53 protein-coding genes, 1 tRNA gene and 1 pseudogene (2 of these 55 running past the window's edge) are annotated in these 56,040 nt (G+C 72.5%); 26 read left to right on the forward strand and 29 right to left on the reverse strand.

Annotation, left to right across the window (positions count from 1 at the left end; genetic code table 11):
• Positions 1–806 carry the 3' portion of an SGNH/GDSL hydrolase family protein gene (locus QFZ82_RS30785; protein ID WP_307716243.1) on the forward strand. The gene continues 4 nt to the left of window position 1, outside the view, so 806 of the gene's 810 nt are visible here — the last part of the coding sequence; the start codon falls outside the window, past its left edge; it ends in the stop codon at positions 804–806.
• 99 nt (positions 807–905) lie between these two features.
• Here QFZ82_RS30785 and QFZ82_RS30790 read toward each other — a convergent pair whose 3' ends face one another.
• Positions 906–1,841, reverse strand: coding sequence for a serine/threonine-protein kinase (locus QFZ82_RS30790; protein WP_307716244.1), 936 nt, complete (start codon positions 1,839–1,841; stop codon positions 906–908).
• A gap of 282 nt (positions 1,842–2,123) precedes the next feature.
• On the opposite strand from QFZ82_RS30790, the gene QFZ82_RS30795 reads away from it, so the two are divergent.
• On the forward strand, positions 2,124–2,387 hold the full coding sequence (locus QFZ82_RS30795) for a hypothetical protein (RefSeq protein ID WP_307716245.1): 264 nt from the start codon (positions 2,124–2,126) through the stop codon (positions 2,385–2,387).
• A gap of 35 nt (positions 2,388–2,422) precedes the next feature.
• On the opposite strand, the gene QFZ82_RS30800 is transcribed toward QFZ82_RS30795, so the two are convergent.
• From QFZ82_RS30800 to hmgA, 5 genes are all read right to left on the reverse strand, one after another.
• The gene (locus QFZ82_RS30800; protein ID WP_307716246.1) at positions 2,423–3,619 is read right to left on the reverse strand and encodes a CaiB/BaiF CoA-transferase family protein; all 1,197 of its coding nucleotides are present in this window, start codon (positions 3,617–3,619) and stop codon (positions 2,423–2,425) included.
• Positions 3,620–3,824: 205 nt separating this feature from the next.
• Positions 3,825–5,036 (reverse strand): type ISP restriction/modification enzyme, encoded by a 1,212-nt coding sequence (locus tag QFZ82_RS30805; RefSeq protein ID WP_307716247.1) that lies wholly within the window; start codon positions 5,034–5,036, stop codon positions 3,825–3,827.
• Between the two features lie 125 nt (positions 5,037–5,161).
• Positions 5,162–5,539: a zinc ribbon domain-containing protein gene (locus QFZ82_RS30810; protein ID WP_307716248.1), complete on the reverse strand. Its 378-nt coding sequence runs from the start codon at positions 5,537–5,539 to the stop codon at positions 5,162–5,164.
• On the reverse strand, positions 5,526–6,278 hold the full coding sequence (locus tag QFZ82_RS30815; RefSeq protein WP_307716249.1) for a GntR family transcriptional regulator: 753 nt from the start codon (positions 6,276–6,278) through the stop codon (positions 5,526–5,528). The genes QFZ82_RS30810 and QFZ82_RS30815 overlap by 14 nt, the downstream gene beginning before the upstream one ends.
• A 12-nt stretch (positions 6,279–6,290) precedes the next feature.
• On the reverse strand, positions 6,291–7,640 hold the full coding sequence (gene hmgA, locus QFZ82_RS30820; protein WP_307716250.1) for a homogentisate 1,2-dioxygenase: 1,350 nt from the start codon (positions 7,638–7,640) through the stop codon (positions 6,291–6,293).
• Between the two features lie 109 nt (positions 7,641–7,749).
• Between hmgA and QFZ82_RS30825 the strand changes: the two genes are divergently transcribed.
• The 7 genes from QFZ82_RS30825 to QFZ82_RS30855 all read left to right on the forward strand — a co-directional run bounded on the left by QFZ82_RS30825 (position 7,750) and on the right by QFZ82_RS30855 (position 18,798).
• On the forward strand, positions 7,750–8,373 hold the full coding sequence (locus QFZ82_RS30825; RefSeq protein WP_373429350.1) for a TetR family transcriptional regulator: 624 nt from the start codon (positions 7,750–7,752) through the stop codon (positions 8,371–8,373).
• A gap of 202 nt (positions 8,374–8,575) precedes the next feature.
• A complete protein-coding gene (locus QFZ82_RS30830; RefSeq protein ID WP_373429351.1) occupies positions 8,576–10,831 on the forward strand; it encodes a molybdopterin oxidoreductase family protein in 2,256 nt (751 codons plus the stop codon).
• A gap of 118 nt (positions 10,832–10,949) precedes the next feature.
• Positions 10,950–12,374, forward strand: coding sequence for a CitMHS family transporter (locus QFZ82_RS30835; protein ID WP_307716252.1), 1,425 nt, complete (start codon positions 10,950–10,952; stop codon positions 12,372–12,374).
• Between the two features lies 1 nt (position 12,375).
• Positions 12,376–13,602, forward strand: coding sequence for an MFS transporter (locus QFZ82_RS30840; protein ID WP_307716253.1), 1,227 nt, complete (start codon positions 12,376–12,378; stop codon positions 13,600–13,602).
• A 343-nt stretch (positions 13,603–13,945) separates the two neighbouring features.
• Positions 13,946–15,340: an aldehyde dehydrogenase family protein gene (locus QFZ82_RS30845; RefSeq protein ID WP_307716254.1), complete on the forward strand. Its 1,395-nt coding sequence runs from the start codon at positions 13,946–13,948 to the stop codon at positions 15,338–15,340.
• 16 nt (positions 15,341–15,356) lie between these two features.
• Positions 15,357–16,436 (forward strand): zinc-binding dehydrogenase, encoded by a 1,080-nt coding sequence (locus QFZ82_RS30850; protein WP_307716255.1) that lies wholly within the window; start codon positions 15,357–15,359, stop codon positions 16,434–16,436.
• A 1,015-nt stretch (positions 16,437–17,451) separates the two neighbouring features.
• On the forward strand, positions 17,452–18,798 hold the full coding sequence (locus QFZ82_RS30855) for an MFS transporter (RefSeq protein ID WP_307716256.1): 1,347 nt from the start codon (positions 17,452–17,454) through the stop codon (positions 18,796–18,798).
• A gap of 39 nt (positions 18,799–18,837) precedes the next feature.
• Here QFZ82_RS30855 and QFZ82_RS30860 read toward each other — a convergent pair.
• From QFZ82_RS30860 to QFZ82_RS30870, 3 genes and pseudogenes are all read right to left on the reverse strand, one after another.
• Positions 18,838–19,273 (reverse strand): annotated as a pseudogene (locus tag QFZ82_RS30860) (DMT family transporter); the annotation flags it as partial.
• Between the two features lie 32 nt (positions 19,274–19,305).
• Positions 19,306–20,007, reverse strand: coding sequence for a helix-turn-helix transcriptional regulator (locus QFZ82_RS30865; RefSeq protein WP_307716257.1), 702 nt, complete (start codon positions 20,005–20,007; stop codon positions 19,306–19,308).
• 15 nt (positions 20,008–20,022) lie between these two features.
• Positions 20,023–20,679 (reverse strand): TetR/AcrR family transcriptional regulator, encoded by a 657-nt coding sequence (locus QFZ82_RS30870; RefSeq protein WP_307716258.1) that lies wholly within the window; start codon positions 20,677–20,679, stop codon positions 20,023–20,025.
• A 63-nt stretch (positions 20,680–20,742) separates the two neighbouring features.
• On the opposite strand from QFZ82_RS30870, the gene QFZ82_RS30875 reads away from it, so the two are divergent.
• From QFZ82_RS30875 to QFZ82_RS30885, 3 genes are all read left to right on the forward strand, one after another.
• Positions 20,743–21,894, forward strand: coding sequence for an acyl-CoA dehydrogenase family protein (locus QFZ82_RS30875; RefSeq protein WP_307716259.1), 1,152 nt, complete (start codon positions 20,743–20,745; stop codon positions 21,892–21,894).
• Between the two features lie 83 nt (positions 21,895–21,977).
• Positions 21,978–22,265 (forward strand): YiaA/YiaB family inner membrane protein, encoded by a 288-nt coding sequence (locus QFZ82_RS30880; RefSeq protein WP_177151072.1) that lies wholly within the window; start codon positions 21,978–21,980, stop codon positions 22,263–22,265.
• A gap of 54 nt (positions 22,266–22,319) precedes the next feature.
• Positions 22,320–22,946, forward strand: a complete 627-nt coding sequence (locus QFZ82_RS30885) for a TetR/AcrR family transcriptional regulator (protein ID WP_307716260.1) — start codon at positions 22,320–22,322, stop codon at positions 22,944–22,946.
• On the opposite strand, the gene QFZ82_RS30890 is transcribed toward QFZ82_RS30885, so the two are convergent.
• Positions 22,934–23,395, reverse strand: a complete 462-nt coding sequence (locus tag QFZ82_RS30890; RefSeq protein ID WP_307716261.1) for a MaoC family dehydratase — start codon at positions 23,393–23,395, stop codon at positions 22,934–22,936. The genes QFZ82_RS30885 and QFZ82_RS30890 overlap by 13 nt on opposite strands.
• A gap of 108 nt (positions 23,396–23,503) precedes the next feature.
• Here QFZ82_RS30890 and soxR point away from each other — a divergent pair, with 108 nt between their 5' ends.
• Positions 23,504–23,983 carry a redox-sensitive transcriptional activator SoxR gene (gene soxR, locus QFZ82_RS30895; RefSeq protein ID WP_307716262.1) on the forward strand — a complete coding sequence of 160 codons (480 nt, stop codon included), beginning with the start codon at positions 23,504–23,506 and terminating at the stop codon, positions 23,981–23,983.
• Positions 23,984–24,038: 55 nt separating this feature from the next.
• Here the strand turns inward: soxR and QFZ82_RS30900 are convergent, their stop codons facing one another.
• Complete coding sequence (locus QFZ82_RS30900; RefSeq protein WP_307716263.1) at positions 24,039–25,112, reverse strand: RNA ligase (ATP); 1,074 nt, start codon at positions 25,110–25,112, stop codon at positions 24,039–24,041.
• Between the two features lie 142 nt (positions 25,113–25,254).
• Here QFZ82_RS30900 and QFZ82_RS30905 point away from each other — a divergent pair, with 142 nt between their 5' ends.
• On the forward strand, positions 25,255–26,004 hold the full coding sequence (locus QFZ82_RS30905; protein ID WP_307716264.1) for a hypothetical protein: 750 nt from the start codon (positions 25,255–25,257) through the stop codon (positions 26,002–26,004).
• Positions 26,005–26,047: 43 nt separating this feature from the next.
• Here the strand turns inward: QFZ82_RS30905 and QFZ82_RS30910 are convergent, their stop codons facing one another.
• From QFZ82_RS30910 to QFZ82_RS30920, 3 genes are all read right to left on the reverse strand, one after another.
• Positions 26,048–26,659: a hypothetical protein gene (locus tag QFZ82_RS30910; protein ID WP_307716265.1), complete on the reverse strand. Its 612-nt coding sequence runs from the start codon at positions 26,657–26,659 to the stop codon at positions 26,048–26,050.
• Positions 26,660–26,773: 114 nt separating this feature from the next.
• The gene (locus tag QFZ82_RS30915; RefSeq protein ID WP_307716266.1) at positions 26,774–28,066 is read right to left on the reverse strand and encodes a serine-threonine protein kinase; all 1,293 of its coding nucleotides are present in this window, start codon (positions 28,064–28,066) and stop codon (positions 26,774–26,776) included.
• A gap of 276 nt (positions 28,067–28,342) precedes the next feature.
• Complete coding sequence (locus QFZ82_RS30920) at positions 28,343–29,584, reverse strand: DUF1343 domain-containing protein (RefSeq protein ID WP_307716267.1); 1,242 nt, start codon at positions 29,582–29,584, stop codon at positions 28,343–28,345.
• 163 nt (positions 29,585–29,747) lie between these two features.
• Between QFZ82_RS30920 and QFZ82_RS30925 the strand changes: the two genes are divergently transcribed.
• From QFZ82_RS30925 to QFZ82_RS30935, 3 genes are read left to right on the forward strand one after another with little or no spacing between them, the layout of a single operon-like run.
• Positions 29,748–30,512: an SDR family oxidoreductase gene (locus QFZ82_RS30925; RefSeq protein WP_307716268.1), complete on the forward strand. Its 765-nt coding sequence runs from the start codon at positions 29,748–29,750 to the stop codon at positions 30,510–30,512.
• The gene (locus QFZ82_RS30930; RefSeq protein ID WP_307716269.1) at positions 30,509–32,161 is read left to right on the forward strand and encodes an AMP-binding protein; all 1,653 of its coding nucleotides are present in this window, start codon (positions 30,509–30,511) and stop codon (positions 32,159–32,161) included. The genes QFZ82_RS30925 and QFZ82_RS30930 overlap by 4 nt, the downstream gene beginning before the upstream one ends.
• Positions 32,162–32,198: 37 nt before the next feature.
• A complete protein-coding gene (locus QFZ82_RS30935; RefSeq protein WP_307716270.1) occupies positions 32,199–32,792 on the forward strand; it encodes a TetR/AcrR family transcriptional regulator in 594 nt (197 codons plus the stop codon).
• Between the two features lie 288 nt (positions 32,793–33,080).
• Here the strand turns inward: QFZ82_RS30935 and QFZ82_RS30940 are convergent, their stop codons facing one another.
• The 7 genes from QFZ82_RS30940 to QFZ82_RS30970 all read right to left on the reverse strand — a co-directional run bounded on the left by QFZ82_RS30940 (position 33,081) and on the right by QFZ82_RS30970 (position 39,878).
• A complete protein-coding gene (locus tag QFZ82_RS30940) occupies positions 33,081–34,295 on the reverse strand; it encodes an acyl-CoA dehydrogenase family protein (protein WP_307716271.1) in 1,215 nt (404 codons plus the stop codon).
• Between the two features lie 7 nt (positions 34,296–34,302).
• Positions 34,303–35,322: a phosphotransferase family protein gene (locus tag QFZ82_RS30945; RefSeq protein WP_307716272.1), complete on the reverse strand. Its 1,020-nt coding sequence runs from the start codon at positions 35,320–35,322 to the stop codon at positions 34,303–34,305.
• A 504-nt stretch (positions 35,323–35,826) separates the two neighbouring features.
• Positions 35,827–36,123: a hypothetical protein gene (locus QFZ82_RS30950; protein ID WP_307716273.1), complete on the reverse strand. Its 297-nt coding sequence runs from the start codon at positions 36,121–36,123 to the stop codon at positions 35,827–35,829.
• A gap of 242 nt (positions 36,124–36,365) precedes the next feature.
• Positions 36,366–36,662, reverse strand: a complete 297-nt coding sequence (locus tag QFZ82_RS30955) for a DUF202 domain-containing protein (protein ID WP_307716274.1) — start codon at positions 36,660–36,662, stop codon at positions 36,366–36,368.
• A complete protein-coding gene (locus tag QFZ82_RS30960; protein ID WP_307716275.1) occupies positions 36,659–37,048 on the reverse strand; it encodes a YidH family protein in 390 nt (129 codons plus the stop codon). Before QFZ82_RS30960 ends, QFZ82_RS30955 begins: the two co-directional genes overlap by 4 nt.
• 22 nt (positions 37,049–37,070) lie before the next feature.
• Entirely contained in the window at positions 37,071–37,601 is a 531-nt protein-coding gene (locus tag QFZ82_RS30965; protein ID WP_307717899.1) for an NUDIX hydrolase, read from the reverse strand.
• Between the two features lie 168 nt (positions 37,602–37,769).
• Positions 37,770–39,878 carry a M14 family zinc carboxypeptidase gene (locus QFZ82_RS30970; RefSeq protein WP_307716276.1) on the reverse strand — a complete coding sequence of 703 codons (2,109 nt, stop codon included), beginning with the start codon at positions 39,876–39,878 and terminating at the stop codon, positions 37,770–37,772.
• Positions 39,879–40,296: 418 nt separating this feature from the next.
• On the opposite strand from QFZ82_RS30970, the gene QFZ82_RS30975 reads away from it, so the two are divergent.
• Positions 40,297–40,962: a molybdopterin-dependent oxidoreductase gene (locus tag QFZ82_RS30975; protein ID WP_307717900.1), complete on the forward strand. Its 666-nt coding sequence runs from the start codon at positions 40,297–40,299 to the stop codon at positions 40,960–40,962.
• Positions 40,904–41,566: a cytochrome b/b6 domain-containing protein gene (locus tag QFZ82_RS30980; RefSeq protein ID WP_307716277.1), complete on the forward strand. Its 663-nt coding sequence runs from the start codon at positions 40,904–40,906 to the stop codon at positions 41,564–41,566. The genes QFZ82_RS30975 and QFZ82_RS30980 overlap by 59 nt, the downstream gene beginning before the upstream one ends.
• Here QFZ82_RS30980 and QFZ82_RS30985 read toward each other — a convergent pair.
• Positions 41,552–42,979: a GntP family permease gene (locus tag QFZ82_RS30985; protein WP_307716278.1), complete on the reverse strand. Its 1,428-nt coding sequence runs from the start codon at positions 42,977–42,979 to the stop codon at positions 41,552–41,554. The two genes, QFZ82_RS30980 and QFZ82_RS30985, sit on opposite strands and share 15 nt — an antisense overlap.
• Before the next feature lie 59 nt (positions 42,980–43,038).
• A complete protein-coding gene (locus tag QFZ82_RS30990) occupies positions 43,039–43,548 on the reverse strand; it encodes a gluconokinase (RefSeq protein ID WP_307716279.1) in 510 nt (169 codons plus the stop codon).
• A 158-nt stretch (positions 43,549–43,706) separates the two neighbouring features.
• Here QFZ82_RS30990 and QFZ82_RS30995 point away from each other — a divergent pair, with 158 nt between their 5' ends.
• From QFZ82_RS30995 to QFZ82_RS31005, 3 genes are all read left to right on the forward strand, one after another.
• A complete protein-coding gene (locus QFZ82_RS30995; protein ID WP_307716280.1) occupies positions 43,707–44,408 on the forward strand; it encodes a FadR/GntR family transcriptional regulator in 702 nt (233 codons plus the stop codon).
• 214 nt (positions 44,409–44,622) lie between these two features.
• The gene (locus QFZ82_RS31000; RefSeq protein ID WP_307716281.1) at positions 44,623–46,086 is read left to right on the forward strand and encodes an amino acid permease; all 1,464 of its coding nucleotides are present in this window, start codon (positions 44,623–44,625) and stop codon (positions 46,084–46,086) included.
• A gap of 372 nt (positions 46,087–46,458) precedes the next feature.
• Positions 46,459–47,547 (forward strand): S-(hydroxymethyl)mycothiol dehydrogenase, encoded by a 1,089-nt coding sequence (locus QFZ82_RS31005; protein ID WP_307716282.1) that lies wholly within the window; start codon positions 46,459–46,461, stop codon positions 47,545–47,547.
• A gap of 12 nt (positions 47,548–47,559) precedes the next feature.
• Here QFZ82_RS31005 and QFZ82_RS31010 read toward each other — a convergent pair whose 3' ends face one another.
• From QFZ82_RS31010 to QFZ82_RS31020, 3 genes are all read right to left on the reverse strand, one after another.
• Positions 47,560–48,483 (reverse strand): pseudouridine synthase, encoded by a 924-nt coding sequence (locus tag QFZ82_RS31010; RefSeq protein ID WP_307716283.1) that lies wholly within the window; start codon positions 48,481–48,483, stop codon positions 47,560–47,562.
• A gap of 37 nt (positions 48,484–48,520) precedes the next feature.
• Positions 48,521–48,868: a multidrug efflux SMR transporter gene (locus QFZ82_RS31015; RefSeq protein WP_307716284.1), complete on the reverse strand. Its 348-nt coding sequence runs from the start codon at positions 48,866–48,868 to the stop codon at positions 48,521–48,523.
• 33 nt (positions 48,869–48,901) lie between these two features.
• Positions 48,902–48,989, reverse strand: a tRNA-Leu gene (locus QFZ82_RS31020).
• Between the two features lie 185 nt (positions 48,990–49,174).
• On the opposite strand from QFZ82_RS31020, the gene QFZ82_RS31025 reads away from it, so the two are divergent.
• The 3 genes from QFZ82_RS31025 to QFZ82_RS31035 all read left to right on the forward strand — a co-directional run bounded on the left by QFZ82_RS31025 (position 49,175) and on the right by QFZ82_RS31035 (position 51,824).
• Entirely contained in the window at positions 49,175–50,500 is a 1,326-nt protein-coding gene (locus tag QFZ82_RS31025) for a M20/M25/M40 family metallo-hydrolase (RefSeq protein ID WP_307716285.1), read from the forward strand.
• A gap of 179 nt (positions 50,501–50,679) precedes the next feature.
• Positions 50,680–50,913 carry a chaplin gene (locus tag QFZ82_RS31030; protein WP_307716286.1) on the forward strand — a complete coding sequence of 78 codons (234 nt, stop codon included), beginning with the start codon at positions 50,680–50,682 and terminating at the stop codon, positions 50,911–50,913.
• Positions 50,914–51,056: 143 nt separating this feature from the next.
• A complete protein-coding gene (locus QFZ82_RS31035; RefSeq protein ID WP_307716287.1) occupies positions 51,057–51,824 on the forward strand; it encodes a chaplin in 768 nt (255 codons plus the stop codon).
• 112 nt (positions 51,825–51,936) lie between these two features.
• On the opposite strand, the gene QFZ82_RS31040 is transcribed toward QFZ82_RS31035, so the two are convergent.
• Positions 51,937–52,125: a DUF5703 family protein gene (locus tag QFZ82_RS31040; RefSeq protein ID WP_100106356.1), complete on the reverse strand. Its 189-nt coding sequence runs from the start codon at positions 52,123–52,125 to the stop codon at positions 51,937–51,939.
• Between the two features lie 47 nt (positions 52,126–52,172).
• Between QFZ82_RS31040 and QFZ82_RS31045 the strand changes: the two genes are divergently transcribed.
• Positions 52,173–52,823, forward strand: coding sequence for a hypothetical protein (locus QFZ82_RS31045; RefSeq protein WP_307716288.1), 651 nt, complete (start codon positions 52,173–52,175; stop codon positions 52,821–52,823).
• A gap of 126 nt (positions 52,824–52,949) precedes the next feature.
• Here the strand turns inward: QFZ82_RS31045 and QFZ82_RS31050 are convergent, their stop codons facing one another.
• The gene (locus tag QFZ82_RS31050; RefSeq protein ID WP_373429452.1) at positions 52,950–55,139 is read right to left on the reverse strand and encodes a helix-hairpin-helix domain-containing protein; all 2,190 of its coding nucleotides are present in this window, start codon (positions 55,137–55,139) and stop codon (positions 52,950–52,952) included.
• A 362-nt stretch (positions 55,140–55,501) separates the two neighbouring features.
• Positions 55,502–56,040: the 3' portion of an aldo/keto reductase gene (locus QFZ82_RS31055; RefSeq protein ID WP_307716290.1), read on the reverse strand. 445 nt of this gene lie beyond the right edge of the window; only the last 539 of its 984 coding nucleotides appear in the window; its start codon lies beyond the right edge, outside the window; the stop codon is at positions 55,502–55,504.

The raw sequence follows: 56,040 nt of genomic DNA on the forward strand, positions 1-56,040 counted from the left end.
AACTGTCCCGAGTCGCGGCACTCTCATCCTCACTCCTCCTCGGCGCTGTTCTCGCTCTCACCGGAGCGGGCCCGGCGCAGGCCGATTCCACCGTCCAGGCCGTGGACTACGTGGCACTCGGCGACTCCTATTCCTCCGGTGTGGGAGCGGGCAGTTACGACAGCACCAGCGGCAACTGCAAGCGCAGCACCCGCGCGTATCCCAGGCTCTGGGCCGCAAGCAACGCGCCCTCGTCGTTCGCGTTCACCGCCTGCTCGGGTGCCCGCACCGGTGATGTGACCGCCGGTCAGCTCGGACCGCTCAGCTCGGCGACCGACCTCGTCTCCCTCACGGTCGGCGGCAACGACGCGGGCTTCTCCGATGTGATGACCACCTGCGTCCTGAGCTCCGACGCCGAGTGTCTCGCCCGGATCGAGCAGGCCAAGCGCTACGTCGACACGACCCTGCCCGGCAAACTCGACCAGGTGTACTCGGCGATCCGGGCCAAGGCGCCCGCCGCCCGGGTCGTCGTCCTCGGCTATCCGCGTTTCTACAAGCTCAACGGCAGCTGCTCGGCCGGTATGAGCGAGACCAAGCGGTCCGCCATCAACGGGGCGGCCGACTACCTCAACGCGGCGACCGCCAAGCGCGCGGCCGACCACGGATACACCTTCGGCAGTGTCGTCGGCACGTTCACCGGCCACGAGATCTGCTCAGGGGCCGCCTGGCTGCACAGCGTCAACTGGTTCAACATGAGCGAGTCGTACCACCCCACGACGTCCGGACAGTCCGGCGGCTATCTGCCCGTCTTCGCCTCCCACGCCTGAGCCGGAATTCCGCCCGGCGCGTCAGGGGCCGGACGGCGTCCACCCCCACCGTGCGTACGCAGGCCCTGCCCGGCCGTCCCGCCGGCAGGGCCTGCCGCGTCACCCGCCCAGCACCGCCCAGAGCAGTGCCGCGACCGCCAGGAGAAGCAGCACCACGCCTGCCGCCAGCACCGTCGCGGCACGGCGCGGCTCGTCGGCGGACGGCGACGGGCTCGCGGACGGTCCCGTGCCGCCTGCGTGCGCGTCCCGTTCGGCATCGCCCCGGCCCGCCGGGGGCTGCGACGGCGGCGGTGCGCTCGCACGCGGGGCTCCGCCCGCGCTCGCCAGCCGCAGCCGGTGCTCGGCCTCCGGCGCCGGCATCCGCTCCGCCGCGTCCCGCCGCATCAGCCCCGAGATGACCGGCGCCAGCGCGCCCGCCCGCTCCGAGGGCCGGACCTCCTCGCCCGCGCCGGGGGAGCGGCCCTCGACCGCCGTGTACAGCAGGGCGCCGAGCGACCACAGGTCGGCGTCGGCGCCCGGCTCGATGTCCGGTGCGAACTCCGGGGCCATGCCGAAACCGGTCAGCATCACCCGGCCGTCGTTGCCGACGAGGACGTTGGCCGCCCTCACGTCGTGGTGCGCCACACCCGCCGCGTGCGCCGCGCGCAGGGCGGCGACGGCCTCCGCGCCGATGTGCGCGGCGCGCGCGGGCGGCAGCGGTCCCTCCGCCTCCAGTACGTCCGACAGGGCGAGGCCGCGCACGAGTTCCATCACGATCCAGGGGCGGCCGTCGTCGGTGACCACGTCGTGGACGGCGACCACATTGCGGTGCGAGACACGGCCCGCGGCCCGCGCAGCCCGCTCCAGCCGTCCGTACAGCTCGCGCGCCGCTGTGGCGTCGAGACCGGCCGGAGCGCGGACCTCCTTGACCGCGACGTCGCGGCCCAGCAGTTCGTCGCGGGCCAGCCACGCCACGCCCGTACGGCCCTCGCCGAGCGGCCCGATCAGGCGGTAGCGCTCCGCGATCAGCCGGTCGGTTCCCGGTGGTCCGCTCATGCCATGCCTCCTGTCCGCAAGCGAGCCGCAACACGGTGGAAACCCCTCGAATCTAGCTCAACTACCTGTGATCTGAAACGGATTGACCGGCCATCAGTTCTCCGGCCTGCCGAGAGGGTCGCCATGGTCGCCCAACTCCCCCTGGAATCAGCTGTATTCGGAGAGTAATCGTCAACCTCCGTACGAGTGTGGTGAATCATGCAGGCGGGATACACGGCGGTCCCGCCGGGGAGATAGGGTTAATGTGCCCGGGCCGGGTGTCTCGTACGGGTGGGGAGTGACATGGATCAGATAACAGTTCGCAGCAGGGCCCGCGTGCCTGCCATCACCTGCGGAAGCGTCGCGACCAGTTCGCGTCTCGACCGCCACCTCTCGGTGCTCGGCGGCCCTGCCGTCCCGCAGGGCGAGGCCGCCGAGGCGACCCTGCTGATGCGCGAGCTGACCTCGCGCGACGTGCGGCACGGTCGCGGGAGCAAGAGCGCGCGCGTCTCACTGTTCGCCCCGCTGCGGCGCCTGCGGCGCTCCCTGTTCGGCAGCCGCGGCTGACCGACCACGCCCCACCCCCTTCCTCGCGCGACCGCTCAGGCGACCACACCGTCCCGGCGCAGCGCCGCCGCGGCCTCATCCGTCATCCCCAGGGCCCGCAGCAGCGCGTCGGTGTGCTCGCCGAGCGAGGGAATCGCCCCCATCCGCGCCGGGGCCCCGCCCGGCAGCGTGATCGGGGGCAGCAGCGCCCGCAGCGGCCCGGCCGGCGAGTCGACCTCGCGCCACCGGTCACGGGCGGCCAGCTGCGGATGTCCGGCCACGTCCGTCACGGTGTTCAGGCGCGCACAGGCAATGCCCGCGCCCTCCAGCCGGTCGATCGCGTCCTGCGTCGTCAGCCCCACCAGGGCCTTGGCCACCACCGCGTCCGTACGCGCCCGGTTCGCGGTGCGCGCGGTGTTCGTGGCGAAGTCCGGGTCGTCCGCCAAATCCGGTCGCTCCAGCACATTCTCGGCGAGCCGGCGCCACTCGCGGTCGTTCTGCACCGACAGGAGCACCTGGCCGCCGTCGGCCGTGTCGTACGCGTCGTAAGGGGAGATGACGGCGTGCGCGACACCTGTGCGCGCCGGGGCCGCACCTCCGTGCATCCCGTGGTGGAGCGGGTGGCCCATCCACTCGGCCAGCGACTCCAGCATCGAGATCTCGACCGGGCCGCCACGGCCCGTCGTACCGCGCCGCAGCAGCGCCGCCAGCACGCCCGAGAAGGCGTACATCGCGGCGGCGATGTCGGCCGCCGGGACGCCCGCCTTCACCGGCTCGGTCGCCGTCCCCGTCACCGAGACCAGACCGGCCTCGCACTGCACGAGCATGTCGTACGCACGCTTGTGCGCGTACGGGCCTCCCGAGCCGTAGCCCGAGATGTCGACGGCGATCAGCCGCGGGTGCCGCGCGCACAGGGCCGCGGCGTCCAGGCCGAGCCGGGCCGCCGCGCCCTGCGCGAGGTTCTGCACGAACACGTCGGCGTCCGCGACGAGCCGGTGCACGATGTCCAGTCCGCGGGGGTCCTTGAGGTCGATGGCGATGGACTCCTTGCCGCGGTTGCACCAGACGAAGTGCGAGGCGAGCCCGCGGGCCGCGGTGTCGTAGCCGCGCGCGAAGTCGCCGCCGTCCGGGCGCTCGACCTTGATCACGCGGGCGCCGAGGTCGGCGAGCTGGCGCGTGGCGAACGGCGCGGAGACGGCCTGCTCGACGGCGACGACCGTGATGCCGTCCAGGGGCAGTGGCTGTTGGCTCATAGGCCGTGTCTAATGTGTAACCGCCATCTTGTCACCCCTGGGGATCATGAAAACGCCGGGCCGACTTGGCCACGGCGTCCCCTTGACGCGGCCGCCGCCGCGCTTCCCGGGGGCGCTGTCCCCCGAACCCCGCGCCCCTGGCGCCGGATCGCTCCCGGGGCCGGGGCGGAGCCCCGGTCGGGGAAGGGGCGGGGTGCGGGGAACGTCACAGCAGAGCGAACTGGCCCTCCGGGCCCTCCTCCGCGTGGTCCAGTACCGACGCCGGCCGACGCGCCGGCCCCGGCGGCGGCAGCACTCCCGCCGCCCGCAGCTCCGCCGAGCCGATCCGGGCGCCCTCGCCCAGCCGCTTGCGCTCCGGCTCCAGTTCCGCCAGCAGTGCCAGCACCGTGATCAGTTCCAGGAGCTCGGACGTCCACTCCTGCGGCCAGGACGCCGGCCGCACCGCCTCCAGGGAGCCCGGCTCGCCGCCCGCCGTGCGCCGTGCGAACCAGAGCTCCAGCACCCGGACGCCGCCCGCCTCGAACTCCCACGCCCCGCGCGGCACCGGCGCGACACGGCCGCCGTCGCCGATGGTCAGCGTCTCCTCGTCCGCGTCGTACGCGAGCGCGTCCGGCCGCGCGGGCAGAGCCGCCCGCACATAGGGACGCCGGCCGCCCGGCAGCCTGGGGCGCTCCCCGCCGTGCGCGCCGCGCAGCTGGATCCGCATCGCCCGCCGGCCCAGCTCCACCCCGGCCGCCCACACAGAGGCGTCGGCGGGCAGCGGGACCACGCACCCCGCGGGACCGGCGACGGCCGACGCCAGGGCCCAGCAGACCAGGTCCTCGGCAGCCACCCCGTGCCCGTACCGGTCCGCGAGGAGGTCCAGCAGCCCCGGCGAGACGTTCGGCTCCCGCGCGCCCGGCCTGCGGTACAGGGGACGGATCCGGCCCGGGCGGCCCGCCGGCGAGCGCCCGTCCGGCAGCAGCGCCGTCACGACGAGAGCGGGCCCCGCCGCCTTGGGGACGTGGCCCTGTTCGACGACGAAGAGCTGCCGCTCGTCCCGCACCCGCCACAACTCCGGCCGGGCCGTGTCGATCAACCGGTGGTCCGGTATCAGCCACTGCTCGTCGAACGCGCCGTGCAGCACGCGCACCGGTTCCGGGCAGCGGCCCCGCTCGCGGGCCATCCGCCCGGTCCCGGTCGACTGCCCCGGCAACTGCGCGACCGCGCTGTGCGCGGTACGCGCCCGGGTGGGCCCGAACAGGGCATCGCGCTCGGCGCCGTCCGCCCGTACGAGCGCGTCCCAGCGGGCCCGCAGGGACGCGGCGTCCGGCGCCATCACCCAGCCCCGGCCCAGCCGCAGCGGCGCCACGGACCAGGGCATGAGGTCGTCGAGCAGCGGCGCGTCGTCCTCGGTGTGAGCAGTCACCGTCCGCATGCTAGTCACCTTCTCGGCCGTGAACGACCGCGCTTGACTGCCCGGTCGTTCGCACCTCGTCGCGCTCCCGACTGCCCCCTGCGACAGGGCGGTCACGGGTCGCATCTCCCCTGTTCCGGGCCTGTTCAGGCCGTGGCGGGGACGGGCATGGTGACGAATGCCCACGCCGAGCGTGCACGGTCGCGCACGTTGACCCCGGCGACGACGTCGGCGGGCCCAGCGAGGCCGCACCGACGACAGGAAAAGTGGTCCCGATTGGGCCGGTTGGCCTTCTCGGTATGGCCGCACCGCGGGCAGCGCTGCGAGGTATAGGAAACCAGTGACACCCTGGACGGGTGTTCGATCGGCCCGGCTTCGCCGGGCGGCAGGGGCGGGCGTTCCGCGCCCCGGTTGGTGCGGGATGGCGCGAGGCTCTGCGTCGCCAGGACGGGAGACGATTCCTCCCCGGCGTGAAGGCCCGAACCTCCTCGTAAAGACAGGTGAAGCCGCTCAGTCCGCGGCATCCACGGTCACCGAGAAGGAGAAGCGGTCGCCGCGGTAGCGGATGCGGGCCACGTCGACGACCCGGCCGTCCTCGTCGTACGTCACCCCCGTGTAGTGGAGGATCGGGCTGAGCAGCGGCACCCGCAGCAGCTCCGCCGTCTGCGGGTCGGCCAGCCGCGCCTCCACCGTGTCCGTGATCCGGCTGATCCGCACGCCCAGCACGTCCCGCAGGACCTTCGTCATCGGCCAGCGCTCCAGGTCGGCGCACTCCACACGCCCCGCGAATTCCGGGCGCAGCGCGTTCTCCGCCCAGTTCGTGGGCTCGCCGCTGTCGCCGTCGCAGCGCAGCCGCCGGAAGACCACGACCTCGTCCTCGTCCGGGAAGAACTCGGCCAGTTCACCCGGGACCGGCTGCGGACCGTGGCCGAGGACCGTGGTGCGCTCGCCCGACTGCTGGGCCACGATCGCGTCGATCGAGCCCAGCAGCCGCCTGGGCGCGCTCCTGCGCGCCCCCGGCTCGATGAAGGTGCCGCGTCTGCGGTGGCGGGTGATCAGCCCCTCCTCCTCGAGCTCCTTCAGCGCCTGGCGCATGGTGAGCACGCTCACCCCGTAGTGCTGGGCGAGCTGTTCCTCGGTGGGCAGCCGCAGCGACGCCTCGGGCGCACGGCCCAGTATCGAGGCGCGCAGCGACTGCGAGACCTGGTACCACAGCGGCAGCTTGCGGTTCAGGACGAGCGAGTCCGGGGCGAAGGAGGTCACGGCATCTCCGTACTACGGCCGGAAGTGGCGCTCAAGACCCTGCCACACGGTGTCGTAGCCCTTCTGCAGGTGGTCGGCGTTCGCCGCCTGCTCGGTCGCGATCACCGGCCAGCGGGTCTCGAACATGAAGGCGAGGCCGTTGTCGACCTTCTGCGGCTTCAGCTCGACGGAGCTCGCCCGGTCGAAGGTCTCCCGGTCGGGGCCGTGGGCCGACATCATGTTGTGCAGCGAGCCGCCGCCGGGGACGAAGCCTTCGGCCTTCGCGTCGTACGCGCCCTCGATCAGGCCCATGTACTCGCTCATCACGTTGCGGTGGAAGTACGGCGGGCGGAACGTGTCCTCGCCCACCAGCCAGCGCGGCGCGAAGACCACGAAGTCGACGCCGGCGAGACCGGGGGTGTCGGACGGTGAGGTCAGCACCGTGAAGATGGACGGGTCGGGGTGGTCGTACGAGATCGTGCCGATGACGTTGAAGCGGCGCAGGTCGTAGACATAGGGGACGTGGTTGCCGTGCCAGGCGACGACGTCGAGCGGCGAGTGGCCGTACGTCGCGGTCCACAGGTTCCCGCAGAACTTGTTGACCACCTCGACGGGGCCTTCGACGTCCTCGTACGCGGCGGCCGGGGCGAGGAAGTCGCGGGGGTGCGCGAGGCCGTTGGCGCCGATCGGGCCGAGGTCGGGCAGCTGGAACGGCTGTCCGTAGTTCTCGCAGACGTAGCCGCGGGCGCTCTCTCCCCTGGCCTCCGGCATGGGGGACCCCAGCAGCTCCACGCGGAAGCGGACGCCGCGGGGGATCAGCGCGATCTCGCCGGGCCGCGCGGGCAGCAGGCCGAACTCGGTCACCAGCAGCAGGCCGCCGCGCTCGGGGACGATCAGCAGCTCGCCGTCCGCGTCGCTGAACACCCGCTCCATGGAGGCGTTGGCGTGGTACAGGTGCACGGCCATGCCGGTGCGCTGGGTCACGTCGCCGTTGCCGCCGAGCGTCCACAGGCCCGCGAGCCAGTCCGTGCCGGGCGCGGGCTCCGGCAGCGGGTTCCACCGCAGGCGGTTGGGGTCGGGGACCGTCTCGGTGAACGGGGCTGTGCGGATGCGGCCGTTGTCGGCGCGGACGAACGCGGGGTGCATGGCCGAGGGGCGGATGCGGTACAGCCAGGAGCGGCGGTTGTGGGCGCGGGGCTCGGTGAAGGCGGTGCCGCTGAGCTGTTCCGCGTAGAGACCGAGCGGGGCGCGCTGCGGTGAGTTCCGCCCGTGGGGGAGGGCGCCGGGGACCGCCTCCGAGCTGTGCTCGTTGCCGAAGCCGGACAGGAACGACTCGTCGCCGAGTCCCTCCACAAGTTTGCGCGTCTCGTCGATACCGCTCATCGCCCGCTCCTGGTGCCGAGGGATTTCCGTTCCCGAACCCATTCCTATGGACAACCGTAGGATTGCAGGACTGTCCCGTCAACGGCAACGGGACGGCATCATGGACGGCGTGTCCCAGCCACCTCTGCGCCGTGCGCCCGTGCAGCAGCGCAGCGCCGACCGTCTCGCGCGCATCCTGGACGCCTGCGCCGAACTCCTCGACACCTGTGGCTACGAGGAACTGTCCACGCGCGGCGTGGCGGCGCGGGCCGGCGTCCCGATCGGCTCCGTCTACCGCTTCTTCGGCAACAAACGGGCGCTGGTGGAGGCGCTGGGGCACCGCAATCTCGACCGGTACGCCGAGCGGGTCGCCGGGCGCCTCGTCCGGCTGCCGGCGGGGGACTGGCGCGGCGCCGTCGACGTCATGCTCGACGAGTACCTGGCGATGAAGCGCGCGGTCCCCGGATTCGCGCTGATCGACTTCGGCGCCCAGGTCCCGGTCGGCGCCCCGGTCACCGGCCCCAACGACGAGGTCGCCGACCGGCTCGTCCGCCTGCTCGCCGCCCACCAGGGGCGTGAGCCGGACGCGCGGCTGCGGCGCGCGGTCCTGGTCGCGGTCGAGGCGGCGGACGCGCTGCTGCAGCTGGCCTTCCGGGTGAGCGAGACGGGGGACGAGGGGATCGTGGAGGAGACGCGGCTGCTGCTGCGGGCGTACCTCGCGGATGTGCTGGACGCGCCTCGGCAGGGGGCGTGAAGGGCGGGCCCTTCGGTTTCCCGTGCCCTTCGGTTTCCCGTGCCCTTCGGTTTCCCGTGCCCTTCGGTTTCCCGTGCCCGCGTTCCGTGCCGAGGGCGGTCCCTTCGCTTCCGGACGCCGCACCCCCTCCCGTCCATGCATACCGGTCGGTATGCTCGACGGGCCCGCACCTCACCGTGCCGCCCGCCCCGGGGGAGGACCCGTGTCCCGCACCGCACCTGCCACTCGTACCGCGACGAACCCGCCGCCCGCCGACCGAGGCGCCCGCACCGCACCGCGCATCTGCCCGTTGTGCGAGGCCACCTGCGGGCTCACCCTGACCATCGAGGGCACCCGGGTCACCGGTGCGCGCGGTGACCGGGACGACGTCTTCAGTGAAGGCTTCATCTGTCCCAAGGGCGCCTCGTTCGGCGAGCTCGACGCCGACCCCGACCGGCTGCGCACCCCGCTCGTACGCGAGAACGGGCGCTTGCGCGAGGCCAGTTGGGAGGAGGCGTTCGATCTCGTCGCCGCCCGCATGCGACCGCTGATCGAGCAGCACGGACCCGACGCCGTCGGTGTCGTCCTCGGCAACCCCAACGTGCACACCATGGCCGGCGGCCTCTACCCGCCGGTCCTGCTGTCCACCCTGCGCACGCGCAACGTCTTCAGCGCCTCCACCCTCGACCAGATGCCCAAGCACGTCTCCAGCGGACTGCTCTACGGCAGCGCCGTCGCCATCCCCGTCCCCGACCTGGACCGCACCGACCACCTGCTCCTCCTCGGCGCCAACCCGCTCGAGTCCAACGGCAGCCTGTGCACCGCACCCGACTTCCCCGGCAAGCTGAGGGCACTGCGCCGCCGCGGCGGCACGCTCACCGTCGTCGACCCGCGCCGCACCCGCACCGCCCGGCTCGCCGACCGGCACGTCGCGATCCGTCCCGGCACCGACGCGCTCCTGCTCGCCGCCCTCGCCCACGTCCTGTTCGAGGAGAAGCTGACCGACCTCGGCGCTCTCGCCGGTCACGTGGAGCAGGTCGGCGACGTCGAGGCCGCGGTGCGGGACTTCACTCCGGAAGCCGTGGCCGCCGCCTGCGACATGGACGCCGAGGAGATCCGTACGATCGCCCGCGAGCTCGCCGCCGCCCCGTCCGCTGCCGTCTACGGGCGCATCGGGAGCTGCACCGTGGAGCACGGCACCCTCGCGAGCTGGCTCGTCGACGTCCTCAACATCCTCACCGGCAACCTGGACCGGCCGGGCGGCGCACTCTTTCCCCTCGCCGCCACCGACAAGGCCCCGCGCCCGGCCGGCCCCGGCAAGGGCTTCGCCCTCGGCCGCTGGTCGAGCCGTGTCGGCGGACACCCGGAGGCCAAGGGCGAACTCCCCGTCGCCGCACTCGCCGAGGAGATCGAGACACCGGGTGACGGGCGGATCCGCGCCCTCATCGCGATCGCGGCCAACCCGGTGCTCTCCGCCCCCGACGGCGACCGCCTCGACGCGGCGCTGAGCGGTCTGGACTTCATGGTCAGCGTCGACCCGTACCTGAACGAGACGTCACGCCACGCCGACGTGGTGCTGCCCCCGCCGCCCCCGTCCCAGAGCGCCCACTTCGACTTCGCCTTCAACGCCCTCGCCGTACGCAACCAGGTCCGCTACACGCCCGCCGCCGTCCCCCTGGAGGACGGGCTGATGGACGAGTGCGAGATCCACGCCCGGCTGGTCCTCGCGGTCGGCGGCATGCACGGCGCCGCACCGTCGGCCGTCGATGACATGGTCGTCCAGCGCTCCCTCGCCAAGGCCGTCGCCGACCCCCACTCCCCCGTGCACGGCCAGGACGCGGCCGAGCTCGCCGCCGAACTCACCGGCGGCAGCGGAGCCGAGCGCCGCCTGGACCTGATGCTGCGCCTCGGCCCGTACGAGCTCACCCTCGCCAAGCTCCTGGAGAACCCGCACGGCATCGACCTCGGGCCCCTCCAGCCGCGCGTCCCGCAGGTGCTCAGGACCCGCAGCGGGCGCATCGAACTGCTGCCCGCGCCGATCGCCGCCGATCTGCCGAGGCTCCGCGGCGCCCTCGACCGGCGTCCCGACGGGCTCGTGCTGGTCGGCCGCCGCCATCTGCGCTCCAACAACAGCTGGCTGCACAACGTGCCGGCACTGGGCGGCGGCTCCAACCGCTGCACCCTGCACGTCCACCCCGACGACGCGGCCCGTCTCGGCCTCACGGACGGCGCGACGGCCGCGATCACCGCGGACGGCGGCCGGGTGGAGGCACCCGTGGAGATCACCGCGGACGTCCGCCCGGGCGTCGTGAGCCTGCCGCACGGCTGGGGTCACGACCGGCCGGGCACCCGGCTCTCGGTGGCCTCCGCCCGGCCCGGCGTCAACGTCAACCAGCTGCTCGACGGCTCACGGCTGGACCCCCTGTCGGGCACGGCAGTCCTCAACGGCTTCCCCGTCGAGGTCGCACCCATGGACTGACCTGGGGTTTTGCTCGTATTGCTCACGTGTCAACATCTTGTTAACGGCAATTGACGACACCTAACGTCATCCGAACCGCCGCCCCGGTGGAGTTCAAGGATGAACGTTAGGTGTCCCCATGCTGACAATCCTCGGCTTCGCCATGATCGCGACCTTCCTGGTCCTGATCATGATGAAGAAGATGTCGCCGATAGCGGCGCTGGTCCTCATCCCCGCACTCTTCTGCGTCATCGTCGGAAAGGGTGCGCACCTCGGGGACTACGTCCTCGAGGGCGTCGGCAATCTCGCGCCCACGGCCGCGATGCTGATGTTTGCGATCGTCTACTTCGGCGTCATGATCGATGTCGGCCTGTTCGACCCGATCGTCCGAGGCATCTTGCGCTTCTGCAAGGCGGACCCGCTGCGCATCGTGATCGGTACGGCGCTCCTGGCCGCCATCGTCTCGCTGGACGGTGACGGCTCGACGACCTTCATGATCACGGTTTCGGCGATGTATCCGCTCTACAAGCGCCTCAAGATGAGCCTGGTCGTCATGACCGGTATCGCCGCGACCGCCAACGGCGTCATGAACACGCTGCCCTGGGGCGGCCCGACCGCCCGTGCGGCGACCGCGCTCAAACTGGACGCGGGCGACATCTTCGTCCCGATGATCCCGGCCCTCGGCGTCGGCCTCCTGTTCGTGATGGTCCTCGCGTACGTCCTCGGCCGTCGTGAGCGCAAGCGCCTCGGCTTCCTCTCCCTGGACGAGGTCCTGGAGCCGCACACCGAGACCGTGCTGGTGAAGACGGGCGGCGGCGACCGGACGAAGCCGGCCGCCGGCCGCGGCTCCGGTGCGGGGGCGTCGGACAGCGGGAGCAACTCATCCGCCGGCAAGGACGCCGCCGAGGACGACGACGAGGGCTTCCAGGGACTCGACCCCCACCGCGCCACGCTGCGCCCGAAGCTCTACTGGTTCAACCTCGGGCTCACCGTCGTTCTCCTCGCCTCCATGATCATGGAGCTCCTGCCCATCCCGGTCCTCTTCCTACTCGGTGCGGCCCTCGCCCTCACGGTCAACTTCCCCCGGATGTCCGACCAGAAGGCCCGGATCGCCGCCCACGCCGACAACGTCCTCAACGTCGCCGGCATGGTCTTCGCCGCCGCCGTCTTCACCGGAGTCCTCACCGGCACCGGCATGGTCGAGCACATGGCCGACTGGCTCGTCGGAGCGATCCCCGAGGGCATGGGCCCGCACATGGCCGTCGTCACCGGCCTGCTGAGCCTCCCGCTCACGTACTTCATGTCCAACGACGGCTTCTACTTCGGCGTGCTGCCCGTCCTCGCCGAGGCCGGCGCCGCCCACGGCGTCTCCCCGCTGGAGATCGCCCGGGCCTCGCTCGTCGGCCAGGCGCTGCACATGTCGAGCCCGCTGGTGCCCGCCGTGTACGTCCTGGTCGGCATGGCCAAGGTCGAGTTCGGCGACCACACCCGCTTCACCGTCAAGTGGGCCGCGCTCACCTCGCTGGTGGTCCTCGGCGCCGGAATCCTCTTCGGAATCATCTGACGTGACAAAGTCCCGGAGCTGGCTGCTGCGCCTCGTCATCGCGTTCTCCTTCGCCCAGGGCGCGGTGTCGATGGCGCGGCCCGCCGTCTCCTACCGCGCCCTGTCGCTGGGCGCGGACGAGCGCGCCATCGGCGTCATCGCCGGTGTCTACGCGCTGCTTCCCCTGTTCGCCGCCGTACCGCTGGGGCGCCGGACGGACCACGGGCGGTGCGCACCCCTGCTGCCCGTCGGCGTCGTCCTGATATCCGGCGGATGCGCCCTCAGCGCTGCGGCGGGCTCCCTCGCGGCGATGGCCGCGTGGAGCGGCGTCATGGGGCTCGGCCACCTCTGCTTCGTCATCGGCGCCCAGTCGATCGTCGCCCGGCAGTCCGCACCCGCCGAACAGGACCGCAACTTCGGCCACTTCACCATCGGTGCCTCGCTCGGCCAGCTCGTCGGGCCCGTCGCCGCCGGTGCCGTGATCGGCGGCGACCTGGCCCGTACGAGCGGATACGCGCTGCTCGCCGCGGCGGCCGTGGCCGCCGCGTCCCTCGCCTCGCTGTGGCGCATCGAGCACCGCACCCCGCCCGGGCCGCGCTCGGATCGCACGACGGTGCCCGTGCGCGGCATCCTGCGCACCCGCGGCGTCCCCGCCGGGATCTTCATCAGTCTCGCGGTGCTCTCCGCGACCGACATCCTCACGGCGTACCTGCCGGTGATCGGCGAACACCGGGGCATCGCGCCCGCCGTCGTCGGTGTGCTGCTCAGCCTGCGGGCCGCGGCCACCATCGCCTGCCGGCTCGTGATGACCCCGATGATCCGGCTCATGGGCCGCAGGGGTCTGCTGACCACGACCTGCCTGGTCGGCGGGCTGCTGTGCGGGGGCATCGCGCTGCCCGTTCCGCTGTGGGCGCTCGCCGCGATGCTGATCCTGCTGGGCTTCTGCCTCGGCGCCGGCCAGCCGCTGTCGATGACGACGGTGGTCCAGGCGGCGCCCGCCGACGCGCGGTCGACCGCGCTCGCCCTGCGCCTGACCGGCAACCGCCTCGGTCAGGTGGCCGCACCGGCGGGCGCCGGCCTGGTCGCGGGCCTCGCCGGCGCCGCCACGCCGTTCGTCCTGACCGGGGCGCTGCTGGCGCTGTCGTCGGCGGCCGCCCTCCGCCGCCCCCGCCCCGCCGGCCCCCGGGAGCCCTCGACGCCCGGGTCACGCCCCGGGCACCCTGCCGAGCACGGGAACCGGCACGCGTAGCCGCCCTGTCCGCCGACAACCCCGGACAGGTGCGATGCGCCGACGCCGCGGAGCCGGCGGCCACATGCCCGAACGGTCTTGCCGCGCCGCCTTTGCCCGAGCGGCTTCTGAGCGAGCGGCTCTGCCCGTGTGGCTCCCGGGGTCTGCCGGCCGGCGGGCCTGACGTGTGGCGCGGGTCCCGCGCTGTCCGCGCAGGCCCGAGCGGTGGTCGGCAGGGACGCTCCCGTACGCCGGCCGGACACGCCTCCCCGTTACTCTCCACACGCCCCGCTGCCTCTGGCGCGCGAAAACTAACAGCGCTAGTTTGGAGCGCGCACACGACCGCGAAGCGTGGAGGAGAGCGATGAAGGCTCACGACGGCATGTACATCGGCGGCCAGTGGCGGCCCGCGGCCACCACCGACACCATCGCGGTGGTCAACCCGGCGGACGAGCAGGTCATCGCCCATGTGGCGGCCGGCACCGCCGAGGACGTCGACGCCGCCGTACGCGCGGCCCGCGCCGCGTTCCCCGCCTGGGCGGCCACCCCGCCCGCCGAGCGCGCCGCCCTGCTCACGGCCCTGCGTGACGAACTGGCACGCCGCCAGGACCTGATCGCCGCCACTGTCACCGCCGAGCTCGGCGCCCCGCCCGCGCTCGCCCAGGCCGTGCACACCGGCATGCCGCTGCTGGTCGCCGGCTCGTACGCCGAACTCGCCGCCGACTACTCCTTCGAGGAGACGATCGGCAACTCCACCGTCCTCATGGAGCCCGCCGGCGTCGTCGCCGCGATCACGCCCTGGAACTATCCGCTGCACCAGATCGTGGCCAAGGTCGCCCCCGCGCTCGCCGCCGGATGCACCGTCGTCCTCAAGCCCGCCGAGGACACCCCGCTGACCGCACAGCTCTTCGCCGAGGCCGTCCACGACGCGGGCGTACCCGCCGGAGTGTTCAACCTGGTCACCGGCCTCGGACCGGTCGCGGGCCAGGCACTCGCCGCGCACGAGGACGTCGACCTCGTGTCCTTCACCGGCTCGACGGCCGTGGGCAGGCAGATCGGCGCGACCGCGGGCGCCGCGGTCAAGCGCGTCGCCCTGGAACTCGGCGGCAAGTCCGCCAACGTCATCCTGCCCGGCGCCGACCTCGCGAAGGCGGTGAACGTCGGCATCGCCAACGTGATGTCCAACTCCGGCCAGACCTGCAGCGCCTGGACCCGGATGCTCGTACACAAGGACCGGTACGACGAGGCCGTCGCGCTGGCCGCCGCCGCGGTCGCCAAGTACGTGCCCGGCGAGCGGGTCGGCCCGCTCGTCAACGCCAAGCAGCAGCAGCGGGTCCGCGGCTATATCGAGAAGGGCATCGCCGAGGGCGCCCGCGTCGTCGCCGGCGGCCCCGACGCGCCGCTGGAGACCGGCTACTACGTCAGCCCGACCGTCTTCGCCGACGTGACCCCCGGCATGACCATCGCCCAGGAGGAGATCTTCGGCCCGGTCGTCTCGATCCTGAAGTACGAGGACGAGGACGACGCGCTCGCCATCGCCAACGGCACCGTCTACGGTCTGGCCGGCGCCGTCTGGGCGCAGGACGAGGCCGACGCGGTCGCGTTCGCCCGCCGCATGGACACCGGACAGGTCGACATCAACGGCGGCCGGTTCAACCCTCGTGCTCCCTTCGGCGGTTACAAGCAGTCCGGGGTCGGCCGCGAGCTCGGTCCGCACGGCCTCGCCGAGTACCTCCAGACCAAGTCCCTCCAGTTCTGAGCCGGGAGACATCATCGTGGTCCGCGCCGCAGTCCTGCCCGCCGTCGGCTCCCCCCTGGAGATCGCCGAGATCTCGTTGCCCGAGCCCGGCCCCGGCCAGGTCCGGGTCCGCCTTGCCGCCGCCGGGGTGTGCCACTCCGACCTGTCCCTGTCCAACGGCACCATGCGCGTGCCCGTCCCGGCCGTCCTCGGACACGAGGGCGCCGGCACCGTCGTCTCCGTCGGCGAGGGCGTCACCCACGTCGCACCCGGCGACGGCGTCGTCCTCAACTGGGCGCCGTCCTGCGGCAGCTGCCACGCCTGCTCGATCGGGGAGGTCTGGCTGTGTGCCGACGCCCTGACCGGCGCGGGACGGGTCCACGCCGTCACCGCGGACGGCACCGAACTGCATCCCGGGCTGAACGTCGCCGCGTTCGCCGAGGAGACCGTCGTCGCGGCGAACTGCGTGCTCCCCGCGCCCGAGGGCGTGTCCCTGACCGACGCGGCGCTCCTCGGCTGCGCCGTGCTCACCGGGTACGGGGCCGTCCACCACTCCGCCCGTGTACGCGAGGGGGAGTCGGTCGTCGTCCACGGCGTCGGCGGGGTGGGCCTCGCCACGCTCCAGGCGGCCCGGATCGCCGGGGCGGCCACGGTCATCGCGGTCGACGTCTCGCCCGAGAAGGAGGGACTGGCCCGCCGGGCGGGTGCCACGGAGTACGTGGTCGCGTCCGACACCACGGCGAAGGAGGTGCGCCGGCTGACCGGCGGGCGGGGCGCGGACGTCGCGATCGAGTGCGTCGGCCGCGCGACCACGATCCGCACGGCCTGGGACTCGACCCGCCGCGGCGGCCGCACCACGGTCGTCGGCATCGGCGGCAAGGACCAGCAGGTCACCTTCAACGCCCTGGAGCTCTTCCACTGGGGCCGGACGCTCTCGGGCTGCGTCTACGGCAACTCCGACCCGGAGCGCGACCTCCCGGTCCTCGCGTCCCACATCCGCGAGGGCGCCCTCGACCTGAGCGCGCTCGTGACGGACCGCATCGGCCTGGAGGACATCCCGGCGGCGTTCACGGCGATGCGCGAGGGCCGTGGAGGGCGGTCGCTGGTGGTGTTCTGACTTTCCCCCCACCCACCCCTCCCCGAACCGGCCTCCGCCCGGCCCCCGGCCCTGCGGCCCGCCCGGTGCGGGTTTTGGGGCCCCTCGCCCTGTTCGGGGCGGCGTCGGCGCCGCGGCGGGTGCGGGTTTCGGGCTCCGGCCCGGGCCCCGTGGCCCTGCGCCCTGCCGGGCGCGGATCCCGCGTGCGCGGGTGCGGGTTTCGGGGGCTTCGCCCCTCGCCCTGTTGGCGGGGGTACTGCGCCGTGGCAGGTGTGAGTTTCGGGGCCCCGGGCCCCGGTCGGTCTCGGTCCGGACCCATGGGCCTGCGGCCTACCGGGCGCGGCTTCGCCCTGCGCCCCGTTCGGCGCTGGTTCTGCGTGTGGCCCGGCTTCGGGCTTCGGCCCGGGACACCGGCCCTGCGCCCGGGTTTCGGGGCTTCGCCCTTCGCCCTGTTCGGGCGGGTTGTGCGCCGTGGCGGGCGTGGGTTTCGGGCCGCGTGGCCCTGAGGCCTGCCCGCGCGTGAGCTTCGCCCCTCGCCCTGCTCGGGCGGGTTCTGCGCCCTGCCGGGCGCGGCCCCGGGCCCGGTCCCTCTCGGTCCGGCCCCCCCGGCCCCGGCCTGCCCGGGCGCAGGCTTCGGGGCGGCGGCCGGGACGCGCGCTCGGGTGGTGCGCTCCAGCTTTTCCCGACGCCGGGGGCGCCCCCGGAGGAGCCCGCCGGCTGAGTCCGCGCCTCGAAGGGCGCCGGTGGGCTGCGCATGCAGCCCGTCTTGGGGGTCCCTCCTACGGCCGTCAGGCCGTAGGGGGAGTTCGTAGGACACCGCGCGGAGCGCGGTACGGGGGTCTGGGCGAAGCCCCAGTTCGGGAAGGGGCGGGATGGGGAAAAGCCCGCCCGGAGGGCACCACCGCCCCCGGGCCCCTTCGAGCTGCCCGCTCCCGCCACACCCGCCGGGACCCATCTCTGCGCAACCCGTTGACTACATACCCACCGGTCGGTACGGTCCCGGCACTCCTCCTCCCCGCACCCATGGAGTGCTCGCATGGACACCGCACCCCCGTCCCCCGCCACCCCGAACCGCCGGCGCGTGGCCACCGCCGCCGCTCTCGCCTCCGCCGTCGAGTGGTACGACTACTTCGTCTTCGGCATCGCCGCCGCCCTCGTCCTCGGCGATCTCTACTTCCCCGCCGGCAGCTCCTCCGCCGGCGTCCTCGCCGCTTTCGCCACCTTCGCGGTGGGCTTCCTCGCACGGCCCGTCGGCGGCATCATCGCCGGCCAGCTCGGCGACAAGCGCGGCCGCAAGCCCATGCTGGTCCTCGCGCTGACGCTGATGGGCGTCGCCACCGCGGGAATCGGGCTGCTGCCCACGTACGAGACCATCGGCATCGCCGCACCTGTCATCCTCGTGCTGCTCCGGGTCGTCCAGGGCATCGCCGTCGGCGCCCAGTGGGGCGGCGCGATGCTGATGGCGACCGAGTACGCCCCCGAGGGCAAGCGCGGTCTGTACGGCAGCCTCGTCCAGCTCGGTGTCCCCATCGGCGTGGTCACCGCCAACACCGTCTTCCTCGTGGCCGGCGCCCTCACGGACGACGCAGCCTTCGCCTCCTGGGGCTGGCGCGTCCCGTTCTTCGTCGGGTTCCTCGTCCTCGGCCTCGCCTGGTACATCCACACCCGCGTCGAGGAGACCCCCGCGTTCCGCGAGGCCGAACGCGCCCTCGCCGCACAGGAGAAGACCGAAAAGCGCTCGCCGCTGCGTACCATCCTGCGCAGCCACCTCGGAACGGTCTTCCTCGCCGGCGGCTCCTTCGCCGTCAACACCGCGACGTTCTACATCATCATCACCGGCGTGCTCGACTACGCGACCCGGGAGCTCGAGATGAAGCGCAGCGCGGTGCTGGCCGTCTCCCTGTGCGTCAGCCTCACCCAGCTCGTCCTGATCCCCGCGGCGGCGTCCCTGTCCGACCGCATCGGGCGGCTGCGCATCTACGCCGCGGGCGCGGTGGGCCTGCTGCTGTGGGCGGTGCCGATGTTCCTGCTCATCGACACGGCCTCGCTGCTGTGGCTCGGCGTCGGCACGTTCGTCACGAGCTGCTTCCTCAGCATCATGTACGGACCCCAGGCCGCCCTGTTCGCCGAGCTGTTCACCGCCGAGATGCGCTACACCGGCGCCTCGCTCGGCTACCAGATCGCCGCGGTCTTCGGCGGCGGCCTGGCGCCGTTCATGATGGTGCTGCTGCTGGAGGCCACCGGCACGTCGATGGCCGTCTCCGGCTACATCATCGGGCTGGCAGTGATCGCCCTGATCTCGATCAGGATTCTCGCCTCGCGGGCCGCGAAGGCGGCCGCCCCGGCGACGCCGGAGGTGAAGCAGCCGACTCCCGCGGAGTGACGGGCATCCCGGCCGTGGACCCCGTCCGCGGCCGGGACCGCGACACCGCCACCCCCGCGAGGCACAGCGCACCGCCCGCCAGTGTCAGCGGCGCCGGCACCTCGCCCAGCAGTCGCGCGCCGAGCAGGGCGATGAGCACGGGCCCGATGTTGACGACCATCGCCGCCGTGCCCGCGTCGACCTCCTGCTCGCCCCAGTTGAGCACCACCATGTAGACGCCGAACCAGAGCAGCCCGGACACCACGATGCCGGGCCACGCGGCCCGGGGCGGCAGCCCCTCGCGGCGCACCAGCAGCACGCAGCCCAGCGCGAGGGACCCGGCGAGCAGGCGGCCGAGGGCGAGGGCTCCGGGGGAGTACGCCTCGCCGGCGCTGCGGATGGACACGAAGGCGGAGGCCCACAGCACGACGGTGACGCCCGCGGCGACCAGAGCGGGCCACTGCGCGTGCTGCGTGCGGCGTATCGGGTTCGTCATGGGGCGACCGTACGGCCCGGACCCTTCGGCGCTCACCGCAATATCCCGGGCTCGATGCCGAGCAGCCGGCCGAGAGCCCGCTCGCCCTCCGCCGTCACCTTCACCGCCCGCTCCGAGCCGATCCGCACGCACCAGCCGGTGTCGAGGGCGTGGCGGCACAGCCGTGCCCCGGCGAGCCCGGCGAGGTGCGGCTTGCGCTCGGTCCAGTCCAGGCAGCCCCGTACGAGCGGGCGCCGCCCGGTACGCTCCAGCGGCACCCCGAGCTCGTCGAACCACCGCGCGCCCCGCTCCGTGAGGGCGAACCCGGTGTCCTGGCTGAGCAGTCCGCGCTCGGTCATGGCGCCGGTGATCGTAATGCCGAGTCTGCCGGCGAGATGGTCGTAGCAGGTGCGGCCGCGCGCCATGGCGGCGGCGACGGTCGACTCGCGCAGTCCGCGTGCCGGCCGCGCCGGCCCTTCCGGCGCGGCGTACGCGGCCAGTTCCTCGACGAGGTGCGCCACGCGGTCGTCGGCGAGCCGCACGTAGCGGTGCCGGCCCTGGCGCTCCTCGGCGAGCACCCCGCCGGCGACGAGCTTGCCGAGATGCTCGCTGGCGGTCGACGCGGCGACCCCGGTGTGCCGCGCGAGTTCTCCCGCGGTCCAGGCCCGCCCGTCGAGCAGCACGAGGCAGATCCCGGCCCGGGTCTCGTCGGCGAGGAGCGCGGCGAAGGCGGCGAGATCACGCGAGGAGGTCATGCCTCCCAGGATGCGTCAGCGACGGTTCGGCGAAGGCCGAAGCGTCTCGTACTGGATCGCGAGACCGTCGAGCAGGGCCCGCAGCCCGGTCTCGAACGCGCCCTCGTCCACCTGCTCCTGTCGGTCGGCCAGCAGGTGGGCCTGGCCCAGGTGCGGGTAGTCGGCCGGGTCGTACGCGGTCGCGTCGTCGACGAAGCCGCGGGCGAAGGAACCGAGTGCCGAGCCGGTGATGAAGTAGCGCATCAGGGCGCCGATATGGGTGGCCTGGGCCGGGGGCCAGCCCGCGCGGACCATCGCGCCGAACACCGTGTCGGCCACCTTCAGGCCTGCCGGACGGCGTCCGGGGCCGCGGGCCAGCACGGGGACGGTGTGGGGGTGGGCGGTCAGCGCGGCCCGGTAGGAGACCGCGTAGTCGTGCAGGGCCGTGCGCCAGTCGCGGGGGTCGTCCTCCCGGAACATCGACAGGTCGACCCGGGCGCTGACGGCGTCGGCGACGGCGTCGAGGATCTCGTCCTTGTTGCGGAAATGGTTGTAGAGCGAGGGGCCGCTCACGCCGAGTTCGGCGGCGAGGCGGCGGGTGGACACCGCGTCGAGTCCCTCGGCGTCCACGAGCGCGCTCGCCGTCTCGACGATGCGTTCTCTGCTGAGGAGGGGCTTGCGCGGTCGGGCCATGCGGCACATAGTAGGCCTGCCGAAAAGAAACTAGCAGTGGTAGTTAAAGTGGGGTGGACGCACATGGACCTGGAGATCGGCGAGGAGCGGGCGGCCGTACGGCAGCTCGCCCGGGACTTCGTCGCCCGCGAGATCACCCCGCACGTCGTCGCATGGGACCGCGCCGAGAGCGTCGACCGGGGCATCGTGAAGAAGCTCGGCGCACTCGGCTTCCTCGGTCTCACGATCGACGAGGAGTACGGCGGCTCCGGCGGCGACCATCTCGCGTACTGCCTGGTCACCGAGGAGCTGGGCCGCGGTGACTCCTCAGTGCGCGGCATCGTCTCCGTCTCGCTCGGACTGGTCGCCAAGACCGTGGCCGCCTACGGCACCGAGGAGCAGAAGCGCCGGTGGCTGCCGGGCCTGACGGCGGGCGAGTCCGTCGGCTGCTTCGCTCTCACCGAGCCCGGCACCGGCTCGGACGCGGGGAACCTGGCCACCAGGGCCGTGCGCGACGGCGGCGACTACGTGATCAACGGCGCCAAGATGTTCATCACCAACGGCACCTGGGCCGATGTCGTGCTGCTCTTCGCCCGGACCGGCGACGCCCCCGGGCACAAGGGCGTCTCCGCCTTCCTGGTCCCCACGGACACGCCCGGACTGACCCGCCGCACGATCCACGGAAAGCTCGGACTGCGCGGCCAGGCCACGGCCGAGCTGGCCTTCGAGGACGTCCGGGTGCCGGCCGGCGCCCTGCTCGGGCGCGAGGGCAAGGGCTTCTCCATTGCCATGTCCGCGCTCGCCAAGGGCAGGATGTCGGTCGCCGCGGGCTGCGTCGGCATCGCGCAGGCGGCGCTGGACGCGGCCGTCGGGTACGCGGGTGAGCGCGAGCAGTTCGGCAGGCCCATCGCGCACCACCAGCTGGTCCAGGAGCTGATCAGCGACATCGCCGTCGACGTGGACGCCGCCCGGCTGCTGACCTGGCGGGTGGCCGGTCTCGTCGACCGCGGCGAGGACTTCGCCACCGCCGCGTCCAAGGCGAAGCTCTTCGCCTCCGAGGCCGCGGTCAGGGCCGCCAACAACGCCCTCCAGGTCTTCGGCGGCTACGGCTACATCGACGAGTACCCGGTCGGCAAACTGCTGCGCGACGCCCGGGTGATGACCCTCTACGAGGGCACCAGTCAGATCCAGAAGCTGATCATCGGCCGCGCGCTCACCGGGGTCTCCGCGTTCTGAACCGGGCCGCCGGCGGCACGTGAGTACGCGATCTGAGTACCAGCGCGCATGTGGCCCGCCGGCCCGGGCGCGACGCTGTGCCCATGAGTGAGACACCGGTCAAGCAGCAGAACACCGCGGCGTACTACGGCCAGGCCGTCGCCTCCTTCGCCGTCGCGCTCGGAGCGGTCGCCCTCGGCATCTTCACCATGGACGCCGACCCCTGGGTGCGCGCCTTCCTCGGCATCGCCGTCCTGTATCTGACCACCTCGGCCTTCACCCTCGCCAAGGTGGTCAGGGACCGGCAGGAGGCCGGGCAGATCGTCAGCCGGGTCGACCAGGCCAGGCTGGAGAAGCTCCTCGCCGAGCACGACCCCTTCCAGAAGCTCTAAGCGCCCGCTCACTGTCACGGTATGGTGTTCGCCTGACCAGGGAAGGGACGAGCGATGAGTGCGGCGGACCAGACGGCCGAAGACGAGAAGCCGTGGGACGAGGTCACCCCGGAGGCGGCCCGCAAGTTGCTGATCGCCGCGGTCGAGGCGTTCGCGGAGCGCGGCTACCACGCGACCACGACGCGTGACATCGCGGGCCGGGCGGGCATGAGCCCGGCGGCGCTCTACATCCACTACAAGACCAAGGAAGAGCTGCTCCACCGGATCAGCAGGATCGGCCACGACAAGGCCCTGGAGATCCTCTCGGAGGCGTACGAGGGCGAGGGCACGCCCACCGAGCGGCTCACCGAAGCCGTACGGTCCTTCGTCCGCTGGCACGCCGGCCGGCACGCCACGGCGCGGGTCGTGCAGTACGAACTGGACGCGCTCGGCGACGCCCACCGCACCGAGATCATCGAGCTGCGCCGCGAGACCGACGCCGTGGTGCGCCGCCTGCTCGAGGAGGGCGTGGCCGCGGGCGAGTTCGACGTGCCGGATGTGCCCGGCACCGCCGTCGCCGTGCTGTCGCTCTGCATCGACGTGGCGCGCTGGTTCAACACGCAGGGGCGGCGGACGCCCGACGAGGTCGGCGTGTTCTACGCCGACCTCGTGCTGCGGATGGTGGGGGCTCAGAAGAAGTAGCGGGACACGGACTCCGCCACGCAGACCGGCTTGTCGCCGCCCTCGCGCTCGACGGTGACGAGGGCGGTCACCTGTACGCCGCCGCCCGCCTCCTCCACGTTCTGCAGGACGGCCGTGGCGCGCAGCCGCGAGCCGACCGGCACGGGGGCGGGGAAACGCACCTTGTTGGCACCGTAGTTGATGCCCATCTTCATGCCCTCGACCCGCAGCACCTGCGGCACCAGGGCCGGCAGCAGCGACAGCGTCAGATAGCCGTGGGCGATCGTGGTGCCGAAGGGGCCGTTCGCCGCCCGCTCGGCATCGATGTGGATCCACTGGTGGTCGCCGGTGGCGTCGGCGAAGAGGTCGATCCGCTTCTGGTCGACCTCCAGCCAGTCGCTGTGTCCGAGCTGCTCGCCGACCCCGGCGCGCAGCTCCTCGGGGGAGGTGAAGATCCTCGGCTCTGCCATGTTGCTGCTCCCTGCCTCTCACATCTCCGAAAGCCCATGTCTAAGCGCTTGCTCAGCATGGTGGGGGAGTGCCGCACTTGTCAACGGACGACCAGTAGGCTCCGAGGGGTGCCACAGATTCCCGAGAAGATCCATGAGCTCACGGTCGGCCAGCTCTCCGCGCGCAGCGGCGCGGCCGTGTCGGCCCTGCACTTCTACGAGTCCAAGGGCCTCATCAGCAGTCGCCGCACCGCCGGGAACCAGCGTCGCTACAGCAGGGACGCGCTGCGCCGCGTCGCGTTCGTGCGGGCCGCGCAGCGCGTCGGCATCCCGCTCGCCACGATCCGCGACGCGCTCGCCGAACTGCCCGAGGAACGCACCCCCGACCGCGAGGACTGGGCCCGCCTGTCGGCGGCGTGGCGCAGCGAACTCGACGAGCGCATCAAGCAGTTGGGCCGTCTCCGGGACCATCTGACGGACTGCATCGGCTGCGGCTGCCTCTCGTTGCAGACATGTGTGCTGTCCAACCCGGACGACGTCTTCGGCGACCGGTTGACCGGCTCCCGCCTGCTGCCGGAGCGGCGGCGCGCCAAGGGCGACCCGGCCTGACACACGCGAAGGCGGGCCCGCACCCCGTGCCGGGCCCGCCCTCGTGCGCGGGGTCCTACTCGTACTCCGTGCCGCCCTTGCGGGTCAGGTACGCCGGGCTCACCGCCTTGGCGATCGCGCGCCCGCCGGTGACCGGGCTGTACCGCTCCACCGCCGGGCGGACGACGACGCCCTCTCGCAGATGCAGCCGCCGACCCGACACCGTCTCGCGGCCGCTCGCCAGCTCCAGCACCTTGTCCGCGTCGTACGGACCCGTGAACAGCCGGGGCACGACCGGCAGTTCACCGCCGAGCACGGCTGCCGGGTCCAGCCAGCGGACCTGGCCGTCGATCTCCGCCGAGATGTCGAACACGGCATAGCCCAGCCCGTTCTCCGCCCGGGCGTCCTTGCCGTAACCGAGGTCCTGGACGCCGGCGCCGTACACCTCGGCGAACACCCCGACCCGGCTCGCACCGAGCCGCTCGGCGAGGCGCGCCGCGATCTTGGGCACGCCGTTCCCGAGCACCGCCCGCCAGTAGAGGTTCGCCGGGTCCTTCTTGATGGCGAGCCCCTTGGCGCCGAAACCCTTGGACGAGACCCGCACCCGTCCGCCGTCCGCCGTGGAGTACGTCGCCAGACAGGCCGAGCCGTGCAGCTTCTCGGTGATCACGACCGCCTCCCCGGGCTCGAAGATGCCCGGATAGCGCTGCAGGTTCTCGATGTCCACCCACGGCAGCAGATCCGGTGCCGCCTCCACGTCGCCGCTCATCCGGGGCGGGATCGGCGGGGCCCACTTGGTGATGGCGAGCCGCTCCGCGAAGTCCGTGCCGTCCGCGGCCGCCTTCGCCAGGTCGACGTCCGCGAGCGCGCGCGGCCGGCACACGATGCCCTGCGACAGCTCGCCGCGCAGCCGGACCGCCTTGACCCGGTTGGCCTCGCCGCCCGCGAGCCGGCCGGTCAGACCGAGCTCGTCGATCAGCGCGGCCGGGAGCACGGCCTGCTCGGGGATGTAGACCGCGGCGTCACCCGTGCGATAGACGCCCTTGGCGACGACGGCGCGGTACAGGCCCACCTGGGCCAGCTCCAGCGCATCGGCGTTCGGGTGCTCGTGCACGGTCAGGACTTCGGCGGTGACGCGCAGCGTCGACATCGGGGCTCCTCGGTCGTGGTTCTCGGCACCCCCACTCTCGGCACCGAAATCCCGCTGGGCCACGGGATTTCCCGTCTGGTAACGTCCGGATCTTCGTCCGGCCGCGAGCCGCGAACGGAGTCCTCGACGGGACGTGGCGCACATGGCCTCCCCAGCACTCACCGCGGCGGTGGACCGCGTCCGCGCGGTCTTCGCGGGCATGACCAGCCCCCGCGAGACGGGCTGCGGCCTCTGCCATCTCCCCGAGGAGACGGCGCTGTTGCGCGTGCCCGACGTGGCCCTGCCCGACCGGGCCCTGCGGATCTACGCGCACGAGGTGCCGGACCACTTCGACGACCACCCCGCCGCGATGCGCAGGATCCTTCCGCAGGTCGCCGAGCAGCTGGCGGCGCGCCGGTGGACGGCGTTCAACGCCTACGACCTGACCGGCCTCGGACGTTCCGGCTGGCGGACCTGGCCCGCGGAACAGGCCGACGCGATCCGCGCGTTCCTCGACGCGTGGTGGGCCGACACCCTCGCCACGGAACTCGACGACTGGTACGTGACAGAGGTGTTCCAGGCCTGTGCGACCGCGGCCGGCACCGTGACGCCCTACCTCGCCCGCTGGGCCGCGCAGCCGCCCGGCGGGCCGGCCGACCGGTACCTCGCCCTGTTCGTCGACTGGTGGATCGACGAACTCCTCAACGACGACACGGCCGTCTTCAGGTGGTGGTGCGACTACGCGCGCGACGAGCCCGTCGCGGAGCTCCAGGAGTGGATCCTCGCGCACGCCCCCGCGCGCCTGCGGGCCCAGGACGCCGACCCGCTGCTGCTGTTCAAGACCGGGCTGCTGGCCCTTCCGTACGAGCAGCGCTTCACCGACGCCGTCTGGGACGCGGCGCCCCCCGCGTGATGAGGGAGAGGTCCCGGGGCCGCCGGCCCGGGACCGGCGTCCCTCAGGCGACCGAGGCGAGCTCCCTGCGCCCCGCGCGCTTCGCCGCGGTCACCGCCTCCAGTGTCAGGACGGGCTGCGGCACCACGATCCCGCAGCCGGTGCAGACCGGGCCGAAGAACGGCTCGTGCTCCAGGTCCTGTCGCCACACGATGTGCGTTCCCCTGCACACCGGGCACGCGTCCCCGGGCTCCGTCTCCAGCGCGCCGATCAGTCTGCGCAGCACCTCGTCCAGCGGCTCCGAGGGATGTATCCCGGGGCTGTCGCAGCGCGCGACCCCGTTCCCGCCCCACGTCCTGCGGTGCCAGTCGTCGATGTGTCCGGGCCGCCGCAGCCCCTCGTGCTTCTCCCGTTTACGGCGGTCCGCGAAGTTCTCCTCGTACGCGAGCCATACCGCCCGCGCCCGCTCCAACTCCTCCAGTGCGGCCACCAGCCGCGCCGGATCGGGGGCCCTGTCCTCGGGCTCGATGCTGTGCCTCGCGCACAGATGGTTCCAAGTGGCCCGATGCCCATAAGGGGCGAACCTCTCCAGGCACTTGCGCAGTGAGTAGCGCCGCAGCGCCAGGTCACACCGCACGTCACGCACCTGTCTCGCAAGACTCCGGAAACCGGCCATCGCGTCGACACCTCCGTCGCTGGTACATCGGCGTTGAAGAATGGACGTAGGAGTGCCCGTTTCGGCTCCATCGAAAATCGGGACGCGTCATGTCGACCGGATCACGCCCCTGTTTCAGCGGCCGACACGCCCCGCCGACAACACCACCCGGGCCAGTTCCTCATGGCAGATGTCACTGTGCGCACCCGCAGGCGGCCCGCCCCTCCGCACCACCTGCGCCGCGTCCACGCTGACGCATCCCGAGTCCGGCAGACCGTCGCGCAGCGCCTCCTCCAGCGTCAGCCGCGGCGTGCCCGCGACGGCCTGAATGCCGTCGTGGCCCATCGCCCACCACCGCCGGTCGCCGCCGGCCACCGACGCCGAGTCCCCGGCGAGGGCCGAGGCCAGCGGGTAGAACACGCCGAGCGCACTGTCGTGCCGCGAGTAGCAGGCGACCACCGGCCCGTCGACCCGCTCCTGCACCGCGGCGAGCGCGCCCGCGCTGTGCGGGGCGTGCGGAAGGCCGCACGCGAACGCGTAATGCGACAGGGCGCCTTGGAGCAGCGTCACCGACTTCACGTTGTCCGCGCCCTCCGGCAGCCCCCGCAGCGCGAACGCCATCAGCCGCGCCCCCTGGCTGTGCCCGACGAGGTGCACCCGCAGCCGCGGCGCCGAACGGGCCAGCCGGCCCAGCAGCGGCCCGAGCCCCAGCTCGCCGACCGTCCCCGCGCGGCGCTTCATCGCGTAGTACGTCGTCTGCCGCAGCAACTCCTTCGCGCCCCGCCACGCGGAGCGCAGTCCGCCGCCGAACGGCAGCACGCCGTACAGCGACCCGGACTCCGCCTCCAGAGCGGCGGCCAGCCTGCGGCACAGGGTGAGCGTGTCCTCGTACAGCACCGCGGGCGGGCTCTGCTCGTCGTGCGGCAGGTCCTCGGCGAAGCCCGCCTCCATACCGCCGGGCGGCGTGGCCGCCAACTCCCGGGCCAGCCTGCCGAACTCGGCGAAGGCGGCCCGCGACTCCGGCTGCTCGTCCAGCAGCCACGCGAGCCGCTCGACGGTCTCGCGATGCCCGGGGAACAGCTCGGCGAGCACCGCGCGGGTCGCCCCGTCCAGGCCGGGGCCCGACGGCTGGGCGCCGGCGGCCGGTGGTTCGACGTCGGGGATCGGTTCGTCCGAGAACCGCATCGAGGGCCAGACGACGCCCGCGTACCCCAGCCGTGCCTGCGGGGTCTGCGCCACCAGCTTGGGGAAGGGAGCGAAGAACGACGCGTAGAGCCGCCGGGCCGTGCCCGGGGAGTTGTTCCACCCGTGGGCGAACATCACCAGGTCGGTGACGTCCTGTTCCATGAGCGCGCCGTACGGCCCCAGCACATCGCCGTCCGCGTCGAAAGTGATCTCCCGGTACGGTCGCACACCTGTCCCCGACATGGCCCGCCCCTCCCCTTGGCCCGTCACCACAGGATCCTGCGCAAGGGGAGAAACGGCCATACCCCGGAAGCGGTCGGAGCCGGTCGGCCGCCCGACCCGGTGCGGACGGATCAGGACGTCGTACGACGTGGCCAGCCGCACGGGCTCGGCCGGCCACGCGGTGCCGATGCTCCTCGCCGGACGGGTCGCTCCCGGCCACTCGCGGGCCGTGCGGGGGCGCGGTGCGCATGTCCGGGCAGGCCCTTCCCGGTGGGGCAGTGCCCACCCGTCGCGTGCTCAGTACCGCAGGTACCGCCGGCGTACCGCGCGGAACGCGGCCAGTTCGTCCCGCCACGCGCCCACCACCTCGTCGGTGTCCGCCCCCGCGTCGATGAGCGTGCGCACCTTGGTGGAACCGGTCAGCTTGTCGATCCAGTTGTCGGCGCGCCAGGCGAATCCGCTCCAGCTGCGCTTCGCCGTCACCAGCAGCGCGATGCCGGTGCGGACGGGGTCGAAGGACTCCCGGTCGTGGACGATGAGTTGGACGCCGCCGATCGTCCTGCCCTGGAACTTGGAGAACGTGGGCGCGAAGTACGCCTCGCGGAAGCGGACGCCGGGCAGGTCCAGTGCGTTCACGGCCTCGGCCCAGCGGCGGTCGACGCCCTCCGCGCCCAGGAGCTCGAAGGGGCGGGTGGTGCCCCGGCCCTCGGACAGGTTCGTGCCCTCGAACAGGCAGGTGCCCGAGTAGACGAGGGCGGTGTCGGGGGTGGGCATGTTGGGGCTCGGCGGCACCCAGGGCAGCCCGGTCTCGTCGTAGAAGTCGGAGCGGTGCCAGCCCGTCATCGTCACGGTCTCCAGCGCGACCGGTCGCGTGAGGAACTCCCCGTTGAAGAGCAGCGCCAGTTCGGCCACGGTCATGCCGTGCGCCTGCGCGATCGGCTCACGGCCCACGAAGGTCGCGAACGCCTTGTCGAGCACGGGTCCCAGCGCCGCGCGGCCGGTCACCGGATTGGGCCGGTCGAGCACCACGAACCGCTTCCCCGCGAGCTCGGCGGCCTGCATGCAGTCGAAGAGGGTCCAGATGTAGGTGTAGAAGCGGGCCCCGGCGTCCTGGATGTCGAAGACGACCGTGTCCACACCGGACGCGGTGAAGATGTCGGCCAGCGGCCGGCCGCTCTTCAGGTACGTGTCGTACACCGGCAGCCCGGTCGCGGGGTCGTCGTAGCGGCCCTCGGAGCCGCCCGCCTGCGCCGTGCCGCGGAAGCCGTGCTCGGGTCCGAAGACCGCGACCAGGTTCACGCGGTCGTCGGCGTGCATGACGTCCACGATGTGCCGGACGTCGCGCGTGATGCCGGTCGGGTTGGTGACGACGCCGACCCGTTCGCCGGCCAGGAGCGCGTACCCGTCGGCGGCCAGCCGCTCGAAACCGGTGCGCACCCGGCCGCGGCCCGTATGGGCGGCGGCGGGCGTGGCGGATGTCGCGGCCAGGGCCCCCACCGCGCCGCCGGCGGCCAGCAAACCCCGTCTGGAAAGGCTCATCGAGCTACCTCCGTGATCGCCGTCTGTCATGGCCACGCACGCTAGCGCTCCTGACGCCCTGGGGGAACGACCCCGGCACGGCCGTCGAGCTGCCCCCTTCCACGTCGGCATACCGACCGGTTAGTCTGCCTGGCAGCCGGGACGCTGCGAAAGGCGGAGCTTGATGAGCACGGTGCAGGGCCTAGGGGTTGTTGTCACGGGAGCGGGCGGCGGTATCGGGGCCGCCCTTGCCCGCCGGTTCGCCGCCGGGGGCGCCCGGGTCGTGGTCAACGACATCGACGCGGGCAAGGCCAAGGCCGTCGCCGACGAGATCGGCGGCACCGCCGTACCCGGCGACGCCTCGGACGTCGTCGACGAGGCCCGGGACGCCCTCGGCGGCGTCGTCGACGTCTACTGCGCCAACGCCGGCCTCGGCTCGGGCGGCGACGCCTTCGCGGACGAGGACGTCTGGGCCTCCGCCTGGGACGTCAACGTCATGGCACACGTCCGCGCGAGCCGCGCCCTGCTGCCCGACTGGCTGGAGCGCGGCAGCGGCCGCTTCGTCTCCACCGTCTCCGCCGCCGGGCTGCTCACGATGATCGGGGCCGCGCCCTACAGCGTGACCAAGCACGGAGCGCTCGCCTATGCCGAGTGGCTCTCCCTGACCTACCGCCACCGCGGCCTCAAGGTCCACGCCATCTGCCCGCAGGGCGTACGGACCGACATGCTCACCGCCACCGGATCGGCCGGCGACATCGTCCTCAAGCCGACCGCGATCGAGCCCGAGGACGTCGCCGACGCCCTGTTCGCCGCGATGGAAGAGGACCGCTTCCTCGTCCTGCCGCACCCGGAGGTCGCCGGCTTCTACGCGGCGCGCGCCACCGAGACCGACCGCTGGATCGCCGGAATGAACCACATCCAGCAGAAGTGGGAGGAGGTGGGCCGATGAGCTCCGTCTACGCCGCGCAGCCGTGGCTCGGGCAGCTGACCGAAGCCCAGCGGGCCCCCGTCGCCCCGCCCCCGACCGTCGTGCACTCCTTCCGCGCGGCCGTCGCCCGCGCGCCGGAACACCCCGCGCTCGCCTACTTCGACGGCCGGCTGAGCTACCGGGAGACCGACGACCTCTCCGACTCCGTCGCCGCCCACCTCGCCGAGCGCGGTGTCGCCCGCGGCGACCGCGTGGCCCTCATGCTCCAGAACAGCCCGCAGTTCGTCATCGCGCTGCTCGGCGCCTGGAAGGCCGGCGCGACCGTCGTCCCGCTCAACCCGATGTACAAGACGGCTGAGGTCGCCCACGTCCTCGCCGACTCCGGGGCCACCGCGCTGATCTGCTCCGACCGGGCATGGGAGGCGTACCTGCGCGACTGCGCCGCCGCCTCTTCCGTGCGCGTCGTGCTCACCGCCTGCGAGCTCGACCTCCAGACGCGGCACGACGAGCGGGTCCTCTCCTTCGAGCGGGCTCCGCTGGCCGAGGACGCCGACGACCTGCTCACCGTCGGCCGCCGGCGCCTCCCGGCGCCGTCCGGACGCGAACTCGGCGCCGCGGACGTCGCCTTGATCAGCTACACGTCGGGCACCAGCGGCACCCCCAAGGGGGCGATGAACCTCCACGGCGGCATCACCTACAACGCCGAACGCCAGCGCACCGGCCACCCCGTCCCCGAAGGTGCCTGCTACTTCGCCCTCGCGCCCCTCTTCCACATCACCGGCATGGTCTGCCAGCTCGCCGTCTGCATCGCCAACGCGGGCACCCTCGCGCTCGCCTACCGCTTCGAGGCGGGCGTCGTGCTCGACGCCTTCGCCGAGCACAGGCCGGCGTACACGGTCGGCCCGTCGACCGCGTTCATGGCCCTGGCCGCGCATCCTGCTGCTACCCGCGAGCACTTTGCTTCCTTCGCCGTGATCTCCTCGGGCGGCGCGCCCGTGCCGCCCGCGCTGGTGGAGAAGTTCCGCGCCGGTTTCGGGCCGTACATACGCAACGGCTACGGGCTCACCGAGTGCACCGCGCCCTGTGCGTCCGTGCCCCCGGAGAAGGAGGCGCCGGTCGACCCGGCCTCCGGCACCCTGTCCGTGGGCCTGCCCGGCCCCGACACCGTCGTGCGGATCGTCGACGAGAAGGGCGACGACGTGCCCCTCGGCGAACAGGGCGAGATCGCCGTGCGCGGCCCGCAGGTCGTGCCCGGCTACTGGCGACTCCCCGAGGCCACCGCCGAGGCGTTCCCGGACGGCGAACTGCGCACCGGCGACATCGGCTTCATGGACGCGGACGGCTGGCTCTACGTCGTCGACCGCAAGAAGGACATGATCAACGCCTCCGGGTTCAAGGTCTGGCCCCGCGAGGTCGAGGACGTCCTCTACACGCACCCGGCGGTCCGCGAGGCGGCCGTCGTCGGCGTGCCGGACTCCTACCGCGGGGAGACGGTCAAGGCGTACGTCAGCCTGCGCCCGGGGGCGGACCTCGGGCCCGACGAGCTGTCCGCCTACTGCGAGCAGCGGCTCGCCGCTTACAAATACCCCAGGGAAGTAGTGATCCTGCCGGAGCTCCCCAAGACCACAAGTGGGAAGATCCTCAGGCGGGAACTGCGTTCCCGGGTTTAGAACACAGATGTTTCGGCAGGAAGGGCAGGTGGCGGCGATGGCCAGGACGACGGACGGGGAGGCGACCCCCGTACCGCAGAGGCTGCTGGCCGCCGCCACCCGCCTCTTCGCCGAGCAGGGATACGACCGCACCTCGGTCCAGGAGATCGTGGAGGCGGCGGGCGTCACCAAGGGGGCGCTCTATCACTACTTCGGGTCCAAGGAGGACCTCCTGCAGGAGGTCTACTCCCGGGTGCTGCGCGTCCAGCAGGAGCGGCTGGACGCCTTCGCGGACGCGGACGAGCCCGTGGAGGACCGGCTGCGCGAGGCTGCGGCGGACGTCGTCGTCACCACCATCGACAACCTGGACGACGCGGCGATCTTCTTCCGCTCCATGCACCACCTGAGCCCGGAGAAGCACAAGCAGGTGCGGGCCGAGCGGCGCCGCTACCACGAGCGGTTCCGGGCGCTGGTGGAGGAGGGGCAGCAGGGCGGCGTCTTCTCCTCGGCGACGCCGGCGGATCTGGTGGTGGACTACCACTTCGGGTCGATCCACCACCTGTCGACGTGGTACCGCCCGGACGGCCCCCTGACGAAGCAGCAGGTCGCGGACCACCTGGCGGACCTCCTCCTTCGCGCGCTCCGCCCCTGACTGCGCGGACCCTGCCGGGGCGCTGCGGTCGTCCGCGCGGCGCTCCCGTTGGGCCTTGGGCCCGACGCCCGCGGTTCTCTCGCCGACGGGGCTGGTTTTCCGGCCGGGGCGTCCGCGCGGCGCTCCCGGGGAGCACGCGGTCCGGGCGGCCCGCGGCGCGGAGCTGCCGCCGTGGCGGGGGGATGGGGGCGTCAGCCCCTATCGCTTCCCCCGTCAGGGGGTCTGGGGGCGGAGCCCCCAGTTACGGGAAGGGGCGGGGTGGGGGAAAACCCCCACCCCGCCCACCCCTCACATGTACTTCTTCAGCTCCCGCCTCGCCAGCGACCGCTGATGCACCTCGTCCGGCCCGTCCGCCAGCTTCAGCGTCCGCGCCGCCGCCCACAGTTCCGCCAGCGGGAAGTCCTGGCTCACGCCGCCCGCGCCGTGGACCTGCACCGCCTTGTCCAGGATGTCCACGACCGCCCGCGGCGTCGCGATCTTGATCGCCTGGATCTCGGTGTGCGCGCCCCGGTTGCCGACCGTGTCCATCAGCCACGCGGTCTTCAGCACCAGCAGCCGCAGCTGCTCCACGGTCACCCGCGCGTCCGCGATCCAGTTCTGCACGACGCCCTGCTGGGCGATCGCCTTGCCGAACGCCTCGCGGGACACCGCCCTGCGGCACATCAGCTCGATCGCCCGCTCGGCCATGCCGATCAGCCGCATGCAGTGGTGGATACGGCCCGGCCCGAGCCGCGCCTGGGCGATGGCGAAGCCGCTGCCCACCTCGTCGATCAGGTTCGACGCGGGCACCCGCACGTCGGTGAAGACGACCTCGGCGTGGCCGCCGTGCGAGTGGTCCTCGTAGCCGTAGACCTGCATGGCGCGGCGGACCTCGACGCCCGGGGTGTCCCGCGGGACCAGGACCATCGACTGCTGACGGCGGATGTCGTCGCCGTCAGGGTCGGTCTTGCCCATCACGATGAAGATCTGGCAGTTCGGGTTCATCGCACCGGAGATGTACCACTTGCGGCCGTTGATGACGTAGTCGTCACCGTCGCGGTCGATCCGGGTCCGGATGTTCGTCGCGTCCGACGAGGCGACCTCGGGCTCGGTCATGGCGAACGCCGAGCGGATCTCCCCGGCGAGCAGCGGCTCCAGCCACTGCTTCTTCTGCTCGTCGTTGCCGAACTGGGCGAGGACCTCCATGTTCCCCGTGTCCGGGGCCGCGCAGTTCAGTGCCGTCGGCGCCAGGTGCGGGCTGCGTCCGGTGATCTCGGCGAGCGGCGCGTACTGCAGGTTCGTCAGGCCCGCGCCGTGCTCCGCGTCGGGCAGGAAGAGGTTCCACAGGCCCTGCTTGCGCGCCTCGGCCTTCAGCTCCTCGACGATCGCCGGGGTGTCCCACGGTGACGCCAGCCGCGCGCGCTGCTCGTGCTCGATCTGCTCGGCCGGGTAGACGTGCTCGTCCATGAACGTGAGCAGTCTGGCGCGGAGTTCTTCCGTGCGGGCGTCGAATGCGAAGTCCATGAGGTACTCAGCCTTCCTGGAGGGTGGTGAGGCCGTGCTCGATGAAGACGGGGACGAGATCCCCGATGCGGTCGAAGCCGGCGCCGACGGTCTGGCCGAGGGTGTAGCGGTAGTGGATGCCCTCGAGGATCACGGCGAGCTTGAACCAGGCGAACGCCGTGTACCAGGAGATCGCCGAGGTGTCCCGGCCGGAGCGCCCGGCGTACCGCTCGATCAGCTCGTCGGGGGAGGGGTGGCCGGGCGCGGCCGCGGTGGTGCTGATGGGGGAACCGGGCAGTTCCAGCGGGCGGCTGTACATCACCAGCAGGCCGAGGTCGGTCAGCGGATCGCCGAGCGTGGACATCTCCCAGTCCAGTACGGCCGTGATCCGGTCGTCCTCGCCGATCAGGACGTTGTCGAGGCGGTAGTCGCCGTGGATGACGGCGGGCGCGGGGGAGGGCGGCAGCGAGCGCCCGAGGGCGGCGTGCAGCTCGTCGATGCCGGGCAGCTCCCGGTTGCGTGAGGCGTCCAGCTGCTTGCCCCAGCGGCGCAGCTGCCGGTCGAGGAAGCCCTCGGGGCGCCCGAAGTCGCCGAGCCCGACCGACTCGGGATCCACGGCGTGCAGGTCGACGAGCGTGTCGACGAGGGAGAGCGCCGCGTCGCGGGTGCGTGCGGGACCGAGAGCGGTGAGCTGTTCGGCGGTGCGGTAGGGCGTCCCGTCGACGAACTCCATGACGTAGAACGGCGATCCGATGACCGACTCGTCCTCGCACAGCAGCACCGGCCGGGGGACGGGCACCTCGGTCGTTGCGAGCGCGCTGATCACCCGGTGCTCGCGCTTCATGTCGTGGGCGGTCGCCAGGACGTGGCCGAGCGGGGGCCTGCGGACGACCCAGCGGCCGGTGCCGTCGGTGACCGCGTAGGTGAGGTTGGAGCGGCCGCCCTGGATCAGGCGTGCACTGAGAGGTCCGCTCACCAGCCCCGGCCGCTCGCGGTCGAGATGTCCGCGCAGCTGCTCGGGATCAAGGCCCTGTGGGGCTGGGCTCATGGTGCGCACCTCCGGAGGCGGTCCTGGTCGTGTCGTCCTGACGATCGCGTTTATGATGACCGACCAGTCGGTATGTCGTCCAGTGCGCCCGTGGAACCGATGTGTGGATCACACGCGAGAACGCGCCCGCCCCGGGCTGAGATGCGCGGCAGGCGGGCGCGTTCGGCCTGCGGACGCAGGCGGGACGGGTGCGTTCCGGCGAGGCGGGGCAGGCCGGAACCACCGTGTCACCCGGTGCGTGGGCCATGCCGCGGGGGTGGATCAGCCGTACCTCGACGTCCCCGACGTGCACGGTGAACCGGTCGTCGGGCGGACGGTCGGGGCGGTGATCCGGATGTCGCCGGAATCGGTCTGCGGCCGGATCGGATGCAGCCGGTGCTTTCTGGCCGGCACCTCGCGGCCGCCGGCGTCCGCCACTCCCCCCGGTCGGGCTGGTCGGCGCGAAATGACCCGCCGCGCCTGCCGGTTGGCTCCCGCCCGGGGGCGGCGGGGTGGGTCAGGGGATCAGTGGTCGTCCCAGTGGCCGTCGTGCTGGGCGTGCCGGTGTCCGTCGTGGACGTAGTCGACGTGGTCGCCGTGCACCACGGCGGGGTGCCCGCATCCGGCGCCGTGCTCATGGGTGTGGCTGCTGTGCGAGACGTGCTCGCCGGGCTCGCATTCGTCCCAGTGTCCGGAGTGCTTGCGGTGGAGATGGCCGTCGTGCGCGTAGTCGACGTGGTCACCGTGCGGGACCTCGGTGTGTCCGCAGGACGGTCCGTGCGTGTGCTCGTGGGCGGGGTGCTCCTGGTGGAGGACGGTCATGACACTCCCCTTGAAGTCCGGATTGTAATGATCTGCACCCTCCAGGCTAGTGTCCGCTCCCCGACCGGGCCGGGCGCCGGGCCGCGCTGCCCGCCGGGCGGCACGCGTGCCGCCACCTGCCGCACCCTGCGCGCTGCGACCGGCCCCGGTCACCCGGAGCCACGGCCCACGGCTACCGAGGTGGAGCACCGAACCCCCGCTCACGCCCCGGCCCGCGCGGCGGCGTCGGCGCACGGGCAGCCTCAGGTCACGACCGCGACGGCGAACGCCGCGAGCGCCAGGACGCAGCCCACCGCCGCGACGGCGGCCCGCAACGACAGCGTCGGCGGCCGGGCCGCGTCCATCGCGCCGATGCGCCGGTGCGCCACGGCCAGGAAACCCAGCCAAGCGGCCAGGCTCAGCCCGACCGCAGGCCACGCGTTTCCGCTCGCCTGCCGGGCGGCGAGCACCGCCACCACCGTGCAGGCCAGGGTGGTCCGACGCCACGCCAGGCGGGTCCGCTCGGGCTGCAGCCCCGGATCCCGCTCGGGCGCCGTCACACGTCACCCCAGGACACGACGACCACCATGGCGACGGACACGACCGCGACCACCAGCGCCAGCAGCGCGGGGAAACGGGATACCGGCAGATCCTCACCACGGCGCATCGCCCGCTCGCAGCGGACCCAGTGGTTCACGGCGCGCACGGCGCACATGGCGCCCGCCCCGATCAGCGCGAGCGCGAGACCCGCCCGCACGCCCCAGCGCAGATCCGGCAGGAACTGGTCGACGGCGAAGCCGCCGCCGATGAGCGCGAGCGCCGTGCGGATCCACGCCAGGAACGTGCGCTCATTGGCGAGCGAGAAGCGGTAGTCGGGGGTCTCGCCCTCCTCCCGGATCCGCCGGGGCGCGAACCACAGGCGCAGGCTCTGTACGAAGTCGCTCACGCCGGGCACCCTACCCGCGCCGTCACACCGACCGGTGGGCCCTGAGCCGCTCCCACGCGGCGAGGCCGTCCGGTACCCACTCCCACTCGCGCAGGCGCTCCTCCAACTCGCTCTCCGTGAGGAAGCCGTGCCAGGCGACCTCCTCGGCCTGCGGTTCCACCGGGAGCGTGCAGCACACCTCGTAGACGGAGGACCACCAGGTCTGCGCGGGATCGCCGCCGCCCTCGTACAGGAACGAGAACACCGGTACGGGGCGCGGCAGTCCGCTCACCCCGAGCTCCTCCTCGGCCTCGCGCAGGGCGGCGTCGTCGTACGTCTCGCCCGCGCCGACGACACCGCCGACGAACATGTCGTGCAGCGAGGGGAAGACGAGCTTGGTCGCGGTCCGCCGGTGTACGAAGACGCGTCCCTCCCCGTCGCGTACGAGGACGAACACGCACCGGTGCCGCAGTCCGCGCGCGTACGCCTCGCCGCGCGGCGCCTGCCCGATCACCCGGTCCTGTTCGTCGACGATGTCGAGGAGCTCGTCCGCGGAATTGCCTGCCGGAGTCATGGCAGCCATACAAGCATCACGCGAGGCCGCACCAGGCACCCGGTGCGGCCCCGCGGGTCCGTCAGCGGAACGTGGCCCGCACCGAGCCCCGGGCGGTCTCCACGCCCCGTTCCCGGAGCAGGGCGGCTCCCCGCGGGGAACGGGCCGCCGCCGGTGAGGTGTGCGGCATCAGCCCTGGCCCCACTTCTGCGCGCACGCCTTCAGATCGGCCTTGACCTGCTGGCCCCGGTCCACGACGACGGGCACGCGCTCCAGGACCTGTCCGTTCTTCTCGCACGTCAGGGTCCAGTTCTCGATCAGGCCGCCCGTCTGCTGCTCCGTGGCGTCGTACAGGGATGCGGTGAGCGTCCAGGACGGCGTGACGGAGGCCCAGTTCTCCACCCGCAGCACATAGGTGCCCTGCTCCGGGTCCTGGAGCAGCACCCGTTCCTTCTCGCCGACCGAGCCGGCGGAGCTGCCGACCTGGGTGAGGCTGCCGTCGGCGTTCCTGCGCAGCACGTACAGATCGAGATCGTCCGGCGTCGGCCAGTCGAGCTTCACCTCGAGGACGTCGGCGGCCCGGTCGACGGTGAACTCCTGCTCCGTCCGCTGCGCCGGTGCGGTCGTGCCCGTGTAGGTCTGCCGCTTCAGGGGCTCGGAGGAGATCACCTGGATCTGGCGGGCCTTGACGACGGGCCGGGTGGAGGGGTTCACGTGCCAGGTGTACGTGCCGCCCCGGCCGACGGTCATGGTCGTGTCCAGGGTGTCCGAGACACTGCCCGACCAGGTGGGAGTGGCGAAGGTCTTGCGCAGCCGCAGGGTCGCGCCCGCGGGCGCCTTGCCGCCGATCACCGCGTGGGTCCGCGCGTCCACGGCGCTCTCCAGCGCGAGGAGGTACGCCTCACGGTTGCCCTTGCCGGCGAATTCGCCCGCGCCGAGGTACTCGTCGACGACCTCCGGGAACGGCGGGTGGAACTCGTCGGGGCCGATCTCGAACGTGTACCCGTAGCCGCCGGTCGCGTTGTACGACCAGTCCTCGGTGGTGCCGGTGGTGTCGTACAGCTCCCAGCTGTGCTGGCTCGTGTAGCCGTTCTGGGCGGCCATCCGGTCGCCGAGCTCCGTCAGCGCGGCGTCGTCCGGCGGATCGCCGACGGGCTGCCCGCCGGGTCCGATCGTGTCGGGCGCGACCCCGCCGGGACTCAGCACCAGGTTGGAGAAGGTGTGGTTGGTGATCAGACCGGTCACCTGACGGCTGCTGATCAGCTCGCGGATGTTCTGCGTCTCCGGCTCCGAGAACGGCGCTGCGCCGCGGTACGTGGCCTGGACCGGCTCGGCGGCCGCTCCCGGACCGCCCCAGTACGCCCCGTAGTTGCGGTTGAGGTCGACGCCCGCTCCGAAGCCGCCGGGGCTGCTCGCGAGGGCGCACTCGTTCAGGAGCGGGGACAGCCCGTCGACGATCCGGCAGTTCTTGCGCTTGTACGCGTTCCCGGGAGTGGCCAGGATCGAGCCGGTGCCGCCCTCGTCGACAGGGCGCAGGTCGATCAACTGCCCGTCGTCGTAGGACTTCTGGAAGCCGTCGACGTTGACGACCGGCACGACGACGACGCGGGCCTTCTTCAGGAGCGCGGTGATGCGCGGGTCGCTGCCGTAGTTCTTCACCAGGTCGTGGGCGAACTCGATGGTGTGCTCGCCCGAGGGCCATTCGCGGGCGTGGTGCAGGCCGAGCATCAGGAAGACGGGGCGGCCGTCCTGCGCGGCGGTGACGTCGTGGGCGATCTCCACGCCGTGCACGGGCTTGCCCTCGAGGCTCCGGTGCCGCAGCGTGATCTTCTTGACCAGGCCGGGGTGTGCTGCGGCGAGCCGGTCGAGATCGGCGTTGTAGTCGTTCAGGCTGCGGTAGCTGTCACGCCCCGACGGCAGGGGCGAGGCGGCGGTCGCGGCCGCGTAGGCACGGTTGGCCGCGTTGATCTCGGACTCCCGCTGGACGAGGTCCGGGATGCGCGCCTGCCAGGTGAAGCCGGCGGCGCGCAGCGCGAGCGCGTCGCCGAGCCCGTGCAGGACGACCTCGCTGTGGCCGTGCGTCGCGTGCTCGGTCAGGTCGAGCCCGAGGGAGGCCAGTCTGTTCCTGTCCGCTCGGGTGGGGGTGTCCACTGTCACGAGCTGCGGCCTGAACTCCTGGTCTTCCGCCGCCGCGGCGGAAGAAGCCGGGGCGAGGGGAAGCAGCGCGCCCGCAGCGGCGGCGACCAGCGCGCAGGCGATCGCGGTGCGCCTGCGGGAACGTGGGAGAAAAACGACCACCTGAACTCCTTCTCAGAGGAGCTCTGTCCCGGCGGCCGGCTCGCCCTCGTGGGGCCGCGCCGCCTCGGCGGGACATCGCCCTGTCCGTGGTGGGGGGAGGCTGACCGGGAACGTAGCAGAGGCGGTGGCATGTACACGAGAGGGCCGGGAGGGGAAACGGAGGTCCCTGCTCCGGCCGGTCGGGCGGCGCTCCCGCGCACACGGGCACGGGCCGTGCGACGCCCGGTCGGCGGGGGTGTGACGGAAGTCTGACGTATCGCCCGGTTCCCTGGCCCTCACGCCGGTCACGTGCTCGAATCGAAGGGTGACCTCACACGACGGTGACGCGGAGCGCACCGAGCACACCGGCCCCGCCGGGCCGGCCGAGCGCGACGGCGGGACGGCCGGCACGCCCCTCGGCCGCCGGCTGGTGCTCGGCATGCTCGGCGTCGGAGCCGCCTCGGTCGCCGCCGCGCCCCAACTCCAGCGCGCGCTCGAGTCGTTCCTCGGCTCCGCCGCCGACAAGGACCCCACCGGCCTCACCGGGCTGCTGCCCAACGGCGGCGGCTTCCGCTACTACTCGGTCGCCTCCTCCGTCCCGCGCCGGAACGGGACGAACTACCGCCTCACCGTCGACGGCCTCGTCGAACGCCCCGCCGCCTACACGCTCGCCGACCTGCGCGCCCTCCCGCAGACCCGGATCGTGCGCGACGTGCAGTGCGTGACCGGCTGGCGCGTGCCCGACACCCCGTTCGAAGGCGTGCGGCTGTCGCTGCTGCTGGACGCGGCCGGGGTACGACCCGAGGGCACGGCCGTCCGGTTCACGTGCTTCGACGGCACGTACAGCGAGAGCCTCACCCTCCCGCAGGCCCGTCGTGACGACGTCCTGGTCGCCCTGCGCATGCAGGACAAGCCGCTCAGTCACGCCCACGGCGGCCCCGCCCGGCTCTACGTCGCGCCGATGTACTTCTACAAGTCGGCGAAATGGCTCTCCGGGATCACCGTCACCTCCCGTGTACGGCCCGGCTACTGGGAGGAGCGCGGCTATGACGTCGACGCCTGGGTCGGCCGGTCCAACGGGCGCAGCGACACCCTCACCGTCTGAACCGCCCACCCGCGTGCGCCGGTTCAGCCGGGCCGAACGCTGGGTGCACCGCACCACCGCCGCCCTGATGCTCACCTGCGTCGCGACCGCCGCCGCCCTGTACGTACCGCAGATCGCCGAACTCGTCGGCCGCCGCCATCTCGTGGTCACCGTCCACGAGTGGGCCGGCGTGCTGCTGCCGGTGCCGTTCCTGCTCGGCCTCGCGTCCCCGGCCTTCCGCGCCGACCTGCGCCGGCTCAACCGCTTCCGCCCGCACGACCGCACCTGGCTGCGTGCCGTACGCCGCCGGGACCACCGGCTCCCGTCCCGCCCGGCGGGGAAGTTCAACGCCGGGCAGAAGATCTACGCGGCCTGGATCGCGGGCGCGGCCCTGGTCATGCTCGGCACCGGCCTGCTGATGTGGTTCACGGACCTCGCCCCGCTGGTGTGGCGCACCGGCGCGACGTTCGTGCACGACTGGCTGTCGCTGGCCATCGGCATCGTGCTGGCCGGACACATCGGAATGGCGCTCGCCGACCCGGAGGCACGCCGTGGCATGCGCACCGGGTCGGTCGAGCGCCAGTGGGCCCGCGACCACCACTCCGAGTGGCTACAGGACGAGTGACAGCAGCAGTACGAAGACGATGCCGACGACCGAGATGATGGTCTCCATCACCGACCAGGTCTTGATCGTCTGGCCGACGTTCATGCCGAAGTACTCCTTCACCAGCCAGAAGCCGGCGTCGTTGACGTGGCTGAAGAACAGCGAACCGGCGCCGATCGCGAGGACCAGCAGGGCCGCGTGGGAGGTCGACATGTCGGCCGCGAGCGGCGCGACCAGTCCTGCCGCGGAGATCGTCGCGACCGTCGCCGAACCGGTCGCCAGCCGGATCGCCACCGCGATCAGCCAGGCGAGCAGCAGTGTCGGGATGGCCCAGTCCTTGGAGAAGTCCAGGATCATCTGGCCGACACCGATGTCGATCAGCGTCTGCTTGAAGCCGCCGCCGGCGCCGACGATCAGCAGGACGCCCGCGATCGGGGCGAGCGACTTCTCGACCGTCGAGCCGATCCGCTCCTTGGTGAACCCCGCGGCGCGGCCCAGGGTGAAGATGCCCACCAGCACCGCGGCGAGCAGGGCGATCAGCGGCGAGCCGATGACGTCCGTGACGCGCTGGAGGCCGTTCTCGGGGTCGTCCACGATGATGTCGACGAGCGCCTTGGCCATCATCAGCACGACCGGCAGCAGCACGGTGGCGACGGTGGCGGCGAAGCTCGGGCGCTTGTCCAGGTCGTCGGAGGCGCGTTGGGCGGGGGTCTGGGGGGCACCCCCGGTTGAGAACAGCATCTTCTCCGGCGCGGGGATGTCCACCCACCGGGCCGCGAACTTCGAGAACACCGGGCCCGCGATGATCACCGTGGGTATGGCGACGACCAGGCCGAGGGCGAGGGTCACACCCAGGTTGGCGCCGATGGCGTCGATCGCGACCAGCGGGCCGGGGTGCGGCGGGATCAGGCCGTGCATGACGGACAGGCCGGCGAGGGCCGGGATGCCGATCCGCATCAGCGAGTAGTTGCCGCGCTTGGCGACCATCAGCACGACCGGGATCAGCAGGACGATGCCGACCTCGAAGAACAGCGGGAGTCCGATGATCGAGGCGATCAGCACCATCGCCCACGGCATCGCGCGTCCGCCCGCCTTGGCCAGGATCGTGTCGACGATCTGGTCGGCGCCGCCCGAGTCGGCGAGCAGCTTGCCGAGGATCGCGCCCAGGGCGATGAGGACGCCGACGCCGGCGACGGTGCTGCCGAGGCCGGTGCTGAAGGAGGCGATGGCCTTGTCGAGCGGCGCCCCGGCGAACGCGCCGAGGGCGAGCGAACCGATGGTCAGGGCCAGGAAGGCGTGCAGCTTGAACCTGGTGATGAGCAGGACGATGACGGCGATACCCGCCAGGACGGCGATACCCAGCTGAGCGTTACCCGCCGAGGTGATCGGCTCGACGGTGTCCGCTGCCAGCATCTCGACGCTGAGACTGGTCACGGTGATTCCTTGTCACGGAAGGGGACGGTGGGAGGGGGACGGGGGTACGGGGACGGAGGTCAGGAACCGAGCGCGCGCAGCGCGGCGACGGCCCGCTCGGTGATCTCCTCGGGGGTCCCGGACACGTCGACGGCGACACCCGCCTCGTCGTCACCCAGCGGCTGGAGGGTGGCGAACTGGGAGTCGAGGAGCGCGGTCGGCATGAAGTGCCCCTTGCGCTCCGTCATGCGCCGCTCGATGAGCGCGCGGTCGCCGGTGAGGTGCAGGAAGACGACTCCGGGCGCGGCGGCCCTGAGCCGGTCGCGGTACACGCGCTTGAGCGCCGAGCTGGAGACCACGCCGCCGTGTCCGGCCCGCTCATGGGCCCAGGCTCCGATGGCGTCCAGCCACGGCCGGCGGTCGTCGTCGTCCAGCGGGGTGCCGGCCGACATCTTGGCGATGTTGGCCGGGGGATGGAAGTCGTCGCCCTCGGCGTACGGGACGCCCAGGGCGGCGGCGAGCAGGGGGCCGACCGTGGTCTTGCCTGTGCCTGCCACGCCCATCACCACAACGACGTGAGGGGTGCTCATTACGTGCCTCGCTGTCTTCTTCGACATCCGACATCGGTCCGTCGCGCTACTGAAACCCATTAGGTACGACTTATTCAAGAGTCCGAGACACAAACGTCATACTTTTTGTTCCCGGGTCCCCTCGGCTCCCGCCGGTGGCCCACCCGTAGGCTTTGCCCATGACCACAGAAGGCCGAGGGCTTCACACGCACGTGCTCGACACCCTCGGCCTGGCGATCACCGCGGGCGCATACCCCGCGGGGAGCGTCCTGCGCACCGACGAGGTCGCCCAGCGCTTCGACGTCTCACGCACCGTCGTCCGGGAAGTGGTCCGGGTCCTGGAGTCCATGCACCTCGTGGAGTCACGGCGCCGCGTCGGCGTGACCGTACGGCCCACCGAGGAGTGGAACGTCTACGACCCGCGCGTCATCCGCTGGCGCCTCGCCGGCGCCGACCGGCCGCGCCAGCTGCGCTCCCTGACCGTGCTGCGCTCCGCGATCGAACCGGTCGCGGCCTCCCTCGCCGCGGTCAACGCCACCCCGGAGCAGTGCGCCGCCCTCACCCAGGAGGCCATCGGCATGGTCGCCACCTCCCGGGGCCACCAGCTGGAGGGCTACCTCGAGCACGACATCGCCTTCCACCGGATCGTGCTCAACGCCTCGGGCAACGAGATGTTCGCCCGGCTCGGCGACGTCGTCGCGGAGGTCCTCGCGGGCCGGACCCACCACCACGTGATGTTCGACGACCCGGACCCGGCGGCCGTGACGCTCCATGTGCAGCTCGCCGAAGCCGTTCGCGAAGGCGATGCGGCGCGTGCGGAGAGGCTCACCAGGGAGATCGCCGCCGGCGCCCTGGAAGAGCTGGATGTCCTCGCACCCTGAACCGCATGGCATCCTTGCTTCACATTGGCGAAACCTCTGAAATACCTCAGATCTATGTCTGAGTGAGGTTGACCACTGCCAAAATCCCAGGGTTGCCCTGACTATGAGCCATCAGGCTCTCTGGGCACCCACGCCGTGCCGCGGCACACCGCACAGAGCCGCCGGCGCACAAGGCCGGGTACCGCACACCCCCTCACGAAGGCGAACAACCTCAATGAGTGACCGCACCATGGCTGCGGCCGACACGCCTGTCGCCGCCGCGACGGGCACCCCCCACGTAGACGCCGGTGACGCCGGGTACCGCAAGGACCTCAAGTCACGTCACATCAACATGATCGCCATCGGCGGCGCCATCGGTACGGGGCTCTTCCTCGGCGCCGGCGGCCGCATGGCCAACGCCGGTCCGTCCCTGTTCATCGCGTACGCGGTGTGTGGCGTCTTCGCTTTCTTCGTCGTCCGCGCGCTCGGCGAGCTGGTGCTCTACCGGCCCTCCTCCGGCGCCTTCGTCTCCTACGCCCGTGAGTTCATGGGCGAGAAGGGCGCCTACACGGCCGGCTGGCTGTACTTCCTCAACTGGTCGACCACCGCGATCGCCGACATCACCGCCGCCGCGACCTACGCCCACTTCTGGGCCATGTTCAGCGACATCCCGCAGTGGGTCCTCGCCCTGATCGCCCTCGCCGTCGTCCTCACCGCGAACCTGATCTCGGTGAAGTACTTCGGCGAGATGGAGTTCTGGTTCGCGATCATCAAGGTCGCCGCGCTCGTCGTGTTCATGCTCGTCGGCATCTTCCTCGTCGTGACCTCGCACGACATCGGCGGCCACACCCCGGGCCTCGCCACCATCTCCGACAACGGCGGCATCTTCCCGAGCGGCGTCATGCCCATGCTGCTGCTGATCCAGGGTGTCGTCTTCGCGTACGCCTCCGTCGAGCTGTGCGGCGTCGCCGCGGGCGAGACCGAGAACCCCGAGAAGATCATGCCCAAGGCGATCAACTCGATCATGTGGCGTGTCGGTCTCTTCTACGTCGGCTCCGTCGTGCTGCTCGCCCTGCTGCTGCCGTACACCGCGTACTCCGGCGACGAGAGCCCCTTCGTCACCGTCTTCGACAAGCTCGGCATCCCGGGCGCGGCCGGCGTCATGAACCTCGTCGTCCTCACCGCGGCCCTGTCCAGCCTGAACTCCGGCCTGTACTCGACCGGCCGCATCCTGCGCTCGATGTCGATGTCGGGCTCCGCGCCGAAGTTCACCGGCGTGATGAACAAGGGCGGCGTGCCCTACGGCGGCATCCTGCTCACCGCCGCCTTCGGTGTCCTCGGTGTCGGCCTGAACTACGTCATGCCGGGCGAGGCCTTCGAGCTCGTGCTGAACTTCGCCTCGATCGGCATCATCGGCACCTGGGCGATGATCATGGTCTGCTCGCTGCTGTTCTGGCACCGCTCCAAGGACGGCCGGGTCACCCGCCCCGGTTACCAGCTGCCCTGGGCCCCCTACACCCAGCTCGTCACGCTGTTCTTCCTCGCCTCCGTCCTCGTCCTGATGTGGATGGACGGCGGCATCGGCCGCACCACCGTCAACTGCCTGCCGCTGATCGCGGCCGCGCTGGTCGGCGGCTGGTACGTCGTCCGCAAGCGCGTCGGCCACATCGCGGCCGAGCGCGAGGACGTCCGCGCCTGATCACAGCGAAGGCCGGGCTCCGCGGGACATCCCGCGGGGCCCGGCCTTCGCCGTCTGCCAGTGCCCGTCGTACGTCCACCGTGGTGACCGGCGGTCCCGCGGCCGGTCACCGTGATGCGCCCGTTCGGGGCCTGATCCGCCGCCCGCGCCGCACGTCGGACACGGGGGCGGCCGCGAGCGCGTCAGCACCCGGGCCGGGCGCCGTTGTCCCCCCGGCGGACATGGGCCACGGCCGGCCGGCGCACCCGCGGGCGGCGTCGCCGGACGCCACGCGCCTGGCGGAAATCGTCCTCTCCCGCGGCATCGTCGGCATACCGTTCGAGCCATCGCGGCGCGCGCCGTGACAGGCCACGAGGAAGGGCAGGTCCTGCGATGCCCCAGCAGGTGCAAGGTGTGATCGCACCCGGGAAGAACGAGCCGGTGCGGGTCGAGACGATCACCGTCCCCGACCCCGGGCCGGGCGAGGCGGTCGTGCAGGTGCAGGCGTGCGGCGTCTGCCACACCGACCTGCACTACAAGCAGGGCGGGATCAACGACGAGTTCCCGTTCCTGCTGGGCCACGAGGCGGCCGGAGTCGTGGAGTCCGTCGGCGACGGTGTCACCGACGTCGCGCCGGGCGACTTCGTGATCCTCAACTGGCGCGCCGTCTGCGGACGGTGTCGCGCCTGCCGGCGCGGCAGGCCCTGGTACTGCTTCGACACGCACAACGCCCGGCAGCGGATGACGCTCACCGCCTCCGGCACCGAACTGTCACCCGCCCTGGGCATCGGCGCCTTCGCCGAGAAGACCCTCGTCGCCGCGGGTCAGTGCACCAAGGTCGCCCCCGCGGTCTCCCCGGCCGTCGCCGGACTGCTCGGCTGCGGGGTCATGGCGGGCATCGGGGCCGCCGTCAACACGGGCGGGGTCGGCCGCGGTGACACGGTCGCCGTCATCGGCTGCGGCGGCGTCGGCGACGCGGCCGTCGTCGGCGCGCACCTCGCCGGAGCGGCGAAGATCATCGCGGTCGACATCGACGACCGCAAGCTGGAGACCGCCCGCTCCATGGGCGCCACCCACACCGTCAACTCCCGCTCCGCGGACCCCGTTGAGGCGATCCGCGAACTCACCGGCGGCTTCGGCGCGGACGTCGTCATCGAGGCCGTCGGCCGCCCGGAGACGTACCGGCAGGCCTTCTACGCCCGCGACCTGGCCGGCACGGTCGTCCTCGTCGGCGTGCCCACCCCCGACATGAAACTCGAACTGCCCCTGCTCGACGTCTTCGGCCGCGGCGGAGCCCTCAAGTCGTCGTGGTACGGGGACTGCCTGCCCTCCCGCGACTTCCCGATGCTCATCGACCTCCACCAGCAGGGCCGCATCGACCTCGGCGCCTTCGTGACGGAGACCATCGGCATCGGCGATGTCGAGGCGGCCTTCGCCCGGATGCACGAGGGCGACGTCCTGCGCTCGGTCGTCCTCCTGTGATCACGCCACTGATCACCACGCCGCCAGCCGCAGCCGGCTCTCGAAACGGCACGCCTCACCCGTCACCGGATCGGTGAACTCCAGGGCACGGGCGAGGAGCTGCAGCGGCTGGGTGCAGTCCTCAGGCCCCGGCTCCCGTACCTCCGGATAGACCGGGTCGTACAGGATCGGCAGCCCCAGGGCGTTCATGTGCACGCGCAGCTGGTGCGTTCGGCCGGTGGCCGGCAGCAGCCGGTACCGGCCGAGCGCGCCACGTGCCTCCAGCAGCTCGATCCGGCTCTCGCTGTTCGGCTCGCCCGGCGTCTCCCGGGCGGCGATCACCCCGCGCTCCTTCTCGATCCGGCTGCGTACGGTACGGGGCAGGGCCACCGACGGGTCGTACGGCGCGATCGCCTCGTACTCCTTGCGCACCCGCCGGTCCCGGAACAGCGTCTGGTAGGCGCCCCGGTCCCCGGGCCGTACGACGAACAGCACCAGCCCCGCGGTCAGCCGGTCCAGCCGGTGCGCCGGTTGCAGCTCCGGCAGCCCCAGATCGCGGCGCAGCCGCGCCAGCGCGGTCTCGGTGATGTGGCTGCCGCGCGGAACGGTGGCGAGGAAGTGCGGCTTGTCGGCGATCACCAGGCGTTCGTCGCGGTGCACGATGCCCACCTCGAAGGGCACCCGCTCCTCGGCGGCGAAATCCCGGTGGAAGAACAGATACCGCCCCGCCTCGTACGGCTCACCGGCCGTGACCGGGCCGTCCGCCGAGACGATACGGCCCTCGTCGAGCATGGCGTCGACCTGCTCGGTCCCGATGGCGTTCGCGTACCGCTCCACGAGATGGTCCCGCACGGTGGCCCACAGGCCGTCCGGATCGGCGGGCAGCCGCAGCCGCACCGGGTCGATGCCGTCGCGCTGGGGGAGCGGCGACCGCGGGGCCCTGTTTCTGCGTCTCACGACGAGACTGTATGCCCACCGCGTCCAAGTCCCCGCCTCAGTGCTCCATTCCACCGCCGAGGTACATCACCGCGACGCCGATCATGACGAGCGCGACCCCGATCAGCGTCGCGGGCCTGACGGGTTCGTCGAAGAGCCAGACGCCGCCGAGGAACGCCCCGACCGTCCCGACCCCCGACCACACCGCGTACACGGGACCGACATTCAGGGTCTTGAGCGCCTGCGCCAGCATCACGAACGCCGCGCCGTACCCGACGACCACCAGCACGCTCGGACCCGGTCTGTTCAGCCCGTGCGAGGCGCGCAGCGCCAGAGTCGCCATCACCTCGGAGACGATCGCTCCCGCGACCAGCAGGAAACCCATCAGCACCTCCCCGGAAGACACGAAGATCCCCACGGCACGCCGTGGGGATCTCACTGGTGTCCGAGGGGGGACTTGAACCCCCACGCCCGATAAAGGGCACTAGCACCTCAAGCTAGCGCGTCTGCCATTCCGCCACCCGGACAAGGTGTCTGTCTCGCGGCCCTGGGCCGTTCCGACGTGGAAAACCATAGCAAACATTCGGCCCCCCTCGATCACACCCCCGGTTCCGTGAACGCCCCGTGACGTCCGGAGGCCGCCCTTGGGCAATGACCGGCATGGCGGGAGGATGAGGGCTGACCACCAGCAGCGACAGTGGGAGGAATCAGCGTGAGCGAGTCGAACACGGCCCGGGGCGTCTCGGGTGAGGACGAGGTCGTCGACCTCTGTCGTGAGCTGATCCGGATCGACACCAGCAACTACGGCGACCACTCGGGCCCCGGCGAGCGCGCCGCGGCCGAGTACGTCGCCGAGAAGCTCGCCGAGGTGGGGCTGGAGCCGCAGATCTTCGAGTCGCACAAGGGCAGGGCCTCCACCGTGGCGCGCATCGAGGGTGAGGACCCGTCCCGGCCCGCGCTGCTCATCCACGGTCACACCGACGTCGTCCCGGCGAACGCCGCCGACTGGACGCACCACCCGTTCTCGGGCGAGATCGCGGACGGCTGCGTCTGGGGCCGCGGCGCGGTGGACATGAAGGACATGGACGCGATGACGCTGGCGGTCGTACGCGACAGGCTGCGCAGCGGTCGCAAGCCGCCGCGCGACGTCGTGCTGGCGTTCCTCGCCGACGAGGAGGCCGGCGGCACGTACGGCGCTCGCCACCTGGTCGACAACCACCCCGACCTCTTCGAGGGCGTCACCGAGGCGATCGGCGAAGTCGGCGGATTCTCCTTCACCGTGAACGAGAACCTGCGCCTCTACCTGGTCGAGACGGCGCAGAAGGGCATGCACTGGATGCGCCTGACCGTCGACGGCACGGCGGGCCACGGCTCGATGACCAACAACGACAACGCCATCACCGAGCTGTGCGAGGCCGTCGGCCGCCTCGGCCGCCACCAGTGGCCGGTCAGGGTGACCAAGACCGTCCGCTCCTTCCTCGACGAGCTGTCCGACGCGCTCGGCACCCCGCTCGACCCCGAGGACATGGACGCCACGCTCGCCAAGCTCGGCGGCATCGCCAAGATGATCGGGGCGACCCTGCGCAACTCCGCCGCCCCCACCATGCTCGGCGCCGGCTACAAGGTGAACGTCATCCCCGGCCAGGCGACCGCGCACGTCGACGGGCGCTTCCTGCCGGGCTACGAGGAGGAGTTCCTCGCGGACCTGGACCGGCTGCTCGGCCCCCGGGTCAGGCGCGAGGACGTCCACGGCGACAAGGCGCTGGAGACCAGCTTCGACGGGGCACTCGTGGACGCCATGCAGGTGGCGCTCAAGGCCGAGGACCCGATCGCCCGGGCCGTGCCGTACATGCTCTCCGGCGGGACGGACGCCAAGTCCTTCGACGACCTCGGTATCCGCTGCTTCGGCTTCGCGCCGCTGAAGCTGCCCCCGGAGCTGGACTTCGCGGGCATGTTCCATGGCGTGGACGAGCGGGTCCCGGTGGACGGCCTGAAGTTCGGGGTCCGCGTGCTCGACCGATTCCTGGACCAGTGCTGACACACCACTGCCGGCCGAAAACGCGCCGAAGGGATGGAACGAAGCTCTCATAATCGCCCGAATGTGCGGCGGTGACCGGAAAGAGTGAATGGAGGTTTCGACTCGTAGCCCCCATGCGCCCTCCTCGTTACAGGTGATGCGGTCCGCGGCTGGGGCCGTATTGCCAACAAGGAGGAATAATGATCAAGAAGGTCGTCGCTGCTGCGGCTGCCACTGGCGGTCTGGTGCTCGCAGGCGCGGGCGTGGCCATGGCCGACTCCGGTGCCCAGGGCGCTGCCGCGCAGTCCCCCGGCGTGCTCTCGGGCAACGCTGTCCAGGTGCCGCTCCACGTGCCGGTGAACCTGTGCGGCAACACGGTCGACGCCGTCGGGCTGCTGAACCCCGCCTTCGCCAACGAATGCGCCAACCTCTGAGCGCTGTGACTCGACCCGGGAGGGCCCGGGTTTGATTCCGGGCGGCTCGGGAGTGCGTGCCCGCACTCCGGAGCCGCCCGGGTTCTTCCAGCTCCGGGAAGCACACCGGGGCATTCTGACAGCTGCTGGAAGGCAGGAAACATATGCGACAGGTCACGCGCAAAGGTCTGATCTCCGTAGCGGCCGCGAGTGGCGTACTCGCGCTCGGCGGGGGTTACGCACAGGCGGATTCGGTGGCGACCGGCGGAGCGTCGAATTCTCCCGGCGTACTGTCCGGGAATTCACTCCAGGCGCCGGTGCACGTTCCGGTGAACGTCTGCGGGAACACCGTGGACGTCATCGGACTTCTCAACCCCGCCGTGGGCAACATGTGCGCCAACGTGTCCGGCGGCGACTCCGGTGCGGGCAGCCAGGCCGGCAGCTCGCAGGCGAGCGGCACGGCGAGCGACTCACCGGGCATCCTCTCGGGCAACCAGGTACAGGCGCCGGTCGCCGCGCCCGTCAACATGTGCGGGAACAGCGTCACGATCATCGGCGCTCTCAACCCGTCGTCCGCGAACTGCGGGAACGGCTCCGAAGGCTCCACGCCCGCCGAGCCCGGTAACCCGCAGACTCCGGAGCAGCCGGGTAACCCGCAGACTCCGGAGCAGCCGGGTAACCCGCAGACTCCGGAGCAGCCGGGCAACCCCCAGACTCCGGAGCAGCCGGGCAACCCCCAGACGCCCGAGACGCCGGCGACCCCCAGCACGCCGTCGAACCCGCAGGAGCCGAACACCCCCGGTGCGCGGGCTGTCACGGGCGCCCAGCTGGCCGAGACCGGTATGGACGCGCTCGACGTGCTCGCCCCGGCCGGTGTCGGACTGCTGCTCGCGGGCGCGGTCCTCTACCGGCGGGCCCGCGCGTCGGCCTGATCGGTCCGGCTGAGGCGGTACACGAAGGAGCGGGCCCGCAGGCCCGCTCCTTACGTCTGCGCCCGGCTCGTGTCTGCGCCCGCGGATCGGGCCCGGACCGTTGCCGGTGCGCTCACCAGGTGGCGCGCACCTGTCGGATGATGCGCCGGCGCAGCCGCACACGGCGGCTGCCGTCCCGGTGCAGGGTCAGTCGGTCCAACTCCCAGTGTCCGTACTCGGCATGGTCGGTCAGCAGACGGGTCGCCTCCTTGCGGGAAACCCCGCGAGGGACGTACACGTCGACGAATTCGTATTCCGGCATCGCATCTATTGTGCGGGCAGCGGCCCGGTACGGATAGCGTCTGCACTATGTCTGATGCTGCGCAGCCCACCGCTGCCGAGGTACGTGCCGCCGCCGAGGCGGTCAAAGCCGCACTGGACCGTCACCTCGCGGCGGTCGAGAACCGCACGGGTGAGGACGACCCGGCCGTCTACGACGCCTTCAACGCGCTCGCCGCGGCGGCGGAGGCCTACGACGAGAGGCTCTACGACCGCTACGACGAGGTGACACCCTTCGAGATTCCCGGCGCCGACGACTCGCTGCCCCCGTACGCGGGTCCCGAGGAGCCGAACGCTCTCACCGTGCTGATCCGCCGCGACTACGCGGTGGCGGAGCCGCAGCGGCTGCTCGCCCAGGCGCAGCGCATCGCCGATCTCGATCCGGACGCGGCGGACCAGCCCGACAACGCGCCGGTCGTCGGCGCGAGCGTGCACGCGGCGCTCGGTGTGCTCTTCGGGGAGTACGAACCGGACGAAATCGCATCGCGGCACAAGGAGTTCGGCTTGGAGGAGGGGGACTCCACGCTCTGGGTGGCCGCCGCGGACGAGCTGCCCGAACCGGGGGAGTGGCTGAACCTCCCGTTCGACCAGGCGGACCCAGAGCGGGTCGTCTGCCGCTTCGACGTCAGCTCGGTCTTCGACGAGGAGGACCTGGTGGAGGATCTCGACCAGGAGGAGTGACGACGGTCTCGGTGCCGGGCGCCTCTCGACGCTGTCCGGCCCGATGCCATGCCCTTGCCCCTGCGGCTCCGGCACGCTGCCGCGGCCCGGGACGACGCGATGCCGTCGTCCCGGGCCGCGGCCGTGCTAGGACTCGGGCCGGGCCGCCAGCAGGCCCTCCAGCAGCGGGTGCAGCCGGGTCGTACGCTCCGCGCCCGGCACCTCCGCCACGGCACGGGCGAGGGCCTGATCGACGCCGTGCACGACGGACAGATGACGCTCGGCGCGGCCGAACGCGGTGTAGACCCATGGCCTGCTCAACATCTGCGCCGCGTCCCCGGGCAGGACCACGACCACGGCCGGCCAGCGCATGCCCGCCGCCTGGTGCGCCGTGAGCGCCCAGCCGTGGCGGACCTCCGGCTCGACCCGCTCCTTGGGGACGACCGTCCTGGTCCCCTCGCAGTCCAGACGCAGTCCCTCCGCGTCCGCTGAGACCACGGTGCCGGTCAGCGTCCGGCCGGGCGCCTGGGCGTAGGCGACACGGTCACCCGGGTCGAACCCGCCGAACCGGCCGGGGCCCGGGTTCAGCCGCTGCTTGAGGGCCGCGTTGAGCGCGCGGGTGCCCGCCGGGCCGCCGTGGCCGACGGTGATCACCTGCGTCCGGTCGGCCGGAACGCCGATGGCCCGCGGCACCGAGTCGGCGACGAGCTGCACCGTGCGGTGGATGGCCTCCCCGGCGTCCCGCACCGGCACGATCACGATCTCCTTCTCCGGCGCCGGCACCTGGTTGAGCTCCCCGACGCCGATGCCGGACACCAGCTCGCCGAGCGGGCCGGGGTCGGGCGTGCGCGAGGCGATCTGCGGGCACACGCGCGCGGCGATGAGGTCGCCGAACACGCGGCCCGCTCCGGCCGACCCGAGCACGCCGGGGTCGCCGCTCAGCACCAGGCGGCTGCCGTCGGGCATCGACTCGACGAGCATCGCTGCGGTCTCCACGTCCAGCTGCGGCGCGTCGAGGACGACCAGGACGTCGAGCGCGAGCGCGCCGTCCTCGTCCCGGCCCGGTCCGGCCGCGCCCGAGAGCAGCGCCGCGACCGTGACGGCTCCGGCCTCGGCACCGAGCCTGCGGCTGCCGTTCTCCCCGTGCGTGGCCACGACGGTGCGCAGGCCGAGCTCACGGGCCCTCGCCGCGAGGGCGACCGGCTCGGCGCGGGCGGCCTCGCCGCCGGTGTGCACGACGAGCCCGTGCGCGCCCGCGGCCCGGACCAGCTCGGGGCCCTCCCAGTCGTCGGACGGACCGGTCCTGACGAGCCGGGCGAGCCCGTCGGCCAGGCTCTCCTCGGCCATGGCGTAACGGTCGAGTCCCAGCAGGACGGTCACCGGCTCGGTGTCCTGCTCGTCCTCCACGCCCTCCTGAAAGACGAGGACGGCACCGTCGGCGACGGCTTGCTGGACGGCCTGCTCCGGATCGGGCACCTTGCGCTCGGCGAGTGCGGCGCGCACGGCGGAGGCGTCCTGGGCGGTGTGCCCCTGGAGCGCCGCCCGCTCCAGCAGCCAGGCCACGAGCGCCGAGGCGCGCCGCTCGTCACCGGGTCCGCACGCGTCACCGAGCAGCGCCCGCGCGAAGCCGTCCGCCTGCTCCGGCCCGACGCCGGGCACGGACAGCAGCTGCCAGGGGTCGTCGGCGAGCAGGTCCGCGGCGGATTCGCCGAGGGTCTCGGCGACCCGGACGGCCAGCGCCTCGGGCGCGCCGCCCCGCACGAGCACGGCCCGGACGGCGGCCAGGGTCTCGGGCGTGACCTTCGGCGCCCGCGCCGGAGCCCGGACGGGCGCGGCGGGCGCGGGTGCGGGCACCGGCGCCGGACGCCGGGGCACGGGCGGCGCCGCGTCGAAGAACTCCGTCCCGGCGGCGTCGCCGCTCTCCACTGCCCGTACGGCGGCGAGCAGATCGGCGGCCTTCCCGCTGAGCTTGGTCCCACTGTCGATGGGCCCGCCTCGCTCGGCCTTCCGCTTCTCGATCCGCGCCCGCAGTTCCCGCTGCGCGGCAATCTCCGCCTCGGCCTCGTCCTTGCCCTCGGCGGCATCGCCCGCCGGGCTCTGGGCGTCGTCTTCAGCGGCTGAGGCACCGGTGCCGTGGCCGCCGTCCGCAGGGCTCGAGCCGTCGTCCCCGTCGGCCGCCGCTGTGCCCGGCCCGCCCGCAGCCTGGCGAGTGCCGTCCTCGTCGGCGCCGCTGTCGGCGGCTGCGTCGCCCACGTCGTGACCACCGCCCGCCGGGTTCGGGGCATCGGACCTGTCGCCGCCCGTCCCGGTCGCCGGGCCCGAGGCCGACTCGTCCACCGCGCCGTGGGCACCGCCTTCGGCGGCTGCGTCGCCTGCCGGGAGCGCGGCCTCGGGCCCGTCGGCGTCGCCACCCGTGGCGGCTGCCGCGCCTGCGACCGACCCCTTTGCCGGGCTCTGGCCGTCGTCCCCTTCGCCCGCCGTGTCCGGCCCGCCCGCCGGGTCCGGTGCATCGGACCCGTCCGCCGGGCCGGCGGCCCGCGGGCCCGCGTCGGCCGAGCCACCCTGGGGCTGCGCCCCCGTGGCCGCCGGGCCAGTGCCCTGCGGCCCGGCCGCGGCGGTCGCCGGAGCAGGGGGCTGCGGGTCCGCCGTGGCGGGCGCGGCGGGTGTGGGGCCGGGGGGTCGCCCCGGGGTGGGCGCGGTCACAGCGTGCTCCAGTCCTGGTCGGGATAGCGGTGCACGGGCGCCGACACGTCGTCCAGCGCCTGGCAGATCTCGTCAGGAAGACTAAGCGCCTCCACCGACAACGCCGCCGTGAGCTGCTGCGCGTTGCGCGCGCCGACGATCGGGGCCACCACGCCGGGCCGGTCCCGCACCCACGCCAGCGCCACCTCCAGCGGCGTCGCCGCCAGACCGTCCGCCGCCGTCGCCACCGCGTCCACGATCCGGCTCGCCGCCTCGTCGAGATACGGCTCCACGAAGGGCGCCATGTGCTCCGACGCCCCACGCGAGTCGGCGGGCGTGGCCGTCCGGTACTTGCCGGTCAGCACACCGCGCCCCAGCGGCGACGACGGCAGCAGCCCCACGCCCAGGTCCAGGGCGGCGGGCAGCACCTCCCGCTCCACCCCTCGCTGCAGCAGCGAGTACTCCATCTGCGTGCTCGCCAGCCGCGTCCGCACCCCCGGTGCCGCCAGCTGCCAGGTCGCGGCCTTCGCCAGCTGCCAGCCGCAGAAATTGGAGA

It is taken from the genome of Streptomyces sp. V4I23 (genome assembly GCF_030817975.1).
Taxonomy (GTDB): Bacteria; Actinomycetota; Actinomycetes; order Streptomycetales; family Streptomycetaceae; genus Streptomyces.

Coding starts and splice junctions, on each gene's coding strand:
- QFZ82_RS30965 (WP_307717899.1), bottom strand. CDS start 37,601: ATGACTCCGGCAGGCAATTCCGCGGACGAGCTCCTCGACATCGTCGAC.
- QFZ82_RS31035 (WP_307716287.1), top strand. CDS start 51,057: ATGCGACAGGTCACGCGCAAAGGTCTGATCTCCGTAGCGGCCGCGAGT.
- QFZ82_RS30935 (WP_307716270.1), top strand. CDS start 32,199: ATGGCCAGGACGACGGACGGGGAGGCGACCCCCGTACCGCAGAGGCTG.
- QFZ82_RS30865 (WP_307716257.1), bottom strand. CDS start 20,007: ATGACCTCCTCGCGTGATCTCGCCGCCTTCGCCGCGCTCCTCGCCGAC.
- QFZ82_RS31045 (WP_307716288.1), top strand. CDS start 52,173: ATGTCTGATGCTGCGCAGCCCACCGCTGCCGAGGTACGTGCCGCCGCC.
- QFZ82_RS30950 (WP_307716273.1), bottom strand. CDS start 36,123: ATGACCGTCCTCCACCAGGAGCACCCCGCCCACGAGCACACGCACGGA.
- QFZ82_RS30920 (WP_307716267.1), bottom strand. CDS start 29,584: ATGAGCCTTTCCAGACGGGGTTTGCTGGCCGCCGGCGGCGCGGTGGGG.
- QFZ82_RS31040 (WP_100106356.1), bottom strand. CDS start 52,125: ATGCCGGAATACGAATTCGTCGACGTGTACGTCCCTCGCGGGGTTTCC.
- QFZ82_RS30870 (WP_307716258.1), bottom strand. CDS start 20,679: ATGGCCCGACCGCGCAAGCCCCTCCTCAGCAGAGAACGCATCGTCGAG.
- QFZ82_RS30880 (WP_177151072.1), top strand. CDS start 21,978: ATGAGTGAGACACCGGTCAAGCAGCAGAACACCGCGGCGTACTACGGC.
- hmgA (WP_307716250.1), bottom strand. CDS start 7,640: ATGAGCGGTATCGACGAGACGCGCAAACTTGTGGAGGGACTCGGCGAC.
- QFZ82_RS30930 (WP_307716269.1), top strand. CDS start 30,509: ATGAGCTCCGTCTACGCCGCGCAGCCGTGGCTCGGGCAGCTGACCGAA.
- QFZ82_RS30835 (WP_307716252.1), top strand. CDS start 10,950: ATGCTGACAATCCTCGGCTTCGCCATGATCGCGACCTTCCTGGTCCTG.
- QFZ82_RS30945 (WP_307716272.1), bottom strand. CDS start 35,322: ATGAGCCCAGCCCCACAGGGCCTTGATCCCGAGCAGCTGCGCGGACAT.
- QFZ82_RS30855 (WP_307716256.1), top strand. CDS start 17,452: ATGGACACCGCACCCCCGTCCCCCGCCACCCCGAACCGCCGGCGCGTG.
- QFZ82_RS30875 (WP_307716259.1), top strand. CDS start 20,743: ATGGACCTGGAGATCGGCGAGGAGCGGGCGGCCGTACGGCAGCTCGCC.
- QFZ82_RS30795 (WP_307716245.1), top strand. CDS start 2,124: ATGGATCAGATAACAGTTCGCAGCAGGGCCCGCGTGCCTGCCATCACC.
- QFZ82_RS30800 (WP_307716246.1), bottom strand. CDS start 3,619: ATGAGCCAACAGCCACTGCCCCTGGACGGCATCACGGTCGTCGCCGTC.
- QFZ82_RS31030 (WP_307716286.1), top strand. CDS start 50,680: ATGATCAAGAAGGTCGTCGCTGCTGCGGCTGCCACTGGCGGTCTGGTG.
- QFZ82_RS30980 (WP_307716277.1), top strand. CDS start 40,904: ATGACGTCGACGCCTGGGTCGGCCGGTCCAACGGGCGCAGCGACACCC.
- QFZ82_RS30900 (WP_307716263.1), bottom strand. CDS start 25,112: ATGTCGACGCTGCGCGTCACCGCCGAAGTCCTGACCGTGCACGAGCAC.
- QFZ82_RS30910 (WP_307716265.1), bottom strand. CDS start 26,659: ATGGCCGGTTTCCGGAGTCTTGCGAGACAGGTGCGTGACGTGCGGTGT.
- QFZ82_RS30885 (WP_307716260.1), top strand. CDS start 22,320: ATGAGTGCGGCGGACCAGACGGCCGAAGACGAGAAGCCGTGGGACGAG.
- QFZ82_RS30905 (WP_307716264.1), top strand. CDS start 25,255: ATGGCCTCCCCAGCACTCACCGCGGCGGTGGACCGCGTCCGCGCGGTC.
- QFZ82_RS30995 (WP_307716280.1), top strand. CDS start 43,707: ATGACCACAGAAGGCCGAGGGCTTCACACGCACGTGCTCGACACCCTC.
- QFZ82_RS31000 (WP_307716281.1), top strand. CDS start 44,623: ATGAGTGACCGCACCATGGCTGCGGCCGACACGCCTGTCGCCGCCGCG.
- QFZ82_RS30810 (WP_307716248.1), bottom strand. CDS start 5,539: ATGCCGCGGACTGAGCGGCTTCACCTGTCTTTACGAGGAGGTTCGGGC.
- QFZ82_RS30890 (WP_307716261.1), bottom strand. CDS start 23,395: ATGGCAGAGCCGAGGATCTTCACCTCCCCCGAGGAGCTGCGCGCCGGG.
- QFZ82_RS30805 (WP_307716247.1), bottom strand. CDS start 5,036: ATGCGGACGGTGACTGCTCACACCGAGGACGACGCGCCGCTGCTCGAC.
- QFZ82_RS30975 (WP_307717900.1), top strand. CDS start 40,297: ATGCTCGGCGTCGGAGCCGCCTCGGTCGCCGCCGCGCCCCAACTCCAG.
- QFZ82_RS30845 (WP_307716254.1), top strand. CDS start 13,946: ATGAAGGCTCACGACGGCATGTACATCGGCGGCCAGTGGCGGCCCGCG.
- QFZ82_RS30990 (WP_307716279.1), bottom strand. CDS start 43,548: ATGAGCACCCCTCACGTCGTTGTGGTGATGGGCGTGGCAGGCACAGGC.
- QFZ82_RS31005 (WP_307716282.1), top strand. CDS start 46,459: ATGCCCCAGCAGGTGCAAGGTGTGATCGCACCCGGGAAGAACGAGCCG.
- QFZ82_RS30940 (WP_307716271.1), bottom strand. CDS start 34,295: ATGGACTTCGCATTCGACGCCCGCACGGAAGAACTCCGCGCCAGACTG.
- QFZ82_RS30915 (WP_307716266.1), bottom strand. CDS start 28,066: ATGTCGGGGACAGGTGTGCGACCGTACCGGGAGATCACTTTCGACGCG.
- QFZ82_RS30790 (WP_307716244.1), bottom strand. CDS start 1,841: ATGAGCGGACCACCGGGAACCGACCGGCTGATCGCGGAGCGCTACCGC.
- QFZ82_RS30925 (WP_307716268.1), top strand. CDS start 29,748: ATGAGCACGGTGCAGGGCCTAGGGGTTGTTGTCACGGGAGCGGGCGGC.